The 57,350-nt window shown below is 72.3% G+C and carries 48 protein-coding genes and 1 pseudogene (2 of these 49 only partly in view); 16 read left to right on the top strand and 33 right to left on the bottom strand.

Annotated features, from left to right (window positions below; genetic code table 11):
• On the top strand, window positions 1–1,140 hold the 3' portion of the coding sequence (locus tag IG02_RS0119910; RefSeq protein ID WP_030749637.1) for a purple acid phosphatase family protein. The gene continues 456 nt to the left of window position 1, outside the view; 1,140 of the gene's 1,596 nt are visible here — the last part of the coding sequence; its start codon lies beyond the left edge, outside the window; the stop codon is at window positions 1,138–1,140.
• A gap of 110 nt (window positions 1,141–1,250) precedes the next feature.
• Here IG02_RS0119910 and IG02_RS42190 read toward each other — a convergent pair whose 3' ends face one another.
• From IG02_RS42190 to IG02_RS0119885, 5 genes are all read right to left on the bottom strand, one after another.
• On the bottom strand, window positions 1,251–1,394 hold the full coding sequence (locus IG02_RS42190; protein ID WP_199814048.1) for a hypothetical protein: 144 nt from the start codon (window positions 1,392–1,394) through the stop codon (window positions 1,251–1,253).
• A gap of 319 nt (window positions 1,395–1,713) precedes the next feature.
• Window positions 1,714–2,262 carry a GNAT family N-acetyltransferase gene (locus tag IG02_RS0119900; protein WP_030749633.1) on the bottom strand — a complete coding sequence of 183 codons (549 nt, stop codon included), beginning with the start codon at window positions 2,260–2,262 and terminating at the stop codon, window positions 1,714–1,716.
• A gap of 110 nt (window positions 2,263–2,372) precedes the next feature.
• Window positions 2,373–2,777 (bottom strand): hypothetical protein, encoded by a 405-nt coding sequence (locus IG02_RS0119895; protein WP_030749630.1) that lies wholly within the window; start codon window positions 2,775–2,777, stop codon window positions 2,373–2,375.
• A gap of 342 nt (window positions 2,778–3,119) precedes the next feature.
• Window positions 3,120–4,751, bottom strand: coding sequence for an L-glutamate gamma-semialdehyde dehydrogenase (gene pruA / locus IG02_RS0119890; protein ID WP_030749627.1), 1,632 nt, complete (start codon window positions 4,749–4,751; stop codon window positions 3,120–3,122).
• Window positions 4,752–4,931: 180 nt separating this feature from the next.
• The gene (locus IG02_RS0119885) at window positions 4,932–5,858 is read right to left on the bottom strand and encodes a proline dehydrogenase family protein (protein WP_030749624.1); all 927 of its coding nucleotides are present in this window, start codon (window positions 5,856–5,858) and stop codon (window positions 4,932–4,934) included.
• 186 nt (window positions 5,859–6,044) lie between these two features.
• Between IG02_RS0119885 and IG02_RS0119880 the strand changes: the two genes are divergently transcribed.
• The gene (locus IG02_RS0119880; RefSeq protein ID WP_030749621.1) at window positions 6,045–7,439 is read left to right on the top strand and encodes a PucR family transcriptional regulator; all 1,395 of its coding nucleotides are present in this window, start codon (window positions 6,045–6,047) and stop codon (window positions 7,437–7,439) included.
• A 129-nt stretch (window positions 7,440–7,568) separates the two neighbouring features.
• Here the strand turns inward: IG02_RS0119880 and serA are convergent, their stop codons facing one another.
• The 6 genes and pseudogenes from serA to IG02_RS0119850 all read right to left on the bottom strand — a co-directional run bounded on the left by serA (window position 7,569) and on the right by IG02_RS0119850 (window position 18,082).
• Window positions 7,569–9,161 (bottom strand): phosphoglycerate dehydrogenase, encoded by a 1,593-nt coding sequence (gene serA, locus IG02_RS0119875; protein WP_030749618.1) that lies wholly within the window; start codon window positions 9,159–9,161, stop codon window positions 7,569–7,571.
• A gap of 353 nt (window positions 9,162–9,514) precedes the next feature.
• Window positions 9,515–10,516 carry a ketol-acid reductoisomerase gene (ilvC, locus tag IG02_RS0119870; protein ID WP_030749615.1) on the bottom strand — a complete coding sequence of 334 codons (1,002 nt, stop codon included), beginning with the start codon at window positions 10,514–10,516 and terminating at the stop codon, window positions 9,515–9,517.
• A 238-nt stretch (window positions 10,517–10,754) separates the two neighbouring features.
• A complete protein-coding gene (gene ilvN, locus IG02_RS0119865; RefSeq protein WP_030749612.1) occupies window positions 10,755–11,279 on the bottom strand; it encodes an acetolactate synthase small subunit in 525 nt (174 codons plus the stop codon).
• A gap of 56 nt (window positions 11,280–11,335) precedes the next feature.
• Complete coding sequence (locus tag IG02_RS0119860; RefSeq protein ID WP_030749609.1) at window positions 11,336–13,186, bottom strand: acetolactate synthase large subunit; 1,851 nt, start codon at window positions 13,184–13,186, stop codon at window positions 11,336–11,338.
• 498 nt (window positions 13,187–13,684) lie between these two features.
• Window positions 13,685–16,549, bottom strand: a pseudogene (locus tag IG02_RS0119855) (putative bifunctional diguanylate cyclase/phosphodiesterase); the annotation flags it as partial.
• A gap of 564 nt (window positions 16,550–17,113) precedes the next feature.
• Entirely contained in the window at window positions 17,114–18,082 is a 969-nt protein-coding gene (locus tag IG02_RS0119850) for a 2-hydroxyacid dehydrogenase (RefSeq protein ID WP_037803589.1), read from the bottom strand.
• A 73-nt stretch (window positions 18,083–18,155) separates the two neighbouring features.
• On the opposite strand from IG02_RS0119850, the gene IG02_RS0119845 reads away from it, so the two are divergent.
• The 3 genes from IG02_RS0119845 to IG02_RS0119835 all read left to right on the top strand — a co-directional run bounded on the left by IG02_RS0119845 (window position 18,156) and on the right by IG02_RS0119835 (window position 20,908).
• Window positions 18,156–19,160, top strand: a complete 1,005-nt coding sequence (locus tag IG02_RS0119845; protein ID WP_030749599.1) for an aldo/keto reductase — start codon at window positions 18,156–18,158, stop codon at window positions 19,158–19,160.
• A gap of 230 nt (window positions 19,161–19,390) precedes the next feature.
• A complete protein-coding gene (locus tag IG02_RS0119840; RefSeq protein ID WP_199814047.1) occupies window positions 19,391–20,575 on the top strand; it encodes a PQQ-dependent sugar dehydrogenase in 1,185 nt (394 codons plus the stop codon).
• A 48-nt stretch (window positions 20,576–20,623) separates the two neighbouring features.
• On the top strand, window positions 20,624–20,908 hold the full coding sequence (locus tag IG02_RS0119835; RefSeq protein ID WP_030749594.1) for a DUF6191 domain-containing protein: 285 nt from the start codon (window positions 20,624–20,626) through the stop codon (window positions 20,906–20,908).
• 146 nt (window positions 20,909–21,054) lie between these two features.
• On the opposite strand, the gene IG02_RS0119830 is transcribed toward IG02_RS0119835, so the two are convergent.
• The 16 genes from IG02_RS0119830 to IG02_RS0119755 all read right to left on the bottom strand — a co-directional run bounded on the left by IG02_RS0119830 (window position 21,055) and on the right by IG02_RS0119755 (window position 41,564).
• Window positions 21,055–24,123, bottom strand: coding sequence for a helix-turn-helix transcriptional regulator (locus tag IG02_RS0119830; protein ID WP_199814046.1), 3,069 nt, complete (start codon window positions 24,121–24,123; stop codon window positions 21,055–21,057).
• A gap of 214 nt (window positions 24,124–24,337) precedes the next feature.
• Window positions 24,338–24,478, bottom strand: coding sequence for a hypothetical protein (locus IG02_RS42185; RefSeq protein ID WP_199814045.1), 141 nt, complete (start codon window positions 24,476–24,478; stop codon window positions 24,338–24,340).
• Window positions 24,479–24,692: 214 nt separating this feature from the next.
• Window positions 24,693–25,343, bottom strand: a complete 651-nt coding sequence (locus tag IG02_RS0119820) for a hypothetical protein (RefSeq protein WP_107055642.1) — start codon at window positions 25,341–25,343, stop codon at window positions 24,693–24,695.
• Between the two features lie 120 nt (window positions 25,344–25,463).
• On the bottom strand, window positions 25,464–26,036 hold the full coding sequence (locus IG02_RS0119815) for a GNAT family N-acetyltransferase (protein WP_030749585.1): 573 nt from the start codon (window positions 26,034–26,036) through the stop codon (window positions 25,464–25,466).
• A gap of 75 nt (window positions 26,037–26,111) precedes the next feature.
• Window positions 26,112–28,337, bottom strand: a complete 2,226-nt coding sequence (locus IG02_RS0119810; RefSeq protein WP_030749582.1) for a phosphocholine-specific phospholipase C — start codon at window positions 28,335–28,337, stop codon at window positions 26,112–26,114.
• A gap of 93 nt (window positions 28,338–28,430) precedes the next feature.
• A complete protein-coding gene (locus tag IG02_RS43935) occupies window positions 28,431–29,087 on the bottom strand; it encodes a universal stress protein (RefSeq protein ID WP_420707771.1) in 657 nt (218 codons plus the stop codon).
• Window positions 29,088–29,106: 19 nt separating this feature from the next.
• On the bottom strand, window positions 29,107–30,363 hold the full coding sequence (locus IG02_RS0119800) for an SLC13 family permease (protein ID WP_037803519.1): 1,257 nt from the start codon (window positions 30,361–30,363) through the stop codon (window positions 29,107–29,109).
• A 46-nt stretch (window positions 30,364–30,409) separates the two neighbouring features.
• Window positions 30,410–31,915 carry an Asp-tRNA(Asn)/Glu-tRNA(Gln) amidotransferase subunit GatB gene (gatB, locus tag IG02_RS0119795; RefSeq protein ID WP_030749574.1) on the bottom strand — a complete coding sequence of 502 codons (1,506 nt, stop codon included), beginning with the start codon at window positions 31,913–31,915 and terminating at the stop codon, window positions 30,410–30,412.
• A 239-nt stretch (window positions 31,916–32,154) separates the two neighbouring features.
• Window positions 32,155–32,394: a hypothetical protein gene (locus IG02_RS0119790; protein ID WP_030749571.1), complete on the bottom strand. Its 240-nt coding sequence runs from the start codon at window positions 32,392–32,394 to the stop codon at window positions 32,155–32,157.
• On the bottom strand, window positions 32,391–33,902 hold the full coding sequence (gatA, locus tag IG02_RS0119785; protein WP_030749568.1) for an Asp-tRNA(Asn)/Glu-tRNA(Gln) amidotransferase subunit GatA: 1,512 nt from the start codon (window positions 33,900–33,902) through the stop codon (window positions 32,391–32,393). Before gatA ends, IG02_RS0119790 begins: the two co-directional genes overlap by 4 nt.
• A gap of 5 nt (window positions 33,903–33,907) precedes the next feature.
• Window positions 33,908–34,204, bottom strand: a complete 297-nt coding sequence (gene gatC / locus IG02_RS0119780) for an Asp-tRNA(Asn)/Glu-tRNA(Gln) amidotransferase subunit GatC (protein WP_016642027.1) — start codon at window positions 34,202–34,204, stop codon at window positions 33,908–33,910.
• A 236-nt stretch (window positions 34,205–34,440) separates the two neighbouring features.
• A complete protein-coding gene (locus IG02_RS0119775; protein WP_030749563.1) occupies window positions 34,441–36,591 on the bottom strand; it encodes a putative bifunctional diguanylate cyclase/phosphodiesterase in 2,151 nt (716 codons plus the stop codon).
• A gap of 313 nt (window positions 36,592–36,904) precedes the next feature.
• Complete coding sequence (gene ligA, locus IG02_RS0119770; protein ID WP_030749560.1) at window positions 36,905–39,088, bottom strand: NAD-dependent DNA ligase LigA; 2,184 nt, start codon at window positions 39,086–39,088, stop codon at window positions 36,905–36,907.
• Window positions 39,089–39,166: 78 nt separating this feature from the next.
• Window positions 39,167–40,171: a methionine synthase gene (locus IG02_RS0119765; RefSeq protein WP_051765355.1), complete on the bottom strand. Its 1,005-nt coding sequence runs from the start codon at window positions 40,169–40,171 to the stop codon at window positions 39,167–39,169.
• A 128-nt stretch (window positions 40,172–40,299) separates the two neighbouring features.
• Entirely contained in the window at window positions 40,300–40,995 is a 696-nt protein-coding gene (locus IG02_RS0119760) for an SDR family oxidoreductase (protein WP_030749554.1), read from the bottom strand.
• A gap of 29 nt (window positions 40,996–41,024) precedes the next feature.
• Window positions 41,025–41,564: a TIGR00730 family Rossman fold protein gene (locus IG02_RS0119755; RefSeq protein WP_030749551.1), complete on the bottom strand. Its 540-nt coding sequence runs from the start codon at window positions 41,562–41,564 to the stop codon at window positions 41,025–41,027.
• A gap of 208 nt (window positions 41,565–41,772) precedes the next feature.
• On the opposite strand from IG02_RS0119755, the gene IG02_RS0119750 reads away from it, so the two are divergent.
• The 4 genes from IG02_RS0119750 to IG02_RS36655 all read left to right on the top strand — a co-directional run bounded on the left by IG02_RS0119750 (window position 41,773) and on the right by IG02_RS36655 (window position 44,240).
• The gene (locus tag IG02_RS0119750) at window positions 41,773–42,102 is read left to right on the top strand and encodes a DUF427 domain-containing protein (RefSeq protein ID WP_030749548.1); all 330 of its coding nucleotides are present in this window, start codon (window positions 41,773–41,775) and stop codon (window positions 42,100–42,102) included.
• Window positions 42,103–42,210: 108 nt separating this feature from the next.
• Window positions 42,211–43,011, top strand: coding sequence for an alpha/beta fold hydrolase (locus tag IG02_RS0119745; protein ID WP_234314822.1), 801 nt, complete (start codon window positions 42,211–42,213; stop codon window positions 43,009–43,011).
• Between the two features lie 190 nt (window positions 43,012–43,201).
• Window positions 43,202–43,810, top strand: coding sequence for a DUF4352 domain-containing protein (locus tag IG02_RS0119740; protein WP_037803504.1), 609 nt, complete (start codon window positions 43,202–43,204; stop codon window positions 43,808–43,810).
• Between the two features lie 88 nt (window positions 43,811–43,898).
• On the top strand, window positions 43,899–44,240 hold the full coding sequence (locus tag IG02_RS36655; protein WP_234314821.1) for a hypothetical protein: 342 nt from the start codon (window positions 43,899–43,901) through the stop codon (window positions 44,238–44,240).
• Between the two features lie 234 nt (window positions 44,241–44,474).
• Here IG02_RS36655 and IG02_RS43655 read toward each other — a convergent pair whose 3' ends face one another.
• Window positions 44,475–45,137, bottom strand: coding sequence for an ATP-binding protein (locus IG02_RS43655; protein WP_107055641.1), 663 nt, complete (start codon window positions 45,135–45,137; stop codon window positions 44,475–44,477).
• 285 nt (window positions 45,138–45,422) lie between these two features.
• Here IG02_RS43655 and IG02_RS0119725 point away from each other — a divergent pair, with 285 nt between their 5' ends.
• The 6 genes from IG02_RS0119725 (at window position 45,423) to IG02_RS0119700 (ending at window position 50,919) form a co-directional block, all read left to right on the top strand.
• Window positions 45,423–46,274: a helix-turn-helix domain-containing protein gene (locus IG02_RS0119725; protein ID WP_030749536.1), complete on the top strand. Its 852-nt coding sequence runs from the start codon at window positions 45,423–45,425 to the stop codon at window positions 46,272–46,274.
• 3 nt (window positions 46,275–46,277) lie between these two features.
• Window positions 46,278–46,487, top strand: coding sequence for a DUF397 domain-containing protein (locus tag IG02_RS0119720; protein WP_030749533.1), 210 nt, complete (start codon window positions 46,278–46,280; stop codon window positions 46,485–46,487).
• A 291-nt stretch (window positions 46,488–46,778) separates the two neighbouring features.
• The gene (locus IG02_RS43490) at window positions 46,779–47,438 is read left to right on the top strand and encodes an NPCBM/NEW2 domain-containing protein (protein WP_030749529.1); all 660 of its coding nucleotides are present in this window, start codon (window positions 46,779–46,781) and stop codon (window positions 47,436–47,438) included.
• 131 nt (window positions 47,439–47,569) lie between these two features.
• A complete protein-coding gene (locus IG02_RS0119710; protein ID WP_158712342.1) occupies window positions 47,570–48,187 on the top strand; it encodes a hypothetical protein in 618 nt (205 codons plus the stop codon).
• A complete protein-coding gene (locus tag IG02_RS0119705) occupies window positions 48,184–49,848 on the top strand; it encodes a hypothetical protein (protein WP_030749524.1) in 1,665 nt (554 codons plus the stop codon). The genes IG02_RS0119710 and IG02_RS0119705 overlap by 4 nt, the downstream gene beginning before the upstream one ends.
• A gap of 222 nt (window positions 49,849–50,070) precedes the next feature.
• Window positions 50,071–50,919, top strand: a complete 849-nt coding sequence (locus IG02_RS0119700) for a GNAT family N-acetyltransferase (RefSeq protein WP_030749521.1) — start codon at window positions 50,071–50,073, stop codon at window positions 50,917–50,919.
• 79 nt (window positions 50,920–50,998) lie between these two features.
• Here IG02_RS0119700 and mnmA read toward each other — a convergent pair whose 3' ends face one another.
• Complete coding sequence (gene mnmA / locus IG02_RS0119695; protein WP_030749519.1) at window positions 50,999–52,132, bottom strand: tRNA 2-thiouridine(34) synthase MnmA; 1,134 nt, start codon at window positions 52,130–52,132, stop codon at window positions 50,999–51,001.
• 301 nt (window positions 52,133–52,433) lie between these two features.
• Between mnmA and IG02_RS0119690 the strand changes: the two genes are divergently transcribed.
• Window positions 52,434–53,084 (top strand): N-acetylmuramoyl-L-alanine amidase, encoded by a 651-nt coding sequence (locus tag IG02_RS0119690; protein ID WP_051765353.1) that lies wholly within the window; start codon window positions 52,434–52,436, stop codon window positions 53,082–53,084.
• 169 nt (window positions 53,085–53,253) lie between these two features.
• Here the strand turns inward: IG02_RS0119690 and IG02_RS0119685 are convergent, their stop codons facing one another.
• From IG02_RS0119685 to IG02_RS0119670, 4 genes are all read right to left on the bottom strand, one after another.
• The gene (locus IG02_RS0119685; protein WP_030749513.1) at window positions 53,254–54,417 is read right to left on the bottom strand and encodes a cysteine desulfurase family protein; all 1,164 of its coding nucleotides are present in this window, start codon (window positions 54,415–54,417) and stop codon (window positions 53,254–53,256) included.
• 282 nt (window positions 54,418–54,699) lie between these two features.
• Complete coding sequence (locus tag IG02_RS0119680) at window positions 54,700–55,599, bottom strand: thioesterase family protein (RefSeq protein ID WP_030749509.1); 900 nt, start codon at window positions 55,597–55,599, stop codon at window positions 54,700–54,702.
• Between the two features lie 133 nt (window positions 55,600–55,732).
• Window positions 55,733–56,932 (bottom strand): dipeptide ABC transporter ATP-binding protein, encoded by a 1,200-nt coding sequence (locus IG02_RS0119675; RefSeq protein WP_051765351.1) that lies wholly within the window; start codon window positions 56,930–56,932, stop codon window positions 55,733–55,735.
• A gap of 17 nt (window positions 56,933–56,949) precedes the next feature.
• Window positions 56,950–57,350, bottom strand: the 3' portion of a protein-coding gene (locus IG02_RS0119670; protein WP_051765334.1) for an ABC transporter ATP-binding protein. Its footprint extends 730 nt past the window's final position; the window shows 401 of its 1,131 coding nt (coding positions 731–1,131); the start codon falls outside the window, past its right edge; it ends in the stop codon at window positions 56,950–56,952.

Here is a 57,350-nt window from a genome sequence, read left to right as displayed (position 1 = left end):
GACCAGTACTACCTGCACGCCTCGCTGGAGCGGCTGCGCCCGGGGACGACGTACTACTACGGCGTCGGGCACGACGGCTTCGACCCGGCGGACGCCCGCAACCTGGGCACGGTCGGCACCTTCCGTACGGCACCGGCGGGCGCCGAGCGGTTCGTCTTCACCGCCTTCGGCGACCAGGGCGTCTCGTACGACGCGCTCGCCAACGACCAGCTGATCCTCGGCCAGAACCCGGCGTTCCACCTGCACGCGGGCGACATCTGCTACGCGGACAGCAGCGGTCACGGGTCGCCCTCGGACACCTACGACGCGCGGGTGTGGGACCAGTTCCTGGCCCAGACCGAGACGGTGGCCTCGCGGGTGCCGTGGATGGTGACCACCGGCAACCACGACATGGAGGCGTGGTACTCGCCGCACGGCTACGGCGGGCAGAGCGCGCGCTGGACCCTGCCGGACAACGGGATCGACCCGGAGAAGTCGCCCGGGGTGTACTCCTTCCGGTACGGCAACGTCGGCGTGGTGGCTCTGGACGCCAACGACGTCTCCTACGAGATCCGCGCCAACACCGGCTACACCGGCGGCGCCCAGACCCGCTGGCTGGACCGGCGGCTGGGCGCACTGCGGGCGGAGAAGGACATCGACTTCGTCGTGGTCTTCTTCCACCACTGCGCCTTCTCGACGACGAAGGCGCACGCGTCGGACGGCGGGGTGCGGGACGCGTGGGTGCCGCTCTTCGACAAGCACCGGGTCGATCTGGTGGTGAACGGCCACAACCACGTCTACGAGCGCACGGACGCGCTGCGCGCCGGCGCGGTGCGACGGCGGGTACCGGCCGGCGAGTCGGTCAGCTCCACGCATGACGGCATCGTCTACGTCACGGCGGGCGGCGCCGGCAAGGCGCTGTACGACTTCCCCGTGCCGGACAGTCACGAGGGGCATGTCGCGGACCTGGAGAGCGTGTCGTCGTACCACTGGGAGAAGGGCGGCGCGAAGGCCGCGGAGGAGGTGGAGTGGTCGCGGGTGCGCTACACCGGCTTCTCGTTCCTGGCCGTCGAGGTGACGACGGGGAACCGCCCGGAGCTGCGGGTCACCGCGCTCGCCGAGACGGGCGAGCGGGTGGACCACTTCACGGTGACCCGCTGACGGCGGCGGGCGCCCGGCCGCGGCCCCGCCCATCCGGCCCGGCGGATCCGGGCCGACGGCTCCGGACCGGCGCGACCGGGCCAGTGGGCTCCGGCTCAGTGACCGGTGGCTCAGTGGCCGGTGGCGCCGCCGTTGTCCCTGCGGTCGAGCGCGCGCTGGAGCGCCGCGGCGGCGTTCTTGCGCTCGGACTCGCCCGTGGACTCGTTCGTACGTGCGGTGGTGTGACGGACGCGGCGGATGGTCGTCTCGGCCATGGGTGATCGACTCCTTGGGATCGTGAGCCCGGCGGCGGAACCGCGGAACACGTGCACGAGGCGCCGGAAAGGGGCGGGGGGCGTGCGCGGCAGGGATCGCCTGCGTGGGGGCGCGGGCCCACGTCCGCCGTTCGCTCGATGGAGCGATACGTTCGGCGATTTCCACGCTAAGCGAGTGGCGGCTTCCTGTCCTCCATTTACTCGGACTTCCTACTATCTGAGACGACGATCACTGCGGCCTGCGCCGACACGCCCGCACGAGCGAGCAGGGCACGCGGGGCGCGGAGGACACATGGGCGTGCCCCGAGCGCGCCCGGGCTCACACCACGTCGCCGTCCCGCCAGTCGAAGACCAGCGGTCCCGCCTCGGGCCCGGGCAGGGCGTGGCCGGCCGCCGGGCGCAGATACGTGTTCCCCTCCTCGTCCGGCAGCCGCCGCACCCCGCCGGGGGCCAGCACCTCGATCCGGCCCGGCCAGGGCCGCCAGCCGCGCGCCCGGTACAGCGACTCGCCCTCGTCGGAGGCGGACAGGGCGCCGGCCGTGTACGCCCCGTCGATCACCGCCTCCAGCGCCGCCATCACCTGCCCGCCGAGCCCCTGCCGCCTGCGGTCCGGCCGTACGGCGACGGCCTCGACGTATCCGACGCGGTAGGACCGGCCCCCGAGCAGGACGCGCCGCTGCGCCACACTGCCGTGCGCCACGATCGCGCCCGCCTCGTCCCGTACGAGCGCGTGCACCCCGCCGAGGCTGTGGTCCCAGTCGTCGTCCGAGAAGTCCCCCTCGAAGACCTCGTCCAGGAAGGCACGGATCTCCGCGAGGGCGGCCGGGCCGAGTTCGCATGTGTGCGCGGTGTGCGGACGTTCCGTCATGGGACCACTGTGTCACCCGGGTCCGACACGTACGGCGATGCCGGCCGGCCGTCCCGCACAGGCGGGAGGACCGGCCGGCCCACCGGGTCCGGGCGGGACCCGGACGCGCCTCAGACGAGCTTGAGCAGCACCTTCACGTCGTGGCCCTTGTGCCAGCCGGTGTTCACCTTCGGGCTGTGCTTGCTCTCGTCGCTCCAGTAGTAGTACTTCTCCCAGCTCTGCTTCCAGCTGCCGTTCACGTTCGACCCGGTCGCCGTGTACACCTGCGCGGCCTTGCCGTCGTGCTTGTTGTCCCAAATGTAGAATTCGGCCCGGGTCTGTGTGTTGGAGCCGCTGTACCGGTCGCACTCGCGGTACTTGACCGCGCCCGCGTTGTTGTTGACCTGGATGGTCCGCCACGCGGTGCAGGCTTCCGCGGCGCCGCTGGGTGCGGCGGAGGCCATCGGGGCCGCCGCGGCCACGGTCGTCAGGGCGAGCGCCGAGGTGAGCAGGGCGCAACGCTTGCGTACGTTCATGGGATCCCCCTGTGTTCTGTTTGTCGGTCGATGTCGGTCCGGCCGGGGTCCGGCCGGTTCGTCACCGACTCTGCCGGTCCGTGCGCCGTCCGGGCCACGGCTCGGCGGAGAAGGGGACCGTACGGGACGGGCACCGCGCCGACCTGCGGGGACGCGGGCGCGGCTGAGCACCTGGTGGGACGCGGGACGGGGGCGGGCCCGTTGTCCGGCCGGTGTCCGGGCCCCGGACATGGAGCCGCCCCCGGGCCGGTCGGGGGAACCGGTCCGGGGGCGGGGGCGGGGGTGGCCCGGCAGCACCTCATCGGGTCGGGGCTCCGGGGCCGGGCGCCCGGCGCCCAGGCGTCAGCCCATGTGCGGGTAGCGGTAGTCGGTCGGCGGCACCAGCGCCTCCTTGATCGCGCGGGTCAGCGTCCAGCGCATCAGGTTCTGCGGCGCGCCCGCCTTGTCGTTCGTGCCGGACGCGCGGCCGCCGCCGAAGGGCTGCTGGCCGACGACCGCGCCGGTCGACTTGTCGTTGATGTAGAAGTTGCCGGACGCGTAGCGCAGCCTCTCCATCGTCCGGGCCACGGCCGCGCGGTCGCGCGCGATGACGGAGCCGGTCAGGGCGTACGGCGCGACGGACTCCATCTGGGTCAGCACCGCCTCGTAGTCCGCGTCGTCGTACACGTGGACCGCCAGGATCGGGCCGAAGTACTCGGTCGTGAAGACCTCGTTCGAGGGGTCCGTGCAGACGATGACGGTCGGCCGGACGAAGTAGCCGACGGAGTCGTCGTACGTACCGCCCGCGATGATCCGGCAGGCCGGGTCGGCGGCGGCGCGGTCGATCGCGGCCTTGTTCTTGGCGAAGGCGCGCTCGTCGATGACGGCGCCGATGAAGTTCGACAGGTCGGTGACGTCGCCCATGGCGATCCCGTCGACCTCGGCGGCGAACTCCGCCTCGAAGCCGTCGTTCCAGATGGAGGCGGGAACGTACGCGCGCGAGGACGCCGAACACTTCTGGCCCTGGTACTCGAATGAGCCGCGGGTCAGCGCCGTCTTGAGGACCGCGCGGTCGGCGCTCGGGTGGGCGACGACGAAGTCCTTGCCGCCGGTCTCGCCGACGATGCGCGGGTAGGAGCGGTACTTCTCGATGTTGTTGCCGACCGTCTTCCACAGGTGCTGGAAGGTCCTGGTCGAGCCGGTGAAGTGGATGCCGGCCAGCTCGGGGTGGTTCAGCGCCACCTCGGAGACCGCGATGCCGTCGCCCGTCACCAGGTTGATGACACCCTTGGGCAGTCCTGCCTCCTCCAGCAGCTCCATCAGCAGCACGGCGGCGAGGGTCTGCGTCGGCGACGGCTTCCACACCACGACATTGCCCATGAGCGCGGGCGCGGTCGGCAGGTTGCCCGCGATGGCCGTGAAGTTGAACGGCGTGATCGCGTAGACGAAACCTTCCAGCGGGCGGTGGTCGAGGCGGTTCCAGACGCCGGGCGAGTTGGCCGGCGGCTGCTCGGCCAGCAGGTCACGGGCGTACTTGACGTTGAAGCGCCAGAAGTCGACCAGCTCGCAGGGCGTGTCGATCTCGGCCTGCTGGGCGGTCTTGGACTGGCCGAGCATGGTGGCGGCGGCCAGCGTCTCGCGCCAGGGCCCCGCCAGCAGTTCGGCGGCGCGCAGCAGGATCGCGGCGCGGTCGTCGAAGGACGTCGCGCGCCAGCCGGGGGCCGCCGCCAGGGCGGCGTCGACGGCGTCGCGCGCGTCCTGCTCGGTGGCGCCGGCGAACGTACCGAGCACGGCCTTGTGGTTGTGCGGCTGGACGACGTCGACGCGCTCGCCGCCCCCCATGCGCTTCTCGCCGCCGATGGTCATGGGCAGGTCGGTCGGGTTCCCGGCGAGCTCCTTGAGCTTGGCCTCGAGCCGGGCGCGCTCGGGGGAACCGGGGGCGTAGCCGTGTACCGGCTCGTTGACCGGCGCGGGGACCTGGGTCACGGCGTCCATGGTGGCGAATCTCCTTGATCTGCTTGATCTGCTTGATCTGGGTCGATCTGCTTGATCTGCTCGGTCCGCTCGACCTGAGCGACGTTTCACTCCGCGATCGGGCTCGGTGCTCCGTGCGGTCTGCCGGGGCGGTCGGTCGGCGCCGCCCACCGGGCGGGCCGACGGCGGGGGCGGGGCGGTTCAGCCACGGGTGACCAGCGAACGCAGGAAGAACGCCAGGTTGGCGGGGCGCTCGGCGAGCCGCCGCATGAAGTATCCGTACCAGTCGGTTCCGTAGGCGATGTAGACGCGCATCCGGTGGCCTTCCGCCGCCAGCCGGTCCTGCTCGGCCGCCCGGATGCCGTACAGCATCTGGAACTCGTATGCGTCGATTTTACGTCCGGCACGGCTTGCGAGGTCCTGGGCGATCGCGATAATCCGCGGATCGTGCGTTCCGACCATCGGATAACCCGTTCCCGCCATGAGAATCTTCAGACAGCGGATGTACGCCCTGTCGACCTCGCCCTTGTCCTGGTACGCGACGGAGGCGGGCTCCTTGTACGCGCCCTTGACCAGGCGCACGCGCGATCCGGCGGCGGCGAGGGCCCGGCAGTCCTCCTCCGTACGGAAGAGGTACGACTGGACGACGGCGCCCGTCCCGGGGAAACGTTCCCGCAGCTCCCCGTGGATGGCGAGGGTCGAGTCGAGGGTGGTGTGGTCCTCGGCGTCGAGCGTGACGGTGGTGCCGATGGCGGCGGCCGCCTCGACGACGGCGGTGGCGTTCTTCAGCGCGAGGTCGTGCCCGCCGGGGAGGGCCTGCCCGAACGAGGAGAGCTTCACGGACATCTCGGCGCGCGGCCCGAGTCCCAGCGGCGCGAGGGCGTCGACCAGTCGCAGGTACGCGTCGCGGGCGAGCAGCGCCTCGGCCGGGTCGGTGACGTCCTCGCCGAGGACGTCGAGCGTCACCTCCAGGCCGCGGTCGGCCGCGGCCCGTACGACGGGCGTCGTCTCCGTGATCGACTCACCCGCGATGAAACGGTCCACGACGGGCTTGGTGACGGGGGCCGCCGAAACGGTCCGGCGCAGGGCGTCGCTGCGGGACGCGGCAAGGATCACGGGACCCAGCACGGGGTACCTCCATCGTCTGTTTCGTGCGACGAGCGGGGCCGGCCGACGGCGCGGGCGGACCACGGGTCGTGGCGGCGGTTCACTGAGAAATCTATGGACGGCCGCGCGGGGGTGCCATCGACAGCTGTCACGCATCCGTGGCCCAGATCTCAGACATATGTCTGAAGGGGGTGGGAGAATGTCCGAGTGAAGGGCGAATACGGCGATTACCAGGACCTGGTGGACGAGATCTCGGCGCTGCTCGGCGTGCCCGCGACGCTGGAGAACCGGGACTTCGGTCTGATCGCCTTCGGCGCGCACGACAGCGAGGACGCCTCGGCGACGGACCCGGTCAGGACGCGCACGATCCTGACACGGAGGTCCACGCCGTCCGTGCGCGCGTGGTTCGAGGCGTTCGGCATCACGCGCGCCACGGGACCGGTCAGGATCCCGGCGGCCCCGGAGGCGGGGGTCCACCGGGCGCGGATCTGTCTGCCGGTACGGCACCGGGGCATGGTGCTCGGATACGTCTGGCTGCTGGACGACACGGAGGGGGGCGGCGGCACGGAGCGGGGCGGCATGCCGGAGGTCGCCGCGCCGGGCGAGGGAACGGCGGAACCCGGGTTCGAGCCGGGGACCCCGTTCGCCGGACCGAGCGGGGCGCGCCTCGCGGCCGCCATGGAGGTGACGTCCCGGATCGGCGATCTGCTCGCCGAGGACGTGAAGGCGGGCGCGGACCTCTCCCGCGAACTGCGCGCCGTCCTGACGGCGGAACCGGGCTGGCGGCGGGACATGGCGGTGGCCACGCTCCGTACGGCCCTGGGGCCGGGCGCGGACGGACCGCACATGGTGGTGTGCGTGTCGCCGTGGACCGACGAGGAACCGGGCCTGCGGGCGGTACCGGGAACGGCGGCGCTGTGCACCGTCCCGTACGGGTCCCTCCCGGACGGGTCCGAGCCGTACCGGGCCGGACCGCGGGAGTCCTGGCCGTACGGTCCCGGGCCGGAGCCCCGGTACCCGCCCCCTACGGACCCCGGGCGCCCGGGGTCCACCGACGGCGCCGGCGCCGGTCGCCCGGGCCGCGCGGAGGCGTCGGGCGGCGCCCGGGCCCTGGCCCTGCTCGTCCGGCTCCGCTCGGCGGACGCGCCGGAGCCGGTGCTCGCCTCGGTGACCCGGCTGCGGGAGCACGCGGGGCCCGCGGCGGCGGCCGGTGCGGGTGCCCCGCGCCGCGGCCTGGCCGAGCTGCCCGCCGCCTGGCGGGAGGCGGTCGCGGCGGCCCGGGCGTCCGTGGCCCAGCCCCGCCTCGGACCGGTCGCGCGCTGGTCGGGGATCGGCCCGTACCGCCTGCTGACGGCCCTGCCGCCCGGACCGGACCCCGCGGTACGCCCGCTGCTCACCCCGGCCCACGCGGAACTGGCGCACACCGCCGAGGTGTTCCTCGACCGCGCGGGCCAGGCGGGGCGTACGGCGTCGGCGCTGGGGATCCACCGCCAGACGCTCTACTACCGCCTCTCCCGGATCGAACAGCTCACGGGCCTGGACCTGGACGAGGGCGAGGACCGGCTGCTGCTCCACATGGCGCTGAAGGCCGCCAGGCTCTGACCGGCCCCGGGCCGACTACGGTGCGTTGACCACAGGGCTGATCCGGCCCCGATGCGTGCCGTATATGCGTGAAGGGCCCGGTATGTCCACCGGGCCCTTCTTCCGCGCTCGCGGCCGAATATGGCCGAATCAGTCGGTCAGGTTCACCGAGCGTGCCGACGCCGCGCCGATCTCCGCCGAGATCTCGGCGAGCACCGGCGTCGGGACCGTGTCATCGACGGTGAGCACGACCAGCGCCTCGCCGCCCTCCTCCGCGCGGGAGACCTGCATGCCCGCGATGTTCAGCCCGGCCTCGCCGAGGATCCGGCCGACCGTGCCGACCACGCCGGGGCGGTCCTCGTAGCGCAGCACGATCATGTGGTCGGCCAGCGCCAGGTCGGTGTCGTAGTCGCCGATCGCGACGATCTTCTGGAGGTGCTTGGGGCCCGCCAGCGTGCCGGAGACCGAGACCTCCTCGCCGTCGGCGAGCGTGCCGCGCACCGTGACCACGTTCCGGTGGTTCGGGGACTCGCTCGACGTGGTCAGGCGGACCTCGACACCGCGCTCCTGCGCGAACAGCGGCGCGTTGACATAGCTGACGGTCTCGGCGACGACATCCTCGAACACGCCCTTGAGCGCGGACAGTTCGAGCACCTTCACGTCGTGGCGGGTGATCTCGCCGTACACCTCGACGTCCAGCCGGACCGCGACCTCGCCCGCGAGCGCGGTGAAGATCCGGCCGAGCTTCTCGGCGAGCGGCAGGCCGGGGCGGACCTCCTCGGCGATGACCCCGCCCTGGACGTTGACCGCGTCCGGGACCAGCTCACCGGCGAGCGCGAGGCGGACGGACCGGGCGACCGCGATGCCCGCCTTCTCCTGCGCCTCGTCGGTGGACGCGCCGAGGTGCGGGGTGCAGACGACCTGGTCGAACTCGAACAGCGGGGAGTCCGTGCAGGGCTCCTTCGCGTACACGTCCAGGCCCGCGCCGGCGACCCGGCCCTCCTTGAGGGCGGCGGCCAGCGCCTCCTCGTCCACGATCCCGCCGCGCGCGGCGTTGACGATCCGTACCGACGGCTTGACCTTGTGCAGGGCCTCGTCGCCGATCAGGCCGATCGTCTCGGGGGTCTTGGGCAGGTGCACGGTGATGAAGTCCGACACCTCCAGCAGCTCGTCCAGCGTCAGCAGCTTGACGCCCATCTGGGCGGCGCGGGCCGGCTGCACGTACGGGTCGTACGCGACGACCTTCATCCCGAAGGCGGACATGCGCTGGGCGACCAGGACGCCGATACGGCCGAGGCCGACGACGCCGAGGGTCTTCTCGCTCAGCTCGACACCCGTGTACTTCGAGCGCTTCCACTCGCCGTTCTTCAGCGCCGCGTTCGCCTGCGGAATGTTGCGCGCGGTGGCCACCAGCAGGCCGCACGCCAGCTCGGCGGCGGTGACGATGTTGGAGGTCGGCGCGTTCACGACCATCACACCGGCCTTGGTGGCGGCGGAGACGTCGACGTTGTCGAGACCGACGCCCGCCCGGGCGACGACCTTCAGCCTGGACGCGGCCGCGACGGCCTCGGCGTCGACCTTGGTCGCGGAGCGAATCAGGATCGCGTCCACGTCGGCGATGGCCGGCAGCAGCTCACCGCGGTCGGCTCCGTTGCAGTGCCGGATCTCGAAGTCCGGACCGAGCGCGTCGACGGTGGCGGGGGAAAGCTCTTCAGCGATCAGTACGACAGGTTTCGAGCTCACGTGGGTCCTCACTAATCCCATTGCGGACGGCCGTCCCGACGGCCGCATGCGGTGGAGGGTTCTGGCCGCGTGGAAGACGCACGACACTGTGGGCCTGACGCGTATGTGCTGTGCAGTGTAGTGCTGTCATCGCGCTTCGATACGCCCAACAGCGGGATCACTCTTCCGTGCGGTCCATCTGGCGTTCACGTTTCCGTATCCGCCGCGCCCGCGTCGCCCGTACGTGCGCGTACCCGCATGTGGAGAGGCGCTCACGCGTCGTCGTGCGGTCGGGTGCGGGCGCGCCGCGCGGCCGGTCCCGGCCCGGGCCTCCCGGGGTACGGGGGCGGGGCGGGACCGGCCGCGCACGGGCGTTACGCGTCCTCGTTGTCGACCCAGCTCATGAGCTTGCGCAGCTCACGGCCCGTGGTCTCCAGCAGGTGCTCGCTGTCGGCCTTCTTGTACTCGTTGTACTTCTTCAGACCGCCGTGGTACTCGTCCATCCAGTTCTTGGCGAACGTACCGTCCTGGATCTCGGCCAGGATCTTCTTCATCTCGACCTTGGTCTGGTCGGTGATCACCCGCGGGCCGCTGACGTAGTCGCCCCACTCGGCGGTCTCGGAGATCGACCAGCGCATCTTCTCCAGGCCGCCCTCGTACATGAGGTCCACGATCAGCTTCAGCTCGTGCAGGCACTCGAAGTAGGCGATCTCCGGCTGGTAGCCAGCCTCGGTCAGGGTCTCGAAGCCCGCCTTGACCAGCGCGGCGGTACCGCCGCAGAGCACGGCCTGCTCACCGAACAGGTCGGTCTCGGTCTCCTCGGTGAAGGTCGTCTTGATGACGCCGGCGCGGGTGCCGCCGATGCCCTTCGCGTAGGACAGGGCCAGCTCGAACGCCTTGCCCGAGGGGTTCTGCTCGACGGCCGCGATGCACGGCACGCCGCGGCCCTCCTCGTACTGGCGGCGGACCAGGTGGCCCGGGCCCTTGGGGGCGACCATCGCGACGTCGACATTGGCCGGCGGCTTGATGAAGCCGTAACGGATGTTGAGGCCGTGCCCGAAGAACAGCGCGTCGCCGTCCTTGAGGTTGTCCTTGACGGACTCCTCGTAGACCTTGGCCTGGATCGGGTCCGGCACCAGGATCATGATGACGTCGGCCTCGGCGGCGGCCTCCGCCGGCGTCACCACGCGCAGGCCCTGCTCCTCGGCCTTGGCCTTGGACTTCGAGCCCTCGTGCAGACCGACCCGGACGTCGACACCCGAGTCACGCAGCGACAGCGCGTGGGCGTGGCCCTGGCTGCCGTAGCCGAGGACCGCGACCTTGCGGTTCTGGATGATGGACAGGTCGGCGTCGGCGTCGTAGAACAGCTCGGCCACTGGATTTTTCTCCTTGATGTGCTTCGAAGGTGCGCTTCGAAATGTCGCAGCTCGCGTCCCACCGTACGGCGGGGCGGGCGAAGGTGGTGTGCCGGTCTCGGTATCCGAGCCGGACGGTTGTCACATTCGATTCAGCCGATGAGCTCGCTCGAGTCGGGCGGGCGTGCCCGTGGTCACGGGGCCGTGGGGAGGGCCACGGGGCCACGGGACGGCCCGGGGGCCGTGCGGACCGCTTCGCTCACGCGCTGCGGTCGAGCGCCCGCAGGCTGCGGTCCGTGATGGACCGCGCGCCGCGCCCTATGGCGATCGTCCCGGACTGGACGAGCTCCTTGATGCCGAACGGCTCCAGCATCCGGAGCATCGCCTCGAGCTTGTCGCTCGAACCGGTGGCCTCGATCGTGACCGCCTCGGGCGAGACGTCCACGGTCTTGGCGCGGAACAGCTGGACGATCTCGACGATCTGGGAGCGGGTCTCGTTGTCGGCCCGGACCTTCACCAGGACGAGCTCGCGCTGGATCGCAGCGCCGGGCTCGAGTTCGACGATCTTCAGGACGTTCACCAGCTTGTTGAGCTGCTTCGTCACCTGCTCCAGAGGCAGTTCCTCGACATTGACCACAATGGTGATGCGGGAGATGTCGGGGTGTTCGGTGACACCGACGGCGAGTGAGTCGATGTTGAAGCCGCGCCGGGAGAACAGCGCGGCGATCCTGGCGAGGATGCCGGGCGTGTTCTCCACCAGGACGGAGAGCGTGTGCTTGGACATGGGTCGGGTGCCTCGGTCTCTTCTCTCTGTGCTTCCTGGGTCCTTCGTCGGCCGGCTCAGTCGTCTTCGCTGTCGCCGAAGTCGGGGCGGACGCCCCGTGCGGCCATCACCGTGTCGTTGGAGGTGCCGGCGGCGACCATCGGCCACACCTGGGCGTCCTCGTGCACGATGAAGTCGACCACGACGGGGCGGTCGTTGATGGCGTTGGCCTTGGCGATCACCGCGTCCAGCTCGTCCGGGGACTCGCAGCGCATGGCGACACAGCCCATGGCCTCGGCGAGCTTGACGAAGTCGGGGACACGGGTGCCGTTGCCCGCCGCGCCGGCCTGCTCCTGGCCGGCGTGCAGCACCGTGTTGGAGTAGCGCTGGTTGTAGAACAGGGTCTGCCACTGGCGGACCATCCCGAGCGCGCCGTTGTTGATGATCGCGACCTTGATCGGGATGTTGTTGAGCGCGCAGGTGGTCAGTTCCTGGTTGGTCATCTGGAAGCAGCCGTCGCCGTCGATCGCCCAGACGGTACGGTCCGGCTGCCCGGCCTTGGCCCCCATGGCGGCGGGGACGGCGTACCCCATGGTCCCGGCGCCGCCCGAGTTCAGCCAGGTGGCGGGCTTGTCGTAGGTGATGAAGTGCGCCGCCCACATCTGGTGCTGGCCGACGCCCGCCGCGAAGACGGTGCCCTCCGGGGCCAGCTCACCGATGCGCTGGATGACGTGCTGGGGGGCGAGGCTGCCGTCCGCCGGCTGGTCGTAGCCGAGCGGGTAGGTCTCGCGCCACCGGTTGAGGTCCTTCCACCAGGCGGTGTAGTCGCCCACGTGGCCGTCGGTGTGCTCGGCCTGCACGGCCTGGACGAGGTCGGCGAGCACCTCGCGGGCGTCGCCGACGATCGGCACGTCGGCGGCACGGTTCTTGCCGATCTCCGCCGGGTCGATGTCGGCGTGGACGATCTTCGCGTACGGCGCGAAGCTGTCCAGCTTGCCGGTGACGCGGTCGTCGAACCGGGCGCCCAGGGCGACGATCAGGTCGGCCTTCTGGAGCGCGGTGACGGCCGTGACCGAGCCGTGCATGCCGGGCATGCCCACGTGCAGCGGATGGCTGTCGGGGAACGCGCCCAGCGCCATCAGCGTGGTGGTGACCGGCGCCCCGGTCAGCTCCGCGAGCACCTTCAGCTCGGCGGTGGCCCCGGCCTTGAGGACGCCGCCGCCGACGTAGAGGACCGGCCGCCGGGACTGGGTGATCAGCTTGGCGGCCTCGCGGATCTGCTTGGCGTGCGGCTTGGTCACCGGCCGGTAGCCGGGCAGGTCCTGGGCGGGCGGCCAGGAGAAGGTCGTACGGGCCTGGAGGATGTCCTTGGGGATGTCGACCAGGACGGGCCCCGGGCGGCCGGTGGAGGCGATGTGGAAGGCCTCCGCGATGGTCCGCGGGATGTCCTTGGCGTCGGTGACCAGGAAGTTGTGCTTCGTGATCGGCATGGTGATGCCGCAGATGTCCGCCTCCTGGAAGGCGTCCGTGCCGATCGCCGCGCTCGCCACCTGGCCGGTGATCGCGACCAGGGGCACGGAGTCCATGTTCGCGTCGGCGATCGGGGTGACCAGGTTGGTGGCGCCGGGGCCCGAGGTGGCCATGCAGACCCCGACCTTGCCGGTGGCCTGGGCGTAACCGGTGGCCGCGTGGCCCGCGCCCTGCTCGTGCCGGACGAGGACGTGGCGCACCCGGGTGGAGTCCATCATCGGGTCGTAGGCGGGGAGGATGGCGCCCCCTGGGATGCCGAATACCGTGTCGGCCCCCACTTCCTCGAGCGAACGGATGAGGGACTGCGCACCCGTGACGTGCTCGACGGGCGCGGTGGACGATCCGCCGGTGCGGGGCCGCGGCTGCGGATGGTGGGCCCCGGTGGCCTGCTCGGTCATCGGCATTCTCTTCTCGAAGCTGAGTTTTGCGAGGGTTTGGGCGGTGCTGGTGCAACAAAAAACCCCTCGTGCCAAGTGGCAAGCGAGGGGAGCGCGTCGGTACGGTCCACAGAGCGGGCATGGGCTCTGCTTCAGCCGACGCGCTGTCCAAGTACGAGAATTTCGGTGCGCATGGGACTGACCATCCTCCCGGCGCACCCCGCATGTCAAGTGGGTGGGACGGGGGTCTCACTATGTGAGCGGGTCGGCGGCGGGCGGGAAGTCGGCGGGCACGTAGGACAGGTCGGCGACGCCGCTCCGGGCGGGGCGCCCGGGCAGGGCCCCGCCGCCGCCCCGGGGGGAGCCGGTCGCGCTCGCCGTGAGGACGGGCAGGGCCCGTTCCCCGGGAACTCCGCCACGGCCCCCGCCGTGGCCCGTGCCCGGGGCTCCGTGCGCGCCGCCGTGCACGGAGGCGTGGGCGCCGCCGTGCAGACTTCCGGCCAGCCCCCCGTGGACGCCGTGGAGGCCCGTGTGGACGCCCGCTGATCCGCCGCCTGAGCGCGCGCCCGCCGGCAGCGCCGGCGGCGTCCCCGCCCGGCCCGGCGCCGTCGACGTGGGCAGTGGATACGAGCCGCGCACCAGGGCACGGCGCAGCCGGTACTCGTCGAGCGGCCCGGCGAACGCCATTCCCTGGCCGTGCGTGCAGCCCATGGCGCGCAGGGCCAGGACCTGTTCGGGATGGTCCACCCCCTCGGCGACGGACTGCATGCCGAGGTCGCCGGCGATCCGCAGCAGTCCGGCGGTGATCTTGTGCAGCCTGGCGGACTCCACGACGCCCTCCACCAGGCAGCGGTCGAGCTTCACCACGTCCACGGGGAGCCGGCGCAGCGCGTTGATCGACGCGTGGCCGCTGCCGAAGCCGTCGAGCGCGATCCGTACGCCGAGCCGGCGCAGCGCGACGAGGCGGTGCTCCAGCTCGTCCAGGGAGCCGCGTGCGTCGCCGTCGGCCAGCTCGATCGTCAGGGCCCCCGGCGGCAGGCCATGGCGGGCCAGCACCCCTTCTACGGGGCCGACGGCTCCGAGGGAGCCGACGGAGCCGAGGGGCGGGGAGGCGGCGAGCAGTCCACGGGCCGGGAGCCGCACGGTCACGGGCACGTGATGGCCGCTCCTGGACCGCTCGGCGGCCTGGGCGACGGCTTCCTCCAGCAGCCGGCGGCCGAGTCCGGCGGCGCGCTCACCCTCGTCGGCCCCGCGGCCGGAGCCGCGCAGGAGCTCCGCCGGGGTGAGCGGCAGGCCCGGCGCGGAGCGGCGGCGGGCCTGGGCGGAGACAGCGGTGATCCGGCCGGTGGACAGCTGGACCACCGGCTGGTGGAGCAGCGCGAACTCGCCGTCGCGCGGCGCCGTGCGCGCCCGGGCCGCCCGTTCGGTCCGCCGGACGGCGTCGGCCTGCATCTGCATCTGGGGCGCGTACATCTCGACCCGGTTCTTGCCGCCCGCCTTGGCGCGGTACATGGCGAGGTCGGCGTTGCGCATCAGGGTGGCGGGGCTGGTGCCGGGCTCGGCGAAGGCGACGCCGATGGAGGCGGCCACCCGGACGTCGTGGCCGTCGATGCGGTACGGCTGGGAGAGCCTGAGCCGCAGCCGGTCGGCGATCTCGTGGACCTGGTGCTCGCGGGCCTCGCGGTCCGAGCCTCCGTCGCCGAGGACGATCGCCGCGAACTCGTCACCGCCGAGCCGGGCGGCGGTGTCCCCGGCGCGGACCGACTCCTGGAGCCGCTGGGCGGCCAGGATCAGCAGTTCGTCCCCGACCTGGTGGCCGAGGCGGTCGTTGACGGCCTTGAAGCCGTCGAGGTCGATGAAGAGCACCGCGGTGCCCGGGTCGGTCGTACGGCGCCCGGAGAGCGCCTGGCGGACCCGCTCGGTGAACAGGGCGCGGTTGGGCAGGTCGGTCAGCGGGTCGTGCTCGGCGTTGTGCTGGAGCTGCGCCTGGAGCCTGACCCGTTCGGTGACGTCCCGGCTGTTGAAGATCAGGCCGCCCTGGTGGCGGTTGACCGTGGACTCCACGTTCAGCCAGTCGCCCGTGCCGGACCTGAACCGGCATTCGATGCGGGTGGTGGGCTCCTCGGAAGGGGGCGCGGCGAGGAAGCGCCGCACCTCGCGGACGACCCTGCCGAGGTCGTCGGGGTGGATGATCGAGGCCAGTTCGGCGCCGACGAGGTCCTCGGCCTCCCGCCCGTAGACGCCAGAGGCGGCGGGGCTGACATAGCGGAGTATGCCGGAGGGCGCGGCGATCATGATGACGTCGCTGGAGCCCTGGACCAGGGACCGGAAGTGGTTCTCCTTCTGGGCCAGTTCATGGGTGAGCGCGATGTTGTCGACGAGCATGATGCCCTGCCGGACGACCAGGGCGAGCACGACCGTGCAGCCGGTGAGGACGACCACGCGGTCGACCCGGCGGCCCTCGATGACGTTGTAGAGGATCCCGAGCGTGCACACGGCGGCGGCCAGGTACGGCGTGATCGCCGCGAGCGAGCCGACGAGCGGTCGGCCCGGGGGACGGTTCTGGCGCACGGCGGGAACGCTCTCGGGGAGACGGCGCACGCCCCAGGGCGCGTACGCGAGGAGCAGCGAGCCCGCGAACCAGCCCGCGTCCAGCAGCTGTCCCGAGCGGTAGCTGTCGCGCAGCAGCGGTGAGGTGAACAGGGCGTCGCACAGCACGGTCAGGGCGAGCGCGGCGATCGCCGTGTTCACCGCCGAACGGCTGCCCGTACCGCGCCGGAAGTGCAGCGCCAGCACCATGCTGACCAGCACGATGTCCAGCAGTGGGTAGGCGAGCGCGAGCGCGGACTGCGTGACGCTCTCCCCCTCGAACCGGGTGGTGCGCGCGAGGGCCAGGCTCCAGGAGAGCGTCAGCAGCGAACCGCCGATCAGCCAGGAGTCCAGCGCGAGACAGACCCAGCCGGCCCGGCTGACCGGGCGCTTGGCGAGGACCAGCAGGCCCACGATGGCGGGCGGGGCGAAGCAGAGGAAGAAGAGGTCGGCGAGGGAGAAGGTGGGCACGGGGCGGCCGAGCACGACCTCGTACCACCCCCACACCGCGTTCCCGGCCGAGGCCATGGCCGAGGAGAACGAGAACAGCAGCCAGGCGGGCCGACAGGGGCGGCCGTGGCCCCGTCCGTAGAAGTAGCAGGAGACGGCGGCGATCGCGGCGGCGAGACTGAGCCCGAAGTCGCCCATGAACAGTGCCAGTTCGGTCGACCCCCAGCCGAGCGCCGCGCCCGCCGCGTAGCCTCCGCAGATCAGCGCGAGGAGGAGCTGGGCCGGCAGGCCCGTACCCCCGCCGGCGAACGGACGCCTGCCCGCCAGCAGGCCGTCCGCGCTCACCGGACCGCTCCGCTGCCGGTCCCTGTCACCGCCGCCGGGCCCCGCCTGCGCGCCGGGGTGTCCGGAGGCCGGCGTCGGCGTACCTGCCGCGTCGGATCGTTCGTCCATTGGCCGTGCATCGCCCGTCGCCCCCCTCGGATTCTGATCTTTCCGCCGCGCCGCCCCACACGTGGCGCAGCCCCCAGATCGGGACGATACACCAGACTCGTCACTCAGGGACATAGTTCTTCTACTCTCCGTGACCGTCGGCGGCGACGCCGCGCCCGTATCCGGACGACTGCGGAGCGTGTCCGCCGGTGGGTCTTGGGCCACCCTCCCGTGAATCACCGCCGACACCTTCCGCAGACGCCTTCCGCGGGCGCTTTCCGAAGACACCTTCCGCGGACGCCTTCCGCTGGCGCGTTCCCCAGCCGCGAGGGCGCCCTGGTGGCGCCACCGGCTCCCGGCTACGGCGTACGACCGGCCCGGCTACGGCGTACGACCGGCTCCGGGCGCCCGCCGCGCGCCCGTCCGGCGTCTGCTTCGTACGTATCCCGCTCCGTACGGGTCCGTGCTGCTCCGCGTCTACTCCCCCGCTCCTGCCGGGCGAGTACCCCCTTCGGTCGTGAGTACGACATTGTCCAGCTCTTCCCCGGCGGCGAACCGGGTGAGCTGACGGGCCAGCAGCCGCTTGGCGCGCGGCAGGAAGGCCGAGGTCGATCCGCCGACGTGAGGGCTGATGAGGACACCCGGAGCATGCCAGAGCGGATGCCCCGCCGGCAGCGGTTCCGGGTCGGTGACATCCAGGGCTGCCGTGATCCTTCCCCTTTCCACCTCGGCGAGCAGGGCCTTGGTGTCCACGACGGCGCCGCGCGCGACGTTCACCAGCAGCGCCCCGTCCTTCATCCGGGCCAGGAAATCGGCTCCCGCCAGGCCCTTCGTCTCCGGGGTGAGCGGGGTGGAGAGGATGACGACATCGGCCTCGGGAAGCAGTTCGGGGAGATCGGCGAGCGCGTGCACCGGCCCGCGCTCGGTGGTACGGGCGGAGCGCGCGACGCGCACCACCCGCGCGCACTCGAAGGGCGCGAGCCGGTCCTCGATGGCGGCACCGATCGAGCCGTGGCCGACGATCAGGACGGACTTGTCGGCGAGCGCCGGATAGAAGCCGGAGCGCCACTCCTCCCGCTCCTGGCCCCGTACGAAACCGGGTATGCCGCGCAGGGAGGCCAGGACCAGGGCGAGGGCCAGCTCGGCCGTGCTGGCCTCGTGGACCCCCTTGGCGTTGCACAGCCGCACCCCGCCGGGCAGCCCGCCGAGCGCGGGCGCGACGTGGTCGGTCCCGGCGGAGAGGGTCTGGACGACGCGTACGGAGGTCATCCCGGCGAGCGGACGGACCGAGATCTTCGGCCCCTTCAGGTACGGGACGACGTAGAAGGCGCAGTCGGCCGGGTCCGCGGGGAAGTCGTCCTGTCCGTCCCAGTACCGGTAGTCGAGCCCCTCGGGGAGCCCCTCGATCTCGTCGGCGGGGTACGGCAGCCAGATGTCTGAAGTCATGGTCACGAGGCTATGCGAAGCGTTCGGGGCCGATGGGGTTAGCTTGTGGACGGCACGAGGAGGGGTACGGCAGTTGGAGCGGAGGACCATCGGTGCGGCGGCACTCGACGTGGGTGCGATCGGGCTCGGCTGCATGCCGATGCACTGGGCCTACACCAGCTCCGAGCAGCGCGGCGACCGCTCGCTCCGGACGGTCCACGCCGCACTCGACGCCGGCGTGACCCTGCTCGACACGGCCGACATGTACGGCCCGTTCACCAATGAGCTGCTGCTCGGCCGGGCCCTCGGCCGGCGGCGGAAGGACGCCTTCGTCGCCACCAAGTGCGGACTGCTGGTCGGTGACCAGCACGTCGTCGCCAACGGCAGACCCGGCTATGTGCGCCGGGCCTGCGACGCCTCGCTGCGCCGGCTCCAGACCGACGTGATCGACCTCTACCAGTTGCACCGCGCGGACCCGGAGATACCCGTCGAGGAGACGTGGGGCGCGATGGCGGAGCTGGTACGGGCGGGGAAGGTCCGGGCGCTGGGACTGTGCGCGCTGGGCGCACGCGGGGCGCGAACCCTCCGGCGCAAGCCCGGCGCCGATCCGCACGACGCGACGATCCGGCAGTTGGAGCGCGTGCAGCAGGTCTTCCCGGTGAGCGCGGTGGAGGCGGAGCTGTCGGTCTGGTCACCGGAGGCGACGGGGCGGCTGCTGCCCTGGTGCGAGGCGCGCGGGATCGGGTTCCTGGCGGCGATGCCGCTGGGCAGTGGCTTCCTGACCGGCACGCTGACCCCCGGGCAGGGCTTCGAGCCCGATGACGTACGGGCACGGCATCCGCGGTTCACGGCGGAGATCATGGCGGCGAACCAGCCGCTGGTGGCCGGGTTGCGCCGGATAGCGGACCGGCACCGCGCGACCCCGGCGCAGGTGGCGCTGGCCTGGGTGCTGAGCCGCGGGCGCCATGTGGTGCCGCTGCCGGGGACCAAACGCGAACAGTGGGCGGTGGAGAACGCGCGCGCCGCGGAACTGCGGCTGACGGCGCGAGATCTGGCCGAAATAGCCTCCCTCCCCCCGGCCCGGGACTCCTGGTACTGACCACTCCGGGTGACCGTTACCGGTCTCCTCGCTTCCGGATCCGGTGGAGGAATCGGGGAGGGTGTGGGGGAAGAGGGGAGAAGACGGCGCGGGGAAGACCATGAGGAGAACCGGGAAGCCGGGGAACGGGAGAACGGGGGAAATCAGCGTGAGGGAAGTGGCGAGGCCGGGAGAAATCAGCGGGGGAAGCGGGGAACGATGAGGAGACCCCGCCGGGGAATCGATCAGGAATGCCGCCGTCGAAGGGATCGAAGACCGTGCAACGCTCGAACGTGACCGCTGTACTGGCCGCCGCCGCGCTTCTCGTGGTCACGGGGTGCTCGTCCGACGACGGCACGGACCTGCCGGGCGGCGCGCGCGCCGCCTCCTCCCCCGCCGCCTCGGCCGCCGCGCCCTCGCCGAGCCCGTCCGCGCCGCCCGCCAAGGGATCGGCCACGGTACTGTCCACGGCCGCGGAGGGGCTGAACTCGCCCTGGGGGCTGGCCGAGCTGCCGGACGGCGGCCTGCTGGTCTCCTCCCGCGACGAGGGCACGATCACCCGGGTGGACCCCAGGACCGGGAAGAAGACCGTCGTCGGCTCGGTGCCCGGGGTGGCGGCGGCGGGCGAGGGCGGGCTGCTGGGGATCGCGCTGTCCCCCTCCTACGGCTCGGACCACCTGGTGTACGCGTACTTCACCACTGAGTCGGACAATCGCATCGCGCGCATGATCTACGACGAGAAGAAGCCGGCCGGGCAGCGGCTGGGCGCCCCGGACACGGTGCTGCGCGGCATCCCGAAGGGCATGATCCACAACGGCGGGCGCATCGCCTTCGGGCCCGACGGGATGCTGTACGCGGGCACGGGCGAAGCCGGGAACAAGGAACTCGCCCAGGACGAGAAGTCGCTGGGCGGCAAGATCCTTCGGATGACCCCGGACGGACAGCCCGTGCACGGCAACCCCCGGGCGGATTCGGTGGTCTATGCCCTGGGGCTCCGTGATGTGCAGGGGCTCGCCTGGGACTCCCGCAAACAGCTGTGGGCGTCGGAGTTCGGTCAGGACAAGTGGGACGAGCTGAATCTGATCGAGCCGGGCAGGAACTACGGCTGGCCGGAGGCGGAGGGCAGGAGTGACAAGCCGGGGTTCGTGAATCCGGTGGAGGAATGGCGGCCGAAGGACGCCTCGCCGAGTGGCCTGGCCTTCGCGGAGGGTTCCCTGTGGATGGCGGCGCTGCGCGGTGAACGGCTCTGGCGGATTCCGCTGGCGGGCCGGGAATCCGCCGCGGAGCCGCAGGCGTTCTTCACGGAGAAGTACGGCCGCCTGCGGACGGTGCTGCCGGCCGGCGGCGCCAAGGTGTGGCTCGTGACCAGCAACACGGACGGCCGGGGCACGCCGAAGCCGGGGGACGACAGGATCCTTCAGCTGGAGATCTCGTAGCGCCGCGCGCAGGGGCCGCGGCGACGCGCACGAAGAGGTGGGCTGTCTGTGTTCAACATGTTCGAGGAGCTTTTCTCACCGGGCCGCAAACACACCCATGACGAACGCAAGAGGCTGGAGCTGAGCCGGTACGACGTCAGCGACAACGACCCGGGGCGGGGGCCGATAGACCTCGCGTCGGGGAAGGTGACGATACGGGTGCCGGAGGAGCCGACGGAGCCCGCGGAGCCCGCGGAGCCCGCCCAGAACTCCGGAGGGCGGGCCGAGGAGTCCGGTGGGTGCGGCAGGGCCGCCGAGCCCGGGGAGGACGTCGGGCGGCCACGCGAGGACTGACCGCGCGCGGGCAGGGGCAGGACCGCGTCGGCGGGACCGAGGCCCCGCATCGGCCGCGGGCCGCCTCTGTGAGCCCGATGCCGACACTGCCTTCGCCTTCGCCTCGCCCTCGCCCTCGCCCTCGCCGCACGGTCCGGCTGATCGACCTAATCGGCGAAGAGGTTGAGCCGGTGCGACAGCGCCGCCGCTTCCGTGCGGCCCGAAACTTCCAGTTTGCCGAGGATGTTGGAGACGTGGACGCTCGCGGTCTTCGGCGAGATGTACAGCTCCTCGGCTATGCGGCGATTGCTGTGGCCCGCGGCGACCAGACGCAGCACGTCCCGTTCGCGCGGGGTCAGACCGAGCGAGGCCGCGGGATCGGCCCCGTCGGTCCCCGCGGCCCCACCCCCGCCGACCGTGCCCGGGCCCGTTCGGGCGCCCTTGGCCGTGCGCGCCCCGCCGGTCGTCGAGAGGCTGATCCTGGCCCGGCCGGCGAGCAGTTCGATGTCCTGCGTCAAGGGGCGCGCGCCGAGCCCGAGGGCCGTCGTACGGGCCCGTAGCAGCAGGCCCGTGGCCTCCGCGCGGTCCCCCTGGGTCTCCAGCAGGGCGTCGGCGAGGCGTCTGCGCGCCTGGGCCAGCTCGTAGGGGCGCGCGACCTCCTCGAAGGCGGTGACCGCCCGCGCCCACAGCTCCGGTGCCGGGCGGCCCTCCGCCCGGGCCAGCTCCGCCTCCAGCATCAGTCCGTACGCGCGCCAGACGGGCACCGGCGTGGGCAGCCGCTTGAGATGGGCCCGTACGGCCCGGAGCACGTCCGTCCGGCCGGCCTCCGCGCCCGGCAGCCCCCTCGTGTCGGCTTCGATCGAGGCCGCCGTGCAGAGGAACGGCAGCGCGTAGCGATGGGTGCCCAGCGGGAACCCGTGCGAGAGGGTCTGTTCGAACTCCGTCCGCGCCTGCTCCGGATTCCCCTTCCGGGCCGCCAGGACCATCGCCAGTCGCGCGGGGGTGATGAAGTGCTGGGGCTGGAAGTCGTGCCGGCCGAAGGAGCCGCGATTGAGCTCCACCTGGCGCCCGGCCTCCGCGTAGTCGCCCCGCGCGAGGGCCAGTTCGGCACGTCGGACGGCGACCAGGCCGCGCGCCTTGAGGGACTGGGCGATGCCCGCGGCCGCCTCCACGACGGCGTCCGCCTCGGCCCAGCGGCCGAGTGAGAACAAGGACTGGGCCTGGTTCGTGCGGATCCATGCCTCCGTGTCCGCGAGGCCGTACCGGTGGCTGAACTCGATGCCCTGTTCGGCGGTGGTCACCGCCTCCTCCGAGCGGCCCATGCTCTCCAGCGTGGAGGGCAGGTTGATGCTCGCCCGGCCCAGGACGCCGACGGCTCCCAGCTCGACGGCCCGGTCCCGCGCCGCGTACATCTCGGCGATGCCCCCGGTCAGGTCGCCCGCGTCGGCGGCGAGCCAGCCCCGGGTGAGGCGGGCGTGCAGCTCGGTGTGGGCCGCGCCGACCAGCCGGGCGTACTCCACCGCGCGGTCGGCGGCGGCCAGGCTGTCAGGGCCCGGCTGGTGCAGCGCGCCCCAGCTCGCCACGGAGGCGAGCACCTCCGCGTGCACGCCGGAGGGCTGGAGACCGCGCACCAGGTCCTCGGCGGTGGCCAGCTCCTGCCGGCCGTCGCCCCGCGTGAGGTCCTGCGTCAGCCGGGAGCGCTGGATCCAGAACCAGGCGGCGCGCAGCGCGTCGCCCTCCCCCTCCAGGCCGCGCACGGCCTTCTTGGCGATCGCCAGGGCCCGCTCGCGCTCGCCGCCGAGGCGAGCCGCGACCGTGGCCTCCGCCAACAGGTCCAGGTAGCTCAGCGGCGCCGCCTGCCGGCCGCCCCCGCAGGGCGGATAGACCTCGACGTCGTCCGGGGGCCGCAGGGTGCTCCGTACCTCCTGGGGCGTGTCGTCCCACAGCTCCATGGCCCGCTCCAGCAGCCTCAGCTGCTCCGAGTAGGCATAGCGACGGCGGGCCTCGACGGAGGCGCTCAGCACGGCGGGGAGGGCCTTGGCCGCGTCGTGCGCGTGGTACCAGTGACTGGCCAGTCGGGTGGTGCGCTCATCGGCCCGGACGAGCGAGGGATCGGCCTCCAGCACCTGCGCGTAGCGGCGGTTGAGCCGGGACCGTTCGCCGGGCAGCAGGTCGTCGCTGACCGCCTCCCGCACGAGGGAGTGGCGGAAGCGGTAGCCGTCGCCGTCCGCCGTGGGCAGCAGGATGTTGGCGTCGACGGCGGCCCTCAGCGCCTCGATGAGGTCGTCCTCCGTCAGCCGCCCGACGGCCAGCAGCAGCCGGTACTCGACGGTGGTGCCGCCCTCGGCGACGATCCTGGCGACCTGCTGGGTGTCCTCCGGCAGCGCCTCGACCCGGACGAGCAGCAGGTCGCGCAGGGACTCGCTGAGGCCGGGGCGACAGCCGGACCCGATGGAGCAGGCCAGCTCCTCCACGAAGAACGCGTTCCCGTCGGAGCGTTCGAAGATCTCGTCCAGCACGGCCGGGTCCGGGTCGGCCGCCAGGATGCCGGCGAGCTGGTGACGGACCTCGGCCCGGGTGAAGCGGGCCAGCTCGATGCGGCGGACGGAGCGCAGCCGGTCCAGCTCGGCGAGGAGCGGACGGAGCGGGTGGCGGCGGTGGATGTCGTCGGCGCGGTAGGTGCCGACGACGACGAGCCGGCCCCGGCGCAACGCCCGGAAGAGATAGGCCAGGAGATGGCGGGTGGACGCGTCCGCCCAGTGCAGGTCCTCCAGGACGAGCAGGATCGTGCGGTCCGCGGCGAGCCGCTCCAGCAGCCGGGCCGTCAGTTCGAAGAGCCGGGCCGTGCCGTCCTCGCCGAGCGCGCCCCGGTCCGCCTGCCCCAGCTCGGGCAGGATCCGGGCCAGTTCGTCCTCCTGGCCCTCGGCCGCGGCGGCCAGCTCGCCGGGCAACTGGCGGCGCAGGGAGCGCAGGGCGGTGGAGAAGGGCGCGAACGGCAGCCCGTCCGCGCCGATCTCGACACAGCCGCCGATCGCGACCACGGTCCCTTCCGCGCGGGCCGCCGCACACAGCTCCTCGAGGAGCCGGGTCTTGCCGACCCCGGCCTCGCCCCCGACGAGCAACGCCTGCGGCTCACCCTCGGCGGAACGGACGAGCGCATCACTGAGCGCGGTGAGCTCGCCGGTCCGACCGACGATTTGCCCGCGCGGCGGAGCCGCACATCGACACTGCCTCACAAACCTCCGCCCACGCGGCGGAGCCGCACATCGAGCACAGCCTCCCTTTCGACAGCGGCCGCGCCCCTTCGGCTCACCCGCCGGCGGACGTGGCCACCCGGGACGTATCGGGCGCCCCGGCCCTCGGACCACCCGCCGGTGGGCGGGGACGCCCCGGACGTCGCGGGCACCACCCGCCAGGCGGCCCCCGGCGGACGTGGGCGTCCCGGGTGTATCAGGTGCCCCGCGGCGCCTCCTCCCGCTTCGCGTCGCGGGCAGCGCGGCGGGCGCGGCGGATCTCGCGTGCCAGCCGGTGGCGCTCGGCCCTGCGGATCAGCTCGGCGGCGTGAATCTTGTGGAGTTCGTACTCGAACATCGGTCCCCCGGAAGTGCGGCGTTCAGCCTGTTCTGACGCCTCCACCTTCCGTTCTCGGAAGGTGCCGCCGCATCGGGAGAGTGCCGCATCTTGGCCGTCCTCGGGGCCTTAGAGGTCCTGGGAAAGCAGGGGGCCGACGTAAGTGCGCCCCTAAGTTCCCGGGCCGGGGGCCGGGAACTCAAGGGCGCACGCTTATGCGGCCGGTCGGTGGGGCTCAGGTCCCCGGGGTCGGCAGGGGGACCAGCAGGTCGAAGTACATGCCGAAGGAGACCAGCAGGCCCAGCAGGCCGAGGACCGCCCCGGCGACGGCGACCGGGCGGGCCCAGTCCGTACGCCGCGGCAGGGTCATCACCACCACGCCGACGAGGAGCGCGATCAGCGCCACGACGCCGTTCACGGCCGCCGTGGCGTGCCAGGCGTCCCCGTACAGGGCGGAGATCTGCTCTTCCGGGCCGGCCGTCTGACCGGTCGTGAGCTGGCCCACGAGAGTGGTCCGCTCGCCGATGACCCGGCTGGTCCAGGTGCCCGTGAGGGCGACGATACCGAGGGCGGCCGAGATGACGGCCGCCGCGGCGGCGGCGACGCCGGACGGGCGGTGCCCGGCGGACACGTCGTCGTCCTCGTCCGGGTACTCGGTGGCCGCGTCGTCGGCGGTGGCCGAGTCCCCCGCCGCCGGGTCGCCGGTGGTCGCGTCCTTCGCCGCGGGGCGCGCGGCCGCCGTGTCCTCCGATTCCTCGCTCGTGGTCTCCTTCGCCTCTGCGGACCCGGTCCCGGGCGCGGTCGCCTCGGTGCCGGCCTTCGTGGTGTCCGCCGTGGCCTCGGTCGTCTCCGGCTCGGTGGTCCGGGTCTTGGGAGTGGGTGTCATACGGCGCACGCTAGGGGCCCCGTATGAGAACTCCCTGAGAGCCGCGGTCGCCCTCGTACAGCGGTACGGACGCGGCGGGACAAGGGCTCTACGCCCCTGCGCCCCGGCCTCCGGGCCCGGTCAGTGACGGGGGCCGGGTCCCGGGCCCCGGCCCCGGCGCCACTCGGATGCCAGCACCGACCAGACCTCGATGTCGTGCCGGACGCCCCGGTACGGAAAGGACTCCCGCAGGACGCCGTCCCGCGTCATGCCGAGCCGCCGCGCGACCCGGACGCTCGCGGCGTTCGTGGCGGCGACCCGCCACTCCACCCGGTGCATCCCGCGCTCCTCCACCGCCCAGTCGATCAGCGTCCGCGCGGCGCGCGTGACCAGCCCGCGCCCCGTCGCCGCGGGCTCCAGCCAGCAGCCCACCTCGCAGGTCTCCGTCGCCGTGTCGAAGACGCGGAAGAGGACTCCGCCGACGAGCGTCCCGTCCACCCAGATCCCGTAGATCCGCCCGGTGTCCGCGGCCTGCTTCTCCGCGTACGACGTGAGCAGCGCCCGCGCGGACGGCAGATCGGTGGCGGCCCGGGCCAGCTGGATGAATTCGTCGACGAACTCCCGTGCCCGGTCCAGGTGAGCGAGGAACTCCTCGCTCCGCCACGGCTCCAGAGGGCGCAGTTCGGCCCCGTCCCCCAGCGATGTCGCGAACATGCGCGGCCCTTCCGTACAGATGTGCGTTTCGGACGGATTTTCGCACGTCTTTTCGCACGTCATGGCCCCGCCCGGTCAGCCGGAGACGCTCACCCGCCCGTTCTCGATGTGCCCCATGAGCCGACGGCGGAAGCGGGTTCCGGGCTCCGTCGGCCCTCCGCCGGGCCGGTCACCGGACTCGGTGCCGGCCTCCGCGGTGACCTCGATGTCGTACCAGCCGTGCGCGTCGGCGGCGGAGTGCACGACGGTCCGGCCGCGGCCCGGCTTCACCGTGATCCGCCGGCTCCAGCCGTCCAGGTCGGCCTCGTCCACGTAGCCCAGCGGCCGTACGGTGAAGGTGACGGGCCGGTCCCCGCCGTTGCGCAGGGTGAGGTGCAGATCGCGGTCGTGGTGGTCGACCCTCGAGGAGACCTCGGCGCCGAGTCCGGAGACGGGCCCGGCGAACTCCCGGCGGAAGCCGTTCGGTCCGGTGATCGTGAAGCGGTAGCCGTCACCGGTGACGCCGGTAAGGGGCACGCTCCATTGCGCGCTGCCCCTTACATCGCGGTGCTGCGGTATCTCGAACTCCCCGGCGTACGGATAGAGCGCGAAGTGCGCGCTCGCCCGCCCTGTATTGCGCAGCGTGACCTGGAAGTTCCGCCCGTCCGCGGCCACGTGCCCGTACGCGTCGGTCTGGTACGGCAGCGGCCTGGCCGGACGGGTGCCCTTCTCCTGGACGGGCATCCGCTGCTCGGCGGGCGGTACGGGCTGCCAGCGGCCGGTGAACGGCGGTACGGCGGCCGGCCGCGTCACCTCGGGCTGCCGGGTGGTCCGCTCGAAGTCGAAGGCAGACGTCAGATCGCCCACCACGGCCCGCCGCCACGGGGTGATGTTGGGCTCGGCCACTCCGGTCCACCTCTCCAGGAAGCGGACGACCGACGTGTGGTCGAAGACCTGCGAACAGACGTGGCCGCCGACGCTCCAGGGCGAGACGACCAGCAGCGGGACCCGGATACCGAGGCCCGTGGGCCGCCCCTGCCAGCGCTCCTCGTCGGCGCCGGGGCCGTCGACGGGCGGCACCGGCGGCGGTACGTGGTCGAAGAAGCCGTCGTTCTCGTCGTAGTTGATCAGCAGGACAGTGTGCCGCCAGACGTCCGGATGGGCGCCGAGCGCGTCCAGCACCTGGTAGACGAGCGTGGCGCTGGCGACCGGCGACGAGGCGCTGGGGTGCTCCGAGTCGGCAGCGGAGGGCACCAGGTACGAGACCTCGGGCAGCGTTCCGGCGGCGACGTCGGCCCGGAACCGCTCGGCCAGCGTGCCCGTCTCGACCCGCCGCAGCCCGCGCTCGAACAGCGAGCGCTCGCGGGCCGGCAGCGCGGCGACGCCCTCCTCCAGGGCACCGAGCAGCCGTGCGCGCAGGGCGGCGTCCCGGGTGTCCCGTACGGCGGCGTAGAAGCGCTCCATGTAGGTGAAGCCGTCTGCGCCGGGCACGCCGGGCAGGGCACGCGCCTTCGCGAGCGCCTTGCGCGCGATGTCCTTGAAGACCGTGAAGAACTCGATGTTGTTGTCGGTGAAGTTCTCCCACTCGGTGTACGTGCGCCAGCTGCGGCCCGCGTCCTGGAGCCGCTCGGCGTAGGTCGGCCAGGCGTAGCCGGGGTGGGTGGCCTCGTCGTACGCGTCGTTGCCGACGGCCCGCCGTCCGTCGGCCTCGAAACCGGTCCAGCCGCTCCACAGGTGGTTGCGGTTCGGGCTGGTCGAGGTGTGGACCGAGGAGTGGTACGCGTCGCAGACCGTGAACGTGTCCGCCAGCTCGTAGTGCAGCGGGATGTCCCGCCGGTCGTAGTACGCCATCGTGGCGGCGGACTTGGCGGGTATCCAGCGGTCCATCCAGCCGTCGTGCCAGGCCCGGGCCCCGCCGTCCCAGGAGTGGTCGAGCGCTCCGATGTACTGCGAGTCCTTCTTCTGCGTCGTGGCGGCGTCCCGTACGGAGAAGGGCAGGACGGTGCCGTCCGCGCCGTCCGTCCCGCCGGTGCGCGTCGCGTCGTCACGCGGCTGTTCGAAGACGGAGGTCCCGGAGGGAAGCTCGATGGCGTTGCGGTCCCCGAAGCCCCGGACGCCGCGCAACGCGCCGAAGTAGTGGTCGAAGGAACGGTTCTCCTGCATCAGGACGACCACGTGCTTGATCGCCCGCATTCCACCGGCGGCCGGCTCGGCGGCCAGCGCGGTCCGCAACGACGGCGGCAGGAACGATCCGGCGGCGGCCGTACCGAGGGTGCCCGCGCCGAGGGCGAGCATTCTTCTGCGCGAAACTTCCGGTGACATGGCGGGGACGGTAGCGAGGGTGGGTGGCACGGGAAAGGCCCCGGGCCGTCCAAGAGGTGAACGTCCCCGGAGCCGCCGGGGCCCGCGCCCAGGTCAGACGGCTCCCGGACGGTGGGGCCGAGGTGGGGCGGGCGGGTCAGATCCCTCGCCCTCAAGCGGCTCGAACGGCTCAAGCGGCTCATGCGGCTCAGAGAGATCGGCCGGCTCGGGGAGATCGGCCGGCTCGGGGAACTCCGTGGCGTCCGGCCCCTCCGGTCCTCGCGGCCAGACCAGCAGCACCGGGCATCGCGCGTGGTCGACCACGAAGCGCGTCGCCCGGCCCAGACTGTGCGGACCGGGCCGGGTACGGTCGCCGTCCCGCGCGCAGATCAGCAGCTTCGCGCCGGCCGCCGCCCGGACGACCCGGCGCTCCACGCGGCCGTGGTGGTCCAGCAGTTCGCAGGGTCGGCCCAGCCGGTGCGCGGCGGCCTCCAGCAGATCGGCGGCGGCCGTGCCGGAGAGCGCTTCGAGCCGGGCGCCCGGATCGCGCTCCGGCCGGTGGCCGCGCCCGAGGAGCCCCGCGTAGGCGTGGTGCGCGGCGGCGGCCACCTCGTCATCGCTGACGTGCAGCAGCACGATGTCGTCGTGCGGGGCCCAGACGCGCGCCGCGTCGACGCAGGCCGGCCAGGTCGATTCGGTGATCCACACGACGACCTTCGCGGCCGGGCCGGGTGTCGGTCCGGACGGCGGGTCAGGTGTCGGTCCGGGCACCGGACTCAGCCTCCGATCATCAGCCGCCGATCAGCCACAACGTGCCCCACAGCGCCACGGTAGAGGCGACCAGCGTGGCAGGCACGGTCAGCAGGCCGAGCCGGGTGAAGTGGCCGAGTCCCGGCTCGGTGTCGTGTTCGTGCAGGATGCGTCGCCACAGCAGGGTGGCGAGCGAGCCCACGTACGTCAGGTTCGGCCCCAGGTTCACGCCGATCAGCGCGGCGAGCACCGGGCCGGGGCCGGCCGACGCCACCACCGGCAGCAGGGCGAGGATCGCGGGCAGGTTGTTGATCAGGTTGGCCAGTACGGCCGCCACGACGGCGACCGCCAGCAGAGCGGGCAACGAGGAGCCGTCCGGCAGCAGGCTGCCGATGCCGGCGCCCAGACCGTTGTCGACGACCGCCTTGACCACCACACCGAGCGCCAGGACGAACAGGCAGAACAGCGGGGACGCGGCGCGCACCAGCCCGCCGGCTGTCGTGCGCCGCCGGAACAGGGCCCGTACGGCGAGGACCGCCGCGCCGCCGAGCGCCGCCCACAGCGGTTCCACCCCGGCGAACGAGGTGACCACGAACCCGGCCAGGGTCAGCCCCAGCACCATCACCGTGAACACGGGCATCGGGCGCCGCTCGTCCGTCCCCGGAACATGGGCCACGGCGGCCAGATCGGCGGCGAACCACCGGCGGAAGACCGCGTACTCGACCGCGATCGCCGCCACCCACGGCAGCGCCATCAGCGCGGCGAAGCGGGTGAAGGACAGCCCGCTGGCGGTGAACGCCAGCAGGTTGGTGAGGTTGGAGACCGGCAGCAGCAGGGACGCGGAGTTCGCCAGGTGGGTGGTGGCGTAGACGTGCGGCCGGGGACGCGCGCCCACCCGGGCGGCGGTCGCGAACACCACGGGCGTGAGCAGGACGACCGTCGCGTCCAGGCTGAGGACGGCGGTGATCACGGCTGCGACGGCGAACACCCCGCCGAGCAGCCGGCGCGGCCTGCCCCCGCAGGCCCGCGCCACCAGATCGCCCGCCGCGGTGAACAGCCCGTCCTCGTCGCAGAGCTGGGCCAGGACGAGAACCGCCGCGAGGAAGCCGACCACCGGCAGCAGGCTGTGCGTCTGCCGCCATGCCTCGGCGGGCGAGACCGCGCCGAGGCCGACGACCAGCGCCGCCGCGGGCACGGCCGCGACGGCCTCGGGCAGCCGCCGCGGGCGTACGACGGCGAACGCGAGGACGCCCAGCAGCAGGACGACGGAGACGGCCTCGGCCACGGCGGTACTCACCGGACGACAGCACTCACCGCGGCCTCACCGGTACGCGTGGGACGGTTCACCCGACGCCGAGCTTCTCCAGGATCAGCTCCCGTACCCGCGCCGCGTCCGCCTGCCCGCGCGTGGCCTTCATGACGGCGCCGACCAGCGCGCCCGCGGCCGCGACCTTGCCGCCGCGGATCTTGTCCGCGATGGCGGCGTTCGAGGCGATCGCCTCGTCCACGGCCGCGCCGAGCGCGCCCTCGTCGGAGACCACCTTGAGCCCGCGCTGCTCCACGACCGCGTCGGGTCCGCCCTCGCCGGCCAGGACGCCCTCGATGACCTGCCGGGCCAGCTTGTCGTTGAGGTCGCCGGCCGCGACGAGCTCGGCGACCCGGGCGACCTGCTCGGGGGTGATCGGCAGCTCCTCCAGCGGGGTCGCCGACTCGTTGGCGTGCCGGGCCAGCTCGCCCATCCACCACTTACGGGCCTGGTCGGCCGGGGCGCCCGCGTCGATCGTGGCGACGATCGCGCCGATCGCGCCCGCGTTCAGGATGGACTGCATGTCGTGCTCGGACAGCCCCCACTCCTCGCGCAGCCGGTTGCGGCGGACGCGGGGCAGCTCGGGCAGCGCGGCCCGCAGCTCCTCGACCCACTGCCGGGAAGGAGCGACGGGCACGAGGTCGGGCTCGGGGAAGTACCGGTAGTCCTCGGCCTCCTCCTTGACCCGCCCGGAGGTGGTGGACCCGTCCTCCTCGTGGAAGTGCCGGGTCTCCTGCACGATCGTGCCGCCCGAGTTCAGCACCGCGGCGTGGCGCTGGACCTCGAAACGCACGGCGCGCTCGACGCTGCGCAGCGAGTTGACGTTCTTCGTCTCGGAGCGGGTGCCGAACTTCTCCCGGCCGTGCGGGCGCAGCGAGAGGTTGACGTCACACCGCATCTGGCCCATCTCCATGCGGGCCTCGGAGACCTGGAGCGCCTTGATCAGCTCGCGCAGCTCGGCGACGTACGCCTTCGCGACCTCGGGGGCGCGCCCGCCCGCGCCCACGATGGGCTTGGTGACGATCTCGATCAGCGGGATACCGGCGCGGTTGTAGTCCAGCAGCGAGTGGGACGCGCCGTGGATGCGCCCCGTGGCCCCGCCGACGTGCGTCGACTTGCCGGTGTCCTCCTCCATGTGCGCGCGCTCGATCTCGACCCGGAAGATCTCGCCGTCCGCCAGCTGGACGTCCAGGTAGCCGTTGTAGGCGATCGGCTCGTCGTACTGCGAGGTCTGGAAGTTCTTCGGCATGTCCGGATAGAAGTAGTTCTTCCGGGCGAAGCGGCACCACTCGGCGATCTCGCAGTTGAGCGCGAGGCCGATCTTGACGGCGGACTCGACACCCGTCGCGTTGACCACCGGCAGCGAGCCGGGCAGGCCCAGGCAGGTCGGGCACGTCTGCGAGTTGGGCGCGGCGCCCAGCTCGGTCGAGCAGCCGCAGAACATCTTGGTCTTGGTGCCGAGCTCGACATGGACCTCCAGGCCCATGACGGGGTCGTAGGTGGCCAGGGCCTCCTCGTACGACACCAGGTCGACGACGCTCACAGGAAAAGCAACTCCTTCATTACCGCTCTCAGATCGTCAGACCCGACGGCCATCGGCCGGGACCTGCCGCACTATGTGTCAGGACATGGGTCAGGGACACGGACTTCCCAGCCGGCCGGAACCCGGCTCGGCGTCCGGGCGGCCGCCCACGGTGGTGGCCGCCCGGCGGCCGGGCCGGAAGGGGTCCGACGGGACCCCGCGGGGCCCGGCCGGCAGGGATCCGGTCCGGCCGGGCCGCGTCAGCCCAGCAGCACGTCGTCGTCGCCCAGCCGCTTCAGCTCGCGTACGAGCAGTGCCAGCGAGGTGACGATGGCGACCGCGGAGACCGCGGCGTCCACCAACCGAAGGGTGTCGTTCTCCTTGCGGGCGGTCTTGAGTTGCTTGGCGACTCCGAACGCGCCGAACGCGGTGGTGCCGATTGACAGGTACGTGCCGGCCTTGGACTTCTTGAAGCCCTTCGCCTTCTCCATAGCGCTCACAGTGACGGTGCCTCCTCCAAAAGCGGGTGTCCCCACCTTTCCACGAAGGCCGCTTCGACGGCGGCACCGACCTTGTACAGGCGGTCGTCCTTCATGGCCGGGGCGATGATCTGGAGTCCGACCGGCAGGCCGTCCTCCGGCGCCAGGCCGCAGGGCAGCGACATGGCGGCGTTGCCGGCCAGGTTGGTCGGGATGGTGCACAGGTCCGCGAGGTACATCGCCATCGGGTCGTCGGCGCGCTCGCCGATGGGGAAGGCGGTGGTCGGGGTCGTCGGGGAGACGATCACGTCGACCTGCTCGAAGGACTTCTCGAAGTCCCGCGTGATGAGCGTGCGGACCTTCTGCGCCGAGCCGTAGTACGCGTCGTAGTAGCCGGAGCTGAGCGCGTACGTCCCGAGCATCACGCGGCGCTTGACCTCGTCGCCGAAGCCCGCCTCGCGGGTCAGGGCCGTGACGTCCTCGGCGGAGTGCGAACCGTCGTCGCCGACGCGCAGGCCGTAGCGCATGGCGTCGAAGCGGGCCAGGTTCGAGGAGCACTCGGACGGCGCGATCAGGTAGTACGCCGCGAGGGCCAGGTCGAAGGACGGGCAGTCCAGCTCGACCACCTCGGCGCCGAGCTCCTTGAGGAGCTCCACGGACTCGTCGAAGCGCTGGACGACGCCGGCCTGGTAGCCCTCGCCGCGGAACTGCCTCACGACACCGACGCGCATCCCGGCCACCGAGCCGTTGCGGGCGGCCTCGACCACCGGCGGGACCGGGGCGTCGATGGACGTCGAGTCGAGCGGGTCGTGTCCGGCGATCACCTCGTGCAGCAGGGCCGCGTCCAGGACCGTACGGGCGCAGGGGCCGCCCTGGTCGAGGGAGGAGGAGAAGGCCACCATGCCGTACCGGGACACCCCGCCGTACGTCGGCTTGACACCGACCGTGCCGGTGACGGCGGCGGGCTGGCGGATGGAGCCGCCGGTGTCCGTGCCGATGGCCAGGGGCGCCTGGTACGAGGCGAGGGAGGCGGACGAGCCACCGCCGGAGCCGCCGGGGATCCGGGTCAGGTCCCAGGGATTGCCGGTGGGGCCGTACGCGCTGTTCTCCGTGGAGGAGCCCATGGCGAACTCGTCCATGTTGGTCTTGCCGAGGATGACGACGCCCGCGTCCTTGAGCCTCTTGGTGAGCGTCGCGTCATAGGGCGGCAGCCAGCCTTCGAGGATCTTGGAACCGACGGTCGTCGGTACGCCCTCGGTGGTGAAGATGTCCTTGAGCGCGAGCGGCACACCCGCCAGCGGGCCGAGCTTCTCGCCCGCCGCGCGCTTGGCGTCCACGGCGCGGGCCTGCGCGAGCGCGCCCTCGCGGTCGACGTGGAGGAAGGCGTGGACCTTCTCGTCCACGGCCTCGATCCGGGCGAGGTGGGCCTCGGTGACCTGGACGGCCGTGAGCTCGCCCGAGGCGATCTTCTCGGCGATCTCGGCGGCGGTGAGCCTGACGCAGCTCTCGATGGTGTTGATGTCCGTCATGACGGTCAGTCCTCCCCCAGGATCTGCGGCACCTTGAAACGCTGCTGCTCCTGGGCAGGGGCACCGGAGAGCGCCTGCTCCGGGGTGAGCGACGGACGGACCTCGTCCGCGCGCATGACATTGGTCAGCGGCAGCGGGTGGGAGGTCGGCGGGACGTCTTGGTCGGCGACCTCGGATACGCGGGCGACCGCGCCGATGATGTCGTCGAGCTGACCGGCGAAGTGATCGAGCTCTTCGTCCTTCAGCTCCAGACGCGCCAGCCGGGCGAGGTGGGCGACCTCCTCGCGCGTGATGCCAGGCATGCAGCGATCCTCAGGGGTGAGTGTGTTGGTTTTGGCCCAATCCTATGGGGCCGGACCCCCTCCTCACGAAACGGTTGCCCCGGCCTCCCGCTCGCGCGGGGATCGGAGCGCTCGGCCGGGCGGTCCGGGCCGGGTCGCGGGGCGTGTGGGCGACGGGTCACGGTCACGGAGCGGCCGACGCTCGCCCCGGCCGCCCGGCCGCACCCGGCGCGAGCCGTACGCCCCGCGACCGGCGGCTACTGCACGACCTGGCCCGACTGTTCCCGCTGCTCCCTCTGCTCCCGCGCCGCGCGGGCGGCACGGGCCTCGCGGGCCGCTTCCAGCTCCGCCGGGCGCTGCCAGCCGTGCTCTCCCCTGGCGCGCAGCCAGGCCGTCGTCTCGTTCGGCGGCATCGCGGCGGCGACCAGCCAGCCCTGCACCGCGTCGCAGCCCAGGGCCCGCAGCCGCTCCCACGTCTCGTCGTCCTCGACACCCTCCGCGACCACCAGCAGACCGAGCGAGTGCGCCAGGTCGACGGTGCAGCGGACGATCTCCGCGTCCTCGGTGTCCACCGCGAGCCGGGCGACGAACGAGCGGTCGATCTTCAGCTCGCTGACCGGCAGGCGGCGCAGGTGCACCAGCGAGGAGTAGCCCGTACCGAAGTCGTCCAGGGACATCTTCACCCCGTGGCCGGTCAGGCCGGCGAGGGTGTCGGCGGCCCGCTGCGGGTCCTCCAGCAGGACGTGTTCCGTTATCTCCAGCTGCAGCGAGCCGGCCGGCACGCCGTGGCGTGCCAGCCGGGCGGCGACCGCGCCCGCGAAGCCGGGGGTGTGGACGTCGCGCGGCGAGACGTTGACCGCGACGGGCACCATCAGCTGCTGGGCCCGCCAGCGGGCCACCTGGGCCAGCGCCGTCTCCAGCACGTACTCCGTCAGGTGGGGCATCAGGCCCGAGGACTCGGCGATCGCGATGAACTCGTCGGGCGGGACCCGGCCGCGCTCGGGGTGCACCCAGCGCACCAGCGCCTCCAGACCGGCCACCTGACCGTCGAAGCGGACCTTCGGCTGGTAGTGCAGCTCCACGTCGCCCGCGTCCAGGGCACGCCGCAGGTCGCCCAGCAGGCCGAGGCGGTCCGGGGTGTTGGAGTCCCGCTTGGACTCGTAGACCTCGACGCCCGTCCGGTCCCGCTTGGCCTGGTACATCGCGACGTCCGCGCGCCGCAGCAGCCCCTCGGCGTCCAGCGCGTGCTCCGGGTAGACGGCGACACCGGCGCTCGCCTCCAGGACGAGCGTGAGGCCGTCCAGGTCCAGCGGCGAGGAGAGCTGGCCCACCAAATGGCGGGCCACCCGCTGGGCACTGGTCGCCGAGTCGCACGTCGGGAGCAGTACGGCGAACTCGTCGCCGCCGAGCCGGGCCGCCTCCGCACCGCGCGGCAGGGCCAGCCGCAGCCGCTCGGCTATCTGCAACAGCAGCCGGTCCCCCGCGAGGTGGCCCAGCGTGTCATTGACCGAGCGGAAGCGGTCGAGGTCGATCAGGACCAGGGCGGACCGGGCGCCGAGGCCCTCCGCGTCCTCCAGCGCCGACCAGGTGCGCTCCAGCAGCCACTGCCGGTTGGGCAGTTTGGTCAGCGGATCGCGCAGCTGCTCCTCGGCGCGTGCGCGGGCGATCCGCAGGGTCGAGTCGAGGGCGATCAGCGGAATGGCGAACAGGGGCAGCAGGACCGGTACGGACATGGCGACCACGCAGATCAGCGGAGCGATGCCGAGTAAGGCGACCGCCACGAGCCCCTGCCGGTACAGGGCCGTGCGGGCGACCTTGGGCAGCCCGCCGCCCTGCGGTGTCAGCGCATACCACAGCAGCAGCCGGGAGACGGCGAGATGGCCGCCGGCCGCCAGGACGATGTCCGGGACGCTCGCGATGCCCCAGTCGAGCGGCTGCCACGGCCGCTCGACACTGGGCGTCTCCCCGAACGCCGCGAGGACGAGCGCGGCGGCGCCGATGCCCAGCATGTCGGCGGCGCCGTTCACCACGCCCTGCCACCAGCGGTTGCGGCGGGCGGCGCCGACCACCCCCAGGACGGCCAGGCTGACCAGCAGGGCCGGCACCCAGCCGTACAGCAGCAGCACGGCGAGGGTGAGGGCCGCGCCCGACCCCGTGCCGCCCCACCAGCGGTCGCGCCCGGTGGCGACCAGATGGCCGACGATGACACCGGCCAGCACCGCCAGGGCCCAGCCCGCCGTGCCGCCGGGGAAGAACTGGCGGCCCTCCTGGACCGTACGGACGAGCCCGGTCACCAGCAGGACCGCGGCGAGTCCCACCACCAGTACGGGGGGCCTGGTCACCGCGGCCGCGATCCCCGCGAAGCCGCGCGGGGGTGAGACCGGGGCAGCGCTCTCGGTCGGTTTCATTCCCGTCCCTCTCACAGCCGGCGTAGCCGATGCCAGGTGATGGCACGTCGTCACCGCGCGATGGCGTTCGTTGCCATGCGACGGCGGTCGTTGCCATGTGATGGCACGTCGTCATGTCCTGACGGCCGAGCATGACGACCGATCGCGGACCATGCAGCCGTGCACGACAGGCGCACATCCCCACAGTAGGCTGCCGAACGCGTCGACGGGCAGCGCTCTACAGCTGTTGCCCGAATGCGGCCTGCCCATCCTTAACCATCTGGTATGCGCCGAACGGGTGAGCTGTGCGGCGCGAATTCGACGATCCCCTCCCTTATTCCTCGGCCGTCAGTGCGACCTCGCGCGCCGCGTCGACGCCTTGTTCGAGCAGTGTTGTGAAGCCCTGTTCGTCGAGCACAGGGACCTTCAACTGCATCGCCTTGTCGTGCTTCGAACCCGGGTTCTCCCCGACCACCACGAAGGCGGTCTTCTTGGAGACGGACCCGGTCACCTTGGCGCCCTGTGCCTGGAGCGCCTCTTTCGCGCCATCTCTCGTGTACCGCTCGAGGGTGCCGGTGACCACCACGGTCAGTCCCGCGAGTGGCCGGTCTCCGACGTCCTCACCCGCGCCCTCGTCCTCCATACGGACCCCGGCCGCCCGCCACTTGCGCAGGATCTCGCGGTGCCAGTCCACTTCGAACCACTGCTTGACCGAGGCGGCGATGATGCCGCCCACCCCGTCGACGGCGGCCAGTTCCTCCTCCGTGGCCTGCTCGATCCGGTCGATCGAGCGGAATTCCCTGGCGAGCGCCTCGGCCGCGACCGGGCCCACATGGCGGATGGAGAGCCCGGCGATGATCCGGGCCAGCGGGCGCTGCCTGGCCTCCGCGATGTGCTCCAGCATCGCCAGCGCGTTCTTCCGCGGCTCGCCCTCCTGGTTGGCGAAAACCGTGGCGATCTTCTCCTCGCCGGTCTCCGGGTCCCGCTTGGGCAGCCCGCTGTCGGAGTCCAGGACATACGCCCTGATGGGCAGCAGCCGCTCGATGGTCAGGTCGAACAGGTCCCCCTCGTCCACCAGCGGCGGTGTCTTCGGCTCCAGCGGCTTGGTCAGGGCGGCGGCGGCCACATAGCCGAAATTCTCGATGTCCAGGCACTTGCGGCCCGCCAGGTAGAACAGCCGCTCCCGCAACTGCGCGGGACACGTGCGCGCGTTGGGGCAGCGGAGGTCGACATCGCCCTCCTTCATCGCGCGCAGTGGCGTGCCGCACTCGGGGCACTCGGCCGGCATCTCGAACTCGTACGCGTCCTCGGGCCGCAGGTCGACGACCGGGCCGAGGATCTCCGGGATCACATCGCCCGCCTTGCGCAGCACGACGGTGTCACCGATCCACACACCCTTGGCCTTCACCACGTCCTGGTTGTGGAGCGTGGCGAACTCGACCTCGGAGCCGGCCACCACGACCGGCTCGACCTGGGCGTACGGCGTCACACGCCCCGTACGGCCCACGCCCACCCGGATGTTCACCAGCTTCGTGTTGACCTCCTCCGGCGCGTACTTCCAGGCGATCGCCCAGCGCGGGGCCCGGGAGGTGGAGCCCAGCCGGCCCTGGAGCGGGATCTCGTCGAGCTTGACGACCACTCCGTCGATCTCGTGCTCGACGGAGTGGCGGTTCTCCCCGTAGTACGCGATGAACTCACGCACACCGTCGATGCCTTCGACCACCCTGTTGTGCCGGGCGGTGGGCAGGCCCCATTCGCGCAGCAGACCGTACGCGTGCGAGAGGCAGTCGATGTCGAAGCCCTCGCGCGCCCCGATGCCGTGCACCACCATGTGCAGCGGGCGGGTGGCCGTGACCTTGGGGTCCTTCTGGCGCAGGGAACCCGCCGCCGCGTTGCGCGGATTGGCGAACGGCTTGTCGCCCGCCTCCACCAGCCGGGCGTTCAGCTCCTGGAAGCCCTCCATCGGGAAGTAGACCTCCCCCCGGATCTCCACCAGGTCCGGGACGCGGTCGCCCTTCAGCCGGTTCGGGATGTCCGCGATCGTCCGCACGTTGGGCGTGATGTCCTCACCGGTGCGGCCGTCCCCGCGGGTGGCGGCGCGGGTCAGCCTGCCGTGCTCGTAGGTGAGGTTGACGGCGAGCCCGTCGACCTTCAGCTCGCACAGGAAGTGGTACCCGGGCGTGCCCACCTCCCTGGCGACCCGGTCGGCCCAGGCCGCCAGCTCCTCCTCGTCGAACGCGTTGTCGAGCGACAGCATCCGCTCACGGTGCTGGACCGCCGTGAACTCCGTCTCGTACGCCCGCGCCACCTGCTGGGTCGGTGAATCCGGCGTGCGCAGCTCCGGATACTCCTCCTCCAGCGCCTCCAGCGACCGCAGCAGCCGGTCGAACTCGCCGTCACTGATGACGGGCTGGTCCTTCACGTAGTACCTGAAGCGGTGCTCCTCGATCTGCTCGGCGAGCTGGGTATGCCGCTCGCGCGCCTCCGAGGGCACCGCTGTCCGCTGTTCGCCGGCCACCGTCCACGTCCTTCCGCTCCACCAGGGACCGTCACCGGTCCACTGCCGCCTCGTCCGGCCGCCGGTCGCCCGGGGCCGTCACTCAGGGTTGTCCGCGAGGGATCTCGCGGCCCTGACGCAGTGCGCCTGCGCGGCACGGGCGTACGCGGGGGAGGCCCCCGCCAGCCCGCACACCGGGGTGAGCACCACGGACTCCGCCAGAGTCCCCGGATTCAGCCCCAGCCTGCGCCACAGCGTCCTGACACCCATGACGCTACCGGCAGGGTCCGACAACGGGCCGTCCGTGCCGGGCACGATTCCGGCGAACAGTTTCGTACCGCCTTCAACCGCCTCACCGATCGCCTCGTCGTCACGTTCCGTGAGCAGCCCCGCATCGAACGAAACGGCCGCCGCGCCCGCCCGGCGCAGCAGGGCGAACGGCACGTCGGGCGCGCAGGAGTGCACCACGGTCGCGCCGGCGCGAGCGATCCCGGCCGCTCGGCCCGTGACGCCGGCGTCCGTGCCGGCGCCGACGACCGCCAGCACCTCGCGCAGCACCCCCTCCACCACCTGCCGGTCCACCGCCCGGTGGGTGCGGTAGCCACTGGCGGTCCTGACCTGTCCGCGCAGGACCGCGGTCAGGGACGGCTCGTCCAGCTGCAGCACCGGTACCGCCCCGGGCACCCGCCGCCGCACCTCCGCGAGGTGCGCGCCCACGCCCTCCACCAGCGAGGCGGTCAGATCCCGACACGCCCCGGGGTCGCTCAGCGCCGCCTCGCCGTTCTTCAGCTCCAGCGCGGCAGCCAGCGTCCACGGGCCGGTGACCTGCACCTTCAGCGGACCCTCGTAGCCTTGCGTGAACTCCTCCAGCGCGTCGAGGTCCTCCCCCAGCCAGGACCGCGCCCGCCGGGTGTCCCGGCCGGGCCGGTCACTGATCCGCCAGCCGCTGGGCTCGACGTGCGCGTAGACCTCGACGAGGAGGCCCGCGGTACGCCCGATCATGTCGGCGCCGGGGCCGCGCGCGGGCAGTTCCGCCAGGTAGGGGAAGCGCTCGAAGGTCCCGGTGACGGTCCTGGCGCTCTCGCGCGCGTCGCCGCCCGGCATCGAGCCGACGCCGGTGGCGGAACCCCAGGGCACGGTGAGGGGACCACCCGCGGAGGCTGCGGAGGCGACGGAGGTCTCGGGGGCTCCGGCGGAGCCGGCGCGGGTGCCGGCCGGAGTACGGGCGCCGCTCATCGGCCCGGCCGTACGGTCAGATCGTCGATCTGCGCGTCGCGCGGCAGATCGAGCGCCGTGAGCACGGCCGTCGCCACCGATTCCGGGTCGATCCACCGGGACGCGTCGTACTCCTTGCCCTCCTGCTGGTGCACCTTGGCCTGCATCGGGCTCGCCGTACGGCCGGGATAGACGGAGGTCACGCGCACGCCGTTGGGCTTCTCCTCCTGGCGCAGCGCGTCCGCCAGGGCCTTCAGGCCGTGCTTGGACGCCGCGTAGGCGCTCCATCCGGAGTGCGCGTACAGCCCGGCGCCGGAGTTGACGAACACCACCTGTCCCTGGGAAACCCTCAACTGCGGCAGGACGAGCCGGGTCAGCTCGGCCGGGGCGATCAGGTTCACGTCGAGCTGGGCGCGCCAGGTCCTGGTGGTCAGCTCCCCGACCGCCCCCAGGTCGACCACGCCCGCGATGTGCAGGACCGAATCGAGCCGGTCGGGCAGCGACTGGTGGGACAGGGCCCAGGAGAGCCGGTCGGGGTTGCCGAGGTCGCCGACGAGGGTACGGGCGCCGGGGAAGGCGGCGGCGAGTTCCTTCGCGCGGCCGGCGTCGCGCGCGAGCAGCAACAGGCCGTCGCCGCGCGCGTGCAGCCGGCGCGCGACGGCGGCGCCGATGCCCGAACCGGCTCCGGTGATGAGGTGGGTAGGGGTAGCCATGCGGTCATGGTCGCATCACCCCGGCGCGGTCACCGAACACCCACCGACTCTTCGAGGTAGGCGAGGACGCCGACCCCGTCCTCGGCGAAGAAGACCAGGTCTGTGAGGGGCATCGGCAGGAACCCCTCCTCCTCCATCCGCCGGAACTGCTCCTTGAGCCCGTCGTAGAAACCGGCCGTGTTGAGCAGGACGACGGGCTTGGTGTGCAGGGAGTGCTTCTTCAGCTCCAGGATCTCGGTGGCCTCGTCCAGCGTGCCCGTGCCACCGACCATGACCACGACGGCGTCGGCCCGGGAGAGCAGCAGCGCCTTGCGCTCGGCGAGGTCCTTGGCGACCAGCATCTCGTCGGCGTCCGGCCGCGCCACGTCCCGGAGGAAGTCCACCGACACCCCGACCAGCCGCCCGCCGGCCTTCTGGACCCCGTCGGCGACGACCTTCATCAGGCCGCTGTCGGAGCCGCCCCAGACGAGGGTGTGGCCGCCCTTGCCGATGAGCTCGGCGAATTCGCGGGCGGGGCGGGTGTAGCGCTCGTCGAGGTCGGCGGCGGAGAGGAAGACGCAGATATTCATGGGGCAACGGTACGCATCGGGCGGGCGCGGGACAGCGGGCGACTGCGGGGCGGCCTGTCGGCGTGTGGCGGTACGTTCGGTAGGTGTGGCCGCGTCCCGGGAAGAGGACACGGCCCGCCGGTGCTGAAGAGTGTGGGCCCGTGGCCCGGGAGACAGGGCCCGAGAGCCACCCCACCTCCCCCCTGAAACCGGAAAGGGACGAGCGACGATGACCGAAGGACACCGCATCACGGTCGAGCAGGGCACCGAGCACGTACGCGTCGTACGCGACGGCCAGGTGCTGGCGGACAGCCGCGGACCGCTGCTGCTGCGCGAGACGGGCTGCCCCGTGCGCTACTACCTCCCGCCCGAGGACGTACGTACCGAGCTGCTGATCCCCTCCGACACGAGCACCCACTGCCCCTTCAAGGGCGACGCCTCCTACTGGTCGCTGCCCGACGCCCCGGATCTCGTGTGGGCCTACACCGAGCCCAAGACGGAAGTCGCCGGGATCAAGGGGCACTTCTGCTTCTACGACACGGAGGTCGTCGACGACTGACAGCGACGACGTTCGTGTGACGCCACGGCGATCCGGAAAACTTCCCCGCCGGAGCGATGAGTTGAGGCGCCCGCGCCGGTCCGTCTCTGTATGGACAACATGTGCGCGGTGCGGTCGGAGTCGAAGGCGTCGAAGTCGAAGGTGACATCACGGGACGGCACGCGGATCGCCTACCGGCGGTCGGGCCGTGGCCGCCCGGTGATCGTGGTGGGCGGTGCGTTCAGCACCGCCGAGTCGTCGGCCACCCTGGCCGGGCTGCTCGACCGGCGCTTCGACGTCATCACGTACGACCGGCGCGGGCGCGGCGCCAGCGGTGACACCGCGCCGTACGCGGTGGAGCGGGAGATCGAGGACCTGGCGGCGCTGATCGCCGAGGCGGGCGGCACGGCGTCGGTGTGCGGCGTCTCGTCGGGCGCGGCCCTGGCCCTGGAGGCGGCGGCCGCGGGCCTCCCGATCAGCCAGCTCGCGGTGTACGAACCGCCGTACGGGTCCGACGCCGCGGACCTGGGGGCGGCCGGGGCGTACAGGGAGCGCCTGACCGCGTTGCTGGCGGCGGGCCGCAGGGGGGACGCGGTCGAACTGTTCCTGTCCCGGGCGGGCACCCCGCCCGAAACGATCGCCGTGATGCGGCAGGCGCCGGTGTGGCACGCCATGACGGCCCTGGCACACACCCTCGCGTACGACGACGCGGTGATGGGGACGGGTCTGGTCCCCACGGAACGGTTACGGGTGACTCGTACCAGGGCGATGGTCACCGAGGGCGGATGCAGCCCCGCGCCCCTGCGTTCGGCGGCGAAGGCGGTGGCGGAGGCACTCCCGCGTGGCCGTCACCGCACCCTGACGGGCCAGACGCACGAGGTGGCCCCGCAGGTGCTGGCGCCGGTGCTGGAGGATTTCTTCGCGGCGTGAGGCGTAGGTCGTGGGAACGCGCCTCCGAGTCTGGAGGCGAAGCAGACACCTGCCCATCCCCCGCCGCAACCGGCAGAACCATTACACCTCCACGTTTTAGTCACAACATGATTACTACCCGCGCACACCCGTCACGTACCGCACGACTCCCTCGTTAGGGTCATCGTCCACAAACCACTCGGGGGGACTCATGTCGTACCAACAGCCGCATCAGCCCAATTGGGGCCAGCAGCCACCTGCCCCGAAGAAGGTGGGCGCCGGCAAAATCATCGGTTTCAGCTGCCTCGGCATTGTCGGCCTGTTCCTCCTCATCGGTATCCTCGCCGCGCTCGTCGGCGGAGGCGGCGACGACGCCTCCTCGGCCTCCGGCAACAGCGATCCCGCGGCCACTCAGCCGTCGAAACCTGACAAGGCCGACGACAAGGCCGATGACGGCAAGGCCGACGAACCGAAGGAAGAACCGGCCGAGGACGCCCCGGTCAAGATCACAGCCAAGAAGACGGCGTTCAAGGCGAGCATCATCGCCGACGGCACCAACTTCACCAGCGTGCAGGTCACCATCACCAACGACAGTGAGAAGGAGATCAGCGTCAACCCGCTGTACTTCTCCATCACCGACACCAACGGCAGCAAACACACTGCTGAACTGGGCGCCGACGAGAACCAGATCGACACTGTCGACCTGGCGCCTGGCGAGAACCTGACCGGCACCGTCACCGGCAAGGGCGATTTCACCCCGAAGTATGTGACCTACACCGACGGCCTGTTCAGCGACGGCGTTCGCGGCAACGTCTCCTGACGGACACAGGGATGCTCCCGCCGCCCGATAGGGGCAGCGGGAGCATCCGCGCATCAGACTCCGGTCAGCCGAGGCCGATGGAGTACTGGTGATTCGCCAGGCTGACGGGTCAGTTCAACGACGACTGATCGAGGACGTACAGGTCCGGCCCAGTCGCATCGCCCTTCTCCCGGACTCCCGACTCCTCATTGCAAGCGGTCGCGCGGGCAAGGAGGACACGGGCTCGTGGAAGCCGAACGCTGTGGTGTTGCCTCTGAAGAGCGGCGAGCAGGAGGCCACCTTCTGCATCGGCGATGACATCCCTTCTCTGGTGACCGATCACGGCGGATCAATCTGGACGGCTTACGGGGATGAAGGCATCTACGGAGGGCATCCGGAGCCGGCAGCCGGGCTCGTCGGCTGGAGCACCGAAGGTGGAGCGATCTGGTGACCGGAAGGTCGCCTTCCTGACGCGCCCTTGAAGGGCTGCGCCACCGCCGCCAAGGGCGACCGGGTGTGGCTGATCTGGTACTGCGGCAGTCGGCGTGGCGGTACGTTCCTGACGCGGATTACCTTGGGACGAGCTGGGCGGGTTGGGTGCGGCGGAGGACGGACGACGGCCACGCGGCGGCAGCCGGGAGCGGTAGCCACGAGGCGGGCCAGGAGATGACAACCGGTCCACGGTTCAGGCGACGAGTGCCGCTCCGCCACCCGGACCGATGTCAGGCGTATGACGGGGACAGGTGTGAGGACCGGCGACACCGGCAAGGCCGGCAGCAAGCTCAGGCCCGTCGCCGAGTGGAGGCGGAGGATCCGCGGTGAGCGCGAGTTCGAACCAGATGGTCTTACCGCCAGGGCCGTATGGTCCTTCCCTTATGGTGCACCCGCCCCACCGATCCGCGACGAGATCGAGGATCGCCAGCCCTCGGCCGCCGTCTGCCTCCGCGTGCGGGCGGCGAAGCTCGGGCAAATCGGGACCCATGTCCCAGACACTGACGCGGAGTACGGGGAACAGCCAGTGCAGCCGGACGGACGCGGGGCCCTTCGTATGACGGACGGAGTTGGTGGTCAGCTCCGACGCCAGTAACTCGGCGCGGTAGGCGAGTTCGGCCAGGCCATGGGCGGTGAGCACGGCCCTCAGTGTGGTGCGGGCGACACGGGGCGCACGAGGGTCGCACGGGAACCGGAGTTCGTACTGCCAGGGCTCAGCGAAGGGGATGGGAACGGGGTGCGGCCCCGGGGCCGGTTCCGTAAGCGATCGCGAGGCGGGGTCACCGCCGCCGTCCGGGGCGGGCGACGGTTCGGGGTCAGTGCCGGGGGCGGGTTTCTCGTGTCGATTCGTGCACACGATGCACCTCCTGGGGCGCGAGTTCTTGACATGAGACGGACGGACGCGGCACACGTGTGTCGGCGTCGCAGGCTTGGCGGAGCGCGGGTGTGCGCCTTGCTGTTCCGGGTGGGCAGGCGCGTTCGCCGGGTTTCCGCTGACGTACTGTGAGCGGTCCGCCGCTGACAGTAGGGCAGAATCTATAACTCGTGCTACCCGCTTCACTCAAACGGGTTTTAATCCTGCTTATGGTGACCTGCGCAGCGGACTCCTCATCAGACTGTGTGCGAACGAGGAGAGGAACACATGGCACCCCGACAGACCCCGACCATCCGTCAGCGCCGATTCGGGGCGGAACTTCGCAGACTCCGCGAGGCGGCGGGCATGTCCGGGCCGGCGGCGGCCGAACTACTGGGCTCGGACCGCACGATGATCTCCAACATCGAAGCCGGACGCTTCGGCGTCAGCGAGGATCGGCTGCGCCGGCTGGCCAGCATCTACGAGTGCGACGACCCGGAGCTGATCAATTGCCTGGCGGCCATGACCGGCGGGCGCAAAAGCGGCTGGTGGGACGAGTACCGAGGCAAGATCCCGCCGGGCTTTCTCGACATCTCCGAACTCGAACACGACGCGGTGCGACTACGGACGGCACAAACCGCCCATCTGCCCGGCCTCTTCCAGACCGAGGATCACGCACGAGCCGCGTTCGAACTTCCTGTGCCGCCGCTGCCCCGTCTTGAGGTGGAGCTTCGTGTGGCGCATCGAATGGCGAGGCAGTCGGTGGTCTGCGGCGAGAACGCCACGCCCTACACCGGTGTCATCCACGAAGCCGCGCTGCGGATGCAACTCGGCAGCCGGGAGATCGCCCACAGGCAACTGCTCCACCTGTTGGACGCGTGCGAACGCCCCAACGTCACATTGCGAGTGATTCCCTTCGCGGCAGGAGGGTTCGCCCTCCTCGACACCTCACTCCTGTACATGGAAGCGGCCAACCCGCACCTGGACACGGTCCAGATGGACGCGCCCACGGGGCCGGTGTTCATCGACTCCCCGACCCAGCTAGCCAACTTCCGCACCCGCCTGGACTTGGCCGAGCAGACGGCATTGACTCAGACTGAGACGAGAGACCTCATCCACTCCATTGCCAAGGAGTTGTAAGGCATGTCGTTCGAGGCGGAGTTGTGCTGGGTGAAGTCGTCCTTCTCAGGTGACGGCGGCAACAACTGCCTCGAGGTCGCGCTCAGCGGCACCGGCCGCGTGGCACTACGCGACAGCACCCGGCCGGATCGGACCGTGACCACCCCCAGCACCGCGTTCCGCGCGTTGGTGCGGGGGCTCAAGTCCGAGGCATTCGCTCGCCCGTCGGCCTGAGCTCTCGGCGGACCGCCGAATACGGGCCCCCGAGTGGACCCGACAGTGGCACTCCCTCCGAGGAAAGCACTCCGAGCACTCCGCCTCGGCGAGCCGTCCCGGGCCCCATGTGCCTGTGATGCCCTGTTTCTCCTGGGTGCGATCGGGTTCAATATGGAGCGATCCGACCGCGTCTGAAGGGGGCAGAACGTGAGCGAGGCATTACCACCGAGTGGGATACCGCCGGTTCCCGTGGATCCCCCCGCCCCCTCGACCGGCCCCGCGCCGGTCCCGCCGGTTCCCCCGGCACCGATGCCGGATCCGGCACCGCCGCCCCCCGGCCGCAAGCTGGGTGACGTCGCGGCGCTGATCTCCTCCTTGGCGGCCGTGGCCGGTGTGCTGCTCGGTTTCTTCGGCCTGCCGGCGGTGGTCGACTCGCCCACCGCGCAGACCGCGACGCCCGCCACAACGGCAACCGCGACAGCGACAGCGACGGTCACGGTGACAGCGCCCGCCCCGCCCGCGTCCGGCTCCGACAACGACGGCACGGCGAAGCCGCCTGCTCCGGCGCCGCTGCCCTCGGGCTCGGTGCCGCTGACCGACCTCTCGCCGGTGAGAGGCGCCGACTCGTTCACCCTCCGGTCGGTGACCATGGGGTCCAAGTCCTACGAGAGTGCCATGGTCCTGGCCCTGCCCTGCTCCGGAGCCCCCATCGACTACAGCGTCAACGAGCGGTACACGTCACTCACGTTCACCGTCGGACTGGACGACAACGGTGTGGCCGAACTGATCAAGGTGACGATCCAGGGCGACGGCATGGACCGGAAGACTGTGGGCGCGGAGATCAACCGGCCGCACGCCGTGACCGTGGACGTGACGGGTGTCGTCAGACTCCGGATCACCTCCACCGGCGAGTGCGGCGAAAGCGACAGACTCGTCGTCGCGCTGGCCGACGCCACGCTCCACTCCTGATCCGGGCTTCGCCCTACGGAGCGCATGCCACGAACCGCCGGTTACGGACAGCTCCTCGGCGATACGCTCCGGAACGTACCCGTGTCGCCCCCACCGTGGCGACCGGCCATCCGTACCCCGAGGAGTCGCCGATGCGTGACGCAGCCGTCGCCATCTCACACGCTCAACTCGCCCGCGGTGTCGTGGAGCGGCTCGCCCCCGACGAGACGGCCTCGTTCGAGCTGATCGCCCAGCCGTATCTGGACGATCCGTCGTTCGGCGGCCGGGCGGCGCGTGGCCGGGGGCGCGGCGGGCCCCCGCTGGCGTCGGGGCTCGACCTGGCCGGGGCACTCACACCGACCGTCGTGGTGGTCACCGGATGGGCTCTCGGGGCGCTCGCGCAGGGGGCCGCCGCGGAGCTGGCCAACCAGGGCGCCCGGCTCACCGGCTCCCTCCTGGACCGGTTCCGGCGCGAACCCCGGACCGGCGGCGCCGCGGTCAGTGTCCCCGTGGCGGAGCTGGCCCCCGGCCGGCTCGGCGCCGTACGCGACTCCGTACGGGCCAAGGCCGAGGCCCTGGGCGTGGGCCCGGACCGGGCCGCGGTGCTCGCCGACGCCGTGGTGGGAGAACTGGCCCTGCTGCGCGAGGAGAACGAGGAAAGAGACGAGAGCGGGGAGAGCCGGGAGAACAGGGACCACACGCGCACGGAGCGCGCCGGCCGGAACGCGCCGGACCCCGGCCCCGAGGCGGTACCGGAGCCACCTCGGTGACGCGCCACGACACGAACGGGCAGATCGACGTCCGCGCCTTCCCCTCCGACCTCACTCTCCTCTTCCTGCTGCTCGCGGCGAGCGTGCTGGCAGGCGACTTCTTCTTCGCCCGCTGGCTGGCCGAGTTACAGGCCCCGGTGGACTGCTCACGGGCCTCCTACGCGCCGAGCGGTCCGGTCCTTTCCTGTCCGAAGGACGCCGGAGCCGTGTTCACCGGCACGCTCACCGGCCTCTTCCAGGTGCTGGTACCCGGCGTCGCGGGATTCGCGTTCGCCTCCCGGCTGCGGATCCGGCGGCACGTGCCGTTGGAGACGAGCCCTTTCCGGGGCGCGGCGGAGACCGTACGCGCGCTGGTCGCCGCCGCCGCGCTGCCCGCGTCGCCCACGCTGCTGGTGGGACAGCGGCTGCGGGCGGGCGCCCACGTCGCGGGGCCGCCCGGCCGGCCCCATCTGGTCCTCGGCCCCGAACTGCTGGCGATGCACGACAAGGGCGGGTCCGCGCGCCGGGTGTTCGACGTGGTGGTCCGGCACGAACTCGCGCATCTCCAGGCGCGGGACCTGTGGCTGCACTTCCTGGTGACCGTGCTGCGTTGGTCGAACATGTACGCCGGCGCCTTCGTCCTCTTCGCCGTGATCCTCGACCTCGGCCACGGCAACGGCGCCACCGCGTCCGACCTGCTGGCCGCCGTCTCACGCGTCGTCCTGCTCACCCTGCTCGGCGAGCTGATCGCCCGCGCGTTCCTGCGGCTGCGCGAGCACGAGGCCGATCTGCGGGGCGGTGCGGCGGACCGCGAGGCGCTGATCGCCGCGGTGCGGGACGGTGTGGCCGGACAGAGCACCGCCAGGCTCGGGGCCTGGCTGCGGCATCATCCCCTCGGCGCGGACCGGCTCGGTGTGGCGCTGGCACCGGGTCGGATCCTGGCGTCGTCGCCCGGCCGGCTGTTTCTCGGGGCGACGGTCGCCGGGGTGCTCTTCGAGACCCTCCAGGACATGCTCCGGCGCGCCGCGGACGACGCGGGGAAACCGGCCACCACGCTGGTGACCGGGGTGGTCGTCGGGCTGCCGCTGACGCTCTTTCTGGCCTTCGCCCTGTGGCGGCATCACTGGTACGGCGGGCGCACCGGCCCGGGACGGCTCGTGGCGACCGCCGGTGTGCTGACCGCGGGCGTGGCCGGGGGCAGTCATCTGGCTCTGTTCACACAGGTGTCCGGCTTCAGCGAGTCGGGGTATCCGCTGGACCCGCTGCTGTTGGCGGGCCTGTTCTGCGGTCTGCTGCTGCTCTGCGCCTGGACCACCGCGCTCGGCGCGCTCCACCACCGCACCGATCCGGCCGCGACCCGTATGCCGGCGTTCCTGACCCTTGCGGTACCGGCGGTGTCCGTGGTGGGCGGCTGGCTGTTCGCCCTGCTGTGGACGTGGGCCGCGCGGCTCCAGGGGGTACGGCTCGGCTGCGCGGCCGAGGAGAACCGGACCGTCCCCCTCTGCCTGTCCGGCTCACCGGGACGGGACATCGCCGTTTCGGTCGTCGAGACGTTCGACTCCGTGCCGGTGCTGGTGGTGGTCATACTGGCCGCCGTCGCCGCACCACTGCTGATCCGGGCCGGGGGCCGGGCGCGGCGAGGACGGCCGGTGGCGCCGGACGCCAGGGACACGGTGGAGTAGGGCCGGTGCCGGGAGCCCGGTCCCGAGGGGGCCGGGCCCAAGAAGACCGGTCCCGAGAGGCCCTGCCCGGTGGACACCCGTGAGTACCGGGCGCCCGGAGGGCGGACGGGGCCGCTCGGGACGTCACGGGCGGCCCCGGTTCCCGGGCGAGCGCCCTCTCACCGTCACCGCGTGTCCCACACCGGCTACGCTACGAGACTCCCCCCGTTCCGGAGGCCGTTCATGCCGTTCGACATCGTGACCGCCAACGCTCACCACATCCGGCAGCTCACCACCTGGGCCGACGAGGAGGGCTGGAATCCGGGCCTCACCGATGGCCATGCCTTCTTCCCCACCGATCCCTCGGGGTTCCTCTTCGGGCGCCTGGACGGCGAGGCCGTCGCCTCCGTCTCCGCCGTGCGGTACGGGAGCGGTTTCGGGTTCATCGGGTTCTACATCACCCGCCCCGAAGTCCGGGGGCAGGGCTACGGCATCCAGGTGTGGCGCGCGGCGACGGCGCGGCTGGCGGGCCGGAACGTGGGTCTCGACGGCGTCGTGGACCAGCAGGAGAACTACCGCAAGTCCGGGTTCCGCAGGGCGTGGAACAACATCCGTTACGAGGGTGTGCCGAGCCCGGACGGGCACGACGGCGCGGACGGGGTGGCGTTGGCCGATGCCCGTACCGTCCCCTTCGACCAGCTCGCCGCGTACGACCGGCGGTTCTTCCCCGAGCGGCGCGACGCCTTCCTCGCCTCGTGGATCGGGCTGCCCGACCGTGTCGGCCTGGTGGCCGTACGGGACGGCGCGCTGCACGGCTTCGCCGCCGTGCGGCCCTGCAGCGGGGCGTCCCGGATCGGGCCGCTGTACGCCTCCGGCCCCGGCGTGGCGGCGGCGCTGGTGCGCGGGCTGGCCGCGGCCGTGCCGGGCGCGCTCGTGGCGATCGACGTGCCCGACGTCAACCGGCCCGCCGTGCGCCTCGCGGAGCGCCTGGGGCTGACACCGAGCTTCGAGGCCGCGCGGATGTACACCGGGGAGACGCCCGACGTGGACCTCTCGGGGCTGTACGGCATCACCAGCCTCGAACTCGGCTGACGCCCCCGCACGCCGGCTCCCGCCCTTCGCCGGGGGCGCCTGATACCGCTCGGGCGGGTTCACACACCGCGCCCCCGCCTCACCCCGCCAGTGCCTGTGCCCGCGTCCTCCGCTCCGTCGTCGCGATCGTCGCCGAGCCGACCACGCGCGTCGCGTCGTACAGCACGATCGCCTGGCCCGGGGCCACTCCCCGTACCGGCTCCGCGAAGCGGACGTGGAGCGTGTCGTCCCGCAGCTCCGCGGTGACCGCGGTCTCACCGCCGTGGGCGCGCAGCTGGGCCGTGTAGGCGCCGGGGCCCGTGGGGGCGGTGCCGCACCAGCGGGGCTTGACGGCCGTCAGCGCCGTGACGTCCAGCGAGGCGGCCGGGCCGACCGTGACCGTGTTGTCGACGGGCGAGATGTCCAGTACGTAACGCGGCTTGCCGTCGGCGGCCGGGTGGCCGATGCGCAGGCCCTTGCGCTGGCCGACGGTGAAGCCGTACGCGCCGTCGTGGCTGCCCACCTTCGTACCGGACTCGTCGACGATGTCGCCCTCGGCCTTCCCCAGCCGGTTCGCCAGGAAGCCCTGGGTGTCGCCGTCGGCGATGAAGCAGATGTCGTGGCTGTCGGGCTTCTTCGCCACGGCCAGGCCCCGCCGCTCCGCCTCCGCGCGGATCTCGTCCTTGGTGGTGAGCGTGTCCCCGAGCGGGAACATCGCGTGCGCGAGCTGCCGCTCGTCCAGCACCCCGAGGACGTACGACTGGTCCTTGGCCATGTCGCTGGCGCGGTGCAGCTCCCGGGCGCCGTCCGGGCCGGTGACGATCGTCGCGTAGTGGCCCGTGCACACCGCGTCGAAGCCGAGCGCGAGCGCCTTGTCGAGGAGCGCGGCGAACTTGATCTTCTCGTTGCAGCGCAGGCAGGGATTCGGGGTCCGGCCCGCCTCGTACTCCGCGACGAAGTCCTCGACGACGTCCTCGCGGAAGCGCTCGGCGAGGTCCCACACGTAGAAGGGGATGCCGATGACGTCGGCCGCCCGGCGCGCGTCGCGGGAGTCCTCGATCGTGCAGCAGCCCCGCGCGCCCGTGCGGAAGGACTGCGGGTTCGCGGAGAGCGCCAGGTGCACTCCGGTGACGTCGTGTCCCGCCTCGGCGGCGCGGGCGGCGGCGACGGCGGAGTCCACGCCGCCGGACATGGCGGCCAGGACACGGAGGGGGCGCTGGGAGTTCTCAGTCATAGCTCCACCAGGGTACGGCCCGGAGGGAACCACATGCGTGTGAGTATGCGTTGTCGTCCATATGGACGAGCACGTGGACGAGCGCGCCGGGATGAACCCGGCCACCCGCGCGACGGCTGCCGGCGGCCCCGCCGCCGGGCCCGACAGCGCTGCCGACGGCCGCGCCGACGGCGGATTCGCCGGTGGTCACGGCCGCGGGGGCACCGCCGGCGGCCCGGGCGACGGCGGCCCCGGCGGGAGCCGCTCGGGTGGCGGCGGCCGGGGCGGCCGGCGGCGTGCGCCCGCGGACGGCCGTCGGCGGATCGGGCGCCGGGCGGTGCTGATCGGCGGCGCCGCCGCGGTGGTCGGCGGCGGTGTGGCGGCCCGTGACGAGCTGGAGCGGTACTGGTACCTGATGCCGGGCGTGGAGAAGCCGCGCAAGGAGGGCGAGCTGGACCACGCGGGCGCCCAGTGGGTCGCGGCCTCGCGCGCCAACTACCGTCGGGCGGACCGCCCGGAGGACTACACGATCGACCGCGTGGTGGTCCATGTCGTCCAGGGCAGCTACGAGGTGGCGCAGCGCGTCTTCCGCAATCCCACGCACGGCGCCGCCACGCACTACGTGGTCGGCAAGCGCGGCCAGGTGGCGCAGATGATCCGCGAGCTGGACGTGGCGTACCACGCGGGGAACCGCCCGTACAACGAGCGGTCGATCGGCATCGAGCACGAAGGCTGGGTGGACCGGCCGGAGTCCTTCACGGACGCGATGTACCGCGCCTCGGCCGAGCTGACGGCCGGGATCTGCGCGCGGTACGGGATACCGGTGGACCGGGAGCACATCGTCGGCCATGTGGAGGTGCCGGGCACGGACCACACCGACCCGGGGCCGCACTGGGACTGGGACCGGTACCTGAAGCTCGTACGGGAGGTGCGGCTCCCCCGGGACGGCGCGACGGCCCCCGGGGCGGCGTAGGCCCGCCCGCGGCGCCATGGGCCCCGCGCCGCGGCCGCGTGGGCCTCGCCGGGGACGGCTCGTCGGGCGGGATGCGGGCGGCCGTCACAGGGCACCGGCGCACCGCGTGCCCGGGGGGCCGTTCACGCCCGGCCCGCGCTCAGGGGCCCTTGGAGGTCGCCCCGCGTACTCAGCTCAGCCCGGCGCTCCTGGCGCGGTCCACCGCCGGGCCGATGACCTTCGCCACGGCCTCGATGTCGGCCCTGGTGGTGGTGTGACCGAGCGAGAAGCGCAGGGTGCCCCTGGCCAGTTCGGGGTCGCTGCCGGTCGCCAGCAGGACATGGCTCGGCTGGGCGACCCCGGCCGTACAGGCGGAGCCCGTCGAGCACTCGATGCCCTGCGCGTCGAGCAGGAGCAGCAGGGAGTCGCCCTCGCAGCCGGGGAAGCTGAAGTGCGCGTTGGCGGGCAGCCGGTGCTCGGGGTCGCCGCCGAGGACCGCGTCCGGCACGGCGGCCCGGACGGCCTCGACCAGCTCGTCCCGCAGCGCACCGATGTCCCGGGCGAAGTCCGCGCGCCGCCGTGCGGCGAGTTCGCCCGCGACGGCGAAGGCGGCGATCGCGGGGACGTCGAGGGTCCCGGAGCGCACATGCCGCTCCTGGCCGCCACCGTGCAGTACGGGTACGGGGCTGTGCTCACGGCCGAGCAGCAGCGCGCCGATGCCGTACGGCCCGCCGATCTTGTGGCCCGACACGGTCATGGCGGCGAGCCCCGAGGTGCCGAAGTCCAGCTCGGTCTGGCCGAACGCCTGGACCGCGTCCGAGTGGGTCGGCACCCCGAACTCGGCTGCCACCGCTGCGAGTTCGGGCACGGGCAGGATGGTGCCGATCTCGTTGTTGGCCCACATGACGGTGGCGAGGGCGACACTGTCCGGGTCGCGCTCGATCGCCTCCCGCAGAGCCTCGGGCCGCACCCTGCCGTACGTGTCCACGGGCAGGTACTCGACGGTCGCGCCCTCGTGCTCGCCGAGCCAGTCGACGGCGTCGAGGACGGCGTGGTGCTCGACGGGGCTGGCCAGCACCCGTGTCCTGGCGGGGTCGGCGGCGCGGCGCGACCAGTACAGGCCCTTCACCGCGAGGTTGTCGGCCTCCGTACCGCCGGAGGTGAAGACCACCTCGCTGGGCCGAGCGCCGAGAGCCGCCGCGAGCGTTTCGCGGGCCTCCTCGACGGTGCGGCGGGCCCGGCGCCCGGCGGCGTGGAGCGAGGACGCGTTGCCGGCGCGGGCGAACTGGGCGGTCATCGCCTCGATCGCCTCCGGCAGCATCGGAGTGGTCGCTGCGTGGTCGAGGTAAGCCATGGTGATCCCGATTCTACGAGCCGTACGCGCACGGTGACGCCGCCGGTGGCCGGGACCCCGGGCCGGGGCCGCCCGGCCCCCGCGCCGGACTCGCCGGGCCCGCGCGGACCGGGGCCCTCCGGAGCCCGTGGCCGGACCCGCCCGGGCCTCGCCACCGCCCGTCGGGACCTCGGAACCTCCGGCCGGGCCCGCCAGGACCGCCCCGCCCGGGTCTCGCCGCCCGGCCCCCGGCCGCCGCCCTCGCCGCCCAGCCCCGGCCGCCGCCCTCGGCGCTCCGTCGGCTCAGGCGCGCGGCGCCCGCGCCAACTGGCGGGACTGGCACACCAGCCGGTCCGCGCTGTCCCAGACCTCCGCGTCCTCCTCCAGGAAGCCACCCGCGAGGTTGCGCGTCGTGATCGCCACCCGGAGCGGGCCGGGCGCCGGACGGCAGCGGATGTGCGCGGTCAGCTCGACCGTGGGGGCCCAGCCCAGCAGGCCGAGGTCGAACGCGGTCGGCGGCAGCGCGTCCACCGTGAGCAGCAGCGAGACCGGGTCCGGGGCGCGCCCGTCCGCGAAGTCGAACCAGGCCCGTACCTCCCCCCGGCCCGACGGCTCGCCGAGCGCCCAGCCGACGGTGGCCGGGTCGAGCCGCAGCGCGAGCCGGTCGATCAACGCGAAGTCGCCGGGCAGTCGTGGACCGTCGTCGGGTGAGACACACCGCTCCGACGGCGGCATCACGGGCGGGGTCGCCGAGGTCCGTACGTCGTCGGGCAGGGCGGCCAGATCCCCGTACGAGCCGAGCACCCGGATCCGCTCGACCTCCCGGCCGTCCTCGCCCGTCTGGAACAGCGACGCCTGGCCGGTGGCGAGTGTGCGCCCGGCACGGACCGTCTGCGTCCGTATGACGGCGGGCCCCGGTACGGACGGCGACAGGTAGTGCGCCGAGAGCGCGAACGGGTCGGGGTGCGGCAGCGCGTCCGCCAGCGCGCGCCCCAGGACGGCCAGCAGGTAACCGCCGTTCAGGACGTTCGCCACCGTCCAGTCCGGCGAAAGGTCCGCGTCGTACACGCCTTCCCCCGCCGTGTTCTCTCCCGCCGCGTTCTCCACGGTCTCACGGCGGGTGACGACCGTGCTCCGGTCGAACTCACCGTCACCGACCGGTGCGCGGGTGACCGATGTCGGGGCTTTTGATGCCTGTGCCATGGCGGAACACGCTACAACACGGCTTTACTGAGCGGTAGCTTAGGTTGGTGAACACCGTGTGACGCATACGGCGAGGGCCCGCGGGTCCGGTGTGTGGACACCGGACCCGCGGGCCCGTCGTGCTGTGGAGCGCCTACTCGCCGCCACTCCCGCCGTTGGACGCCTCGGTCTCCTTGGAAGCCTTGGCCTCCGTGGTCTCCTTGGCCCCCTCGGCCTTCGTGGACCCCTTGGCCTCCGCCAGTTCCACCGTCTCCCGCGCGCCCGCGCCGCCCGCCCCGGGCGCCTGGTCGGGCGCGTTCTCCGGGTGGTGGCAGGCCGCCTGGTGGCCCGGTGCCAGCTGGATCAGCGGCGGCTCGGTCGTCCGGCAGACCTCCGTCGCCTTCCAGCACCGGGTGTGGAACCGGCAGCCGCTCGGTGGCGAGATCGGCGACGGCACGTCACCCTTGAGCAGGATCCGGTCGCTCTTGCCCCCGCGCCGGCTCGGGTCCGGCACCGGCACGGCCGACAGCAGCGCCTTCGTGTACGGGTGCTTGGGCGACTCGTACAGCGAGGTGCGGTCCGCCAGTTCGACGATCTTGCCGAGGTACATCACCGCGATCCGGTCCGAGACGTGCCGGATGACCGAGAGGTCGTGCGCGATGATCACGTACGTCAGGCCCAGCTCGTCCTGGAGGTCGTCCAGCAGGTTCACGACCTGCGCCTGGATCGACACGTCCAGCGCCGAGACCGGCTCGTCCGCGACCACCAGCTTCGGGTTGAGCGCCAGGGCGCGGGCGATGCCGATGCGCTGGCGCTGGCCGCCGGAGAACTCGTGCGGGTAGCGGTTGTAGTGCTCCGGGCTCAGGCCCACCAGCTCCAGCAGCCGCTGGACCTCCTTCTTCACCCCGCCCTCGGGCTCGATGCCCTGGAGCTTGAAGGGGGTGCCGACGATCCCGCCGATGGTGTGGCGCGGGTTCAGCGAACCGTACGGGTCCTGGAAGATCATCTGGACGTCGCGGCGCATGGGCCGCATCGCTCCCGCGGACAGGTGCGTGATGTCCCGGCCCTCGAACTCGACCTTGCCGCCGGTCGGTTCGAGCAGCCGGGTGATCAGCCGGCCCATGGTCGACTTGCCGCAGCCCGACTCGCCCACGACGCCCAGCGTCTCCCCGGGGCGTACGTCGAAGCTGAGCCCGTCGACCGCCTGGACCGCCCCCACCTTGCGCTTGAGGACGCCCTTGGTGATCGGGAAGTGCTTGACCAGACCGGTGACCTTGAGCAGCGGTTCGGCCGTGTCCCGGCCGCTGCCCCGGGCACCGTTCTGGTCGCCGCCCCGGTCCCCCTGCTGCGGAATCGTCTTCTTCGGCTCAGTCACAGCTTCGGCGCAATCTCTTCGGTCCAGATCCGTTCCCGCTCCGCGGGCGACATGTGGCACGCGGAGTGGTGTCCGTCCGTGACCAGCCGCAGCTCCGGACGCTCGGTGCGGGTGATGTTGTCCTTGGGCACGTCGGCGTACGGGCAGCGCGGGTGGAAGGCGCAGCCGGACGGGACGTTGATCAGGCTGGGCGGGGTGCCCTTGACGGGGACGAGCCGGTCGGTCTGCTCCCGGTCGATCCGGGGCATCGAGCCCAGCAGGCCCCAGGTGTAGGGGTGCTGGGGCTGGTAGAAGACCTTCTCCGCGGGGCCGCGCTCGATGCACCGGCCCGCGTACATCACCAGCAGTTCGTCCGCGATCTCGGCGACGACGCCCAGGTCGTGGGTGATGATGACGA

It is taken from the genome of Streptomyces sp. NRRL F-5135, assembly GCF_000719775.1.
In the GTDB taxonomy this organism is placed as follows: domain Bacteria; phylum Actinomycetota; class Actinomycetes; order Streptomycetales; family Streptomycetaceae; genus Streptomyces; species Streptomyces hebeiensis.
This window is presented reverse-complemented; position numbering and strand designations above follow the sequence as displayed.

What these genes read in the sequence shown, in the direction of transcription:
- IG02_RS0119740 (WP_037803504.1), top strand. Translation starts at nt 43,202, where the DNA reads ATGTCGTACCAACAGCCGCATCAGCCCAATTGGGGCCAGCAGCCACCT.
- IG02_RS42185 (WP_199814045.1), bottom strand. Translation starts at nt 24,478, where the DNA reads ATGTTCGAGTACGAACTCCACAAGATTCACGCCGCCGAGCTGATCCGC.
- IG02_RS0119765 (WP_051765355.1), bottom strand. Translation starts at nt 40,171, where the DNA reads ATGCCGGGCGGCGACGCGCGCGAGAGCGCCAGGACCGTCACCGGGACC.
- IG02_RS0119860 (WP_030749609.1), bottom strand. Translation starts at nt 13,186, where the DNA reads ATGACCGAGCAGGCCACCGGGGCCCACCATCCGCAGCCGCGGCCCCGC.
- IG02_RS42190 (WP_199814048.1), bottom strand. Translation starts at nt 1,394, where the DNA reads ATGGCCGAGACGACCATCCGCCGCGTCCGTCACACCACCGCACGTACG.
- IG02_RS0119755 (WP_030749551.1), bottom strand. Translation starts at nt 41,564, where the DNA reads ATGAATATCTGCGTCTTCCTCTCCGCCGCCGACCTCGACGAGCGCTAC.
- ilvN (WP_030749612.1), bottom strand. Translation starts at nt 11,279, where the DNA reads ATGTCCAAGCACACGCTCTCCGTCCTGGTGGAGAACACGCCCGGCATC.
- IG02_RS0119850 (WP_037803589.1), bottom strand. Translation starts at nt 18,082, where the DNA reads ATGACTTCAGACATCTGGCTGCCGTACCCCGCCGACGAGATCGAGGGG.
- IG02_RS0119710 (WP_158712342.1), top strand. Translation starts at nt 47,570, where the DNA reads ATGCGTGACGCAGCCGTCGCCATCTCACACGCTCAACTCGCCCGCGGT.
- IG02_RS43490 (WP_030749529.1), top strand. Translation starts at nt 46,779, where the DNA reads ATGCCGGATCCGGCACCGCCGCCCCCCGGCCGCAAGCTGGGTGACGTC.
- IG02_RS0119840 (WP_199814047.1), top strand. Translation starts at nt 19,391, where the DNA reads ATGCCGCCGTCGAAGGGATCGAAGACCGTGCAACGCTCGAACGTGACC.
- IG02_RS0119700 (WP_030749521.1), top strand. Translation starts at nt 50,071, where the DNA reads ATGCCGTTCGACATCGTGACCGCCAACGCTCACCACATCCGGCAGCTC.
- IG02_RS0119775 (WP_030749563.1), bottom strand. Translation starts at nt 36,591, where the DNA reads ATGAAACCGACCGAGAGCGCTGCCCCGGTCTCACCCCCGCGCGGCTTC.
- IG02_RS0119900 (WP_030749633.1), bottom strand. Translation starts at nt 2,262, where the DNA reads ATGACGGAACGTCCGCACACCGCGCACACATGCGAACTCGGCCCGGCC.
- gatC (WP_016642027.1), bottom strand. Translation starts at nt 34,204, where the DNA reads ATGCCTGGCATCACGCGCGAGGAGGTCGCCCACCTCGCCCGGCTGGCG.
- IG02_RS0119720 (WP_030749533.1), top strand. Translation starts at nt 46,278, where the DNA reads ATGTCGTTCGAGGCGGAGTTGTGCTGGGTGAAGTCGTCCTTCTCAGGT.
- IG02_RS0119760 (WP_030749554.1), bottom strand. Translation starts at nt 40,995, where the DNA reads ATGGCTACCCCTACCCACCTCATCACCGGAGCCGGTTCGGGCATCGGC.
- IG02_RS0119685 (WP_030749513.1), bottom strand. Translation starts at nt 54,417, where the DNA reads ATGGCTTACCTCGACCACGCAGCGACCACTCCGATGCTGCCGGAGGCG.
- IG02_RS0119725 (WP_030749536.1), top strand. Translation starts at nt 45,423, where the DNA reads ATGGCACCCCGACAGACCCCGACCATCCGTCAGCGCCGATTCGGGGCG.
- IG02_RS0119810 (WP_030749582.1), bottom strand. Translation starts at nt 28,337, where the DNA reads ATGTCACCGGAAGTTTCGCGCAGAAGAATGCTCGCCCTCGGCGCGGGC.
- IG02_RS0119680 (WP_030749509.1), bottom strand. Translation starts at nt 55,599, where the DNA reads ATGGCACAGGCATCAAAAGCCCCGACATCGGTCACCCGCGCACCGGTC.
- gatA (WP_030749568.1), bottom strand. Translation starts at nt 33,902, where the DNA reads ATGACGGACATCAACACCATCGAGAGCTGCGTCAGGCTCACCGCCGCC.
- IG02_RS0119895 (WP_030749630.1), bottom strand. Translation starts at nt 2,777, where the DNA reads ATGAACGTACGCAAGCGTTGCGCCCTGCTCACCTCGGCGCTCGCCCTG.
- pruA (WP_030749627.1), bottom strand. Translation starts at nt 4,751, where the DNA reads ATGGACGCCGTGACCCAGGTCCCCGCGCCGGTCAACGAGCCGGTACAC.
- IG02_RS0119815 (WP_030749585.1), bottom strand. Translation starts at nt 26,036, where the DNA reads ATGTTCGCGACATCGCTGGGGGACGGGGCCGAACTGCGCCCTCTGGAG.
- mnmA (WP_030749519.1), bottom strand. Translation starts at nt 52,132, where the DNA reads ATGACTGAGAACTCCCAGCGCCCCCTCCGTGTCCTGGCCGCCATGTCC.
- IG02_RS0119750 (WP_030749548.1), top strand. Translation starts at nt 41,773, where the DNA reads ATGACCGAAGGACACCGCATCACGGTCGAGCAGGGCACCGAGCACGTA.
- IG02_RS0119820 (WP_107055642.1), bottom strand. Translation starts at nt 25,343, where the DNA reads ATGACACCCACTCCCAAGACCCGGACCACCGAGCCGGAGACGACCGAG.